This is a genomic window from Hoylesella loescheii DSM 19665 = JCM 12249 = ATCC 15930 (assembly GCF_000378085.1).
GTDB classification, from domain to species: domain Bacteria; phylum Bacteroidota; class Bacteroidia; order Bacteroidales; family Bacteroidaceae; genus Prevotella; species Prevotella loescheii.
Window position 1 is genome coordinate 57,672 of sequence record NZ_KB899214.1, and the last position, 57,671, is coordinate 115,342.

Annotated in this window: 49 protein-coding genes, 4 tRNA genes and 1 pseudogene (2 of these 54 cut by a window edge); 34 read left to right on the forward strand and 20 right to left on the reverse strand. The window is 44.0% G+C overall.

Annotated features, from left to right (window positions below):
* From F453_RS0106460 to F453_RS0106475, 3 genes are all read right to left on the reverse strand, one after another.
* Nucleotides 1-750 carry the 5' portion of an aldo/keto reductase gene (locus tag F453_RS0106460; protein ID WP_018967289.1) on the reverse strand. 90 nt of this gene lie to the left of the window's left edge, so 750 of the gene's 840 nt are visible here — the first part of the coding sequence; it begins with the start codon at nucleotides 748-750; the stop codon falls past the left edge of the window.
* A 703-nt stretch (nucleotides 751-1,453) separates the two neighbouring features.
* Nucleotides 1,454-2,233: a tetratricopeptide repeat protein gene (locus F453_RS0106470; RefSeq protein WP_018967290.1), complete on the reverse strand. Its 780-nt coding sequence runs from the start codon at nucleotides 2,231-2,233 to the stop codon at nucleotides 1,454-1,456.
* 95 nt (nucleotides 2,234-2,328) lie between these two features.
* Nucleotides 2,329-2,925 carry a hypothetical protein gene (locus F453_RS0106475; RefSeq protein ID WP_009235874.1) on the reverse strand — a complete coding sequence of 199 codons (597 nt, stop codon included), beginning with the start codon at nucleotides 2,923-2,925 and terminating at the stop codon, nucleotides 2,329-2,331.
* A gap of 368 nt (nucleotides 2,926-3,293) precedes the next feature.
* Here F453_RS0106475 and F453_RS0106480 point away from each other — a divergent pair, with 368 nt between their 5' ends.
* Nucleotides 3,294-4,031, forward strand: coding sequence for a hypothetical protein (locus F453_RS0106480; RefSeq protein WP_018967291.1), 738 nt, complete (start codon nucleotides 3,294-3,296; stop codon nucleotides 4,029-4,031).
* A gap of 110 nt (nucleotides 4,032-4,141) precedes the next feature.
* On the opposite strand, the gene F453_RS0106485 is transcribed toward F453_RS0106480, so the two are convergent.
* From F453_RS0106485 to F453_RS0106510, 6 genes are all read right to left on the reverse strand, one after another.
* Nucleotides 4,142-5,155, reverse strand: a complete 1,014-nt coding sequence (locus F453_RS0106485; protein WP_018967292.1) for an AMP-binding protein — start codon at nucleotides 5,153-5,155, stop codon at nucleotides 4,142-4,144.
* Nucleotides 5,134-6,174, reverse strand: a complete 1,041-nt coding sequence (locus F453_RS0106490) for an o-succinylbenzoate synthase (RefSeq protein WP_018967293.1) — start codon at nucleotides 6,172-6,174, stop codon at nucleotides 5,134-5,136. Before F453_RS0106490 ends, F453_RS0106485 begins: the two co-directional genes overlap by 22 nt.
* Nucleotides 6,175-6,181: 7 nt before the next feature.
* The gene (gene menB, locus F453_RS0106495; protein WP_009235870.1) at nucleotides 6,182-7,006 is read right to left on the reverse strand and encodes a 1,4-dihydroxy-2-naphthoyl-CoA synthase; all 825 of its coding nucleotides are present in this window, start codon (nucleotides 7,004-7,006) and stop codon (nucleotides 6,182-6,184) included.
* Between the two features lie 78 nt (nucleotides 7,007-7,084).
* Complete coding sequence (menD, locus tag F453_RS0106500) at nucleotides 7,085-8,710, reverse strand: 2-succinyl-5-enolpyruvyl-6-hydroxy-3-cyclohexene-1-carboxylic-acid synthase (protein ID WP_018967294.1); 1,626 nt, start codon at nucleotides 8,708-8,710, stop codon at nucleotides 7,085-7,087.
* Nucleotides 8,711-8,778: 68 nt separating this feature from the next.
* Nucleotides 8,779-9,864: an isochorismate synthase gene (locus F453_RS0106505; protein WP_026292491.1), complete on the reverse strand. Its 1,086-nt coding sequence runs from the start codon at nucleotides 9,862-9,864 to the stop codon at nucleotides 8,779-8,781.
* Nucleotides 9,857-10,276 (reverse strand): PaaI family thioesterase, encoded by a 420-nt coding sequence (locus F453_RS0106510; RefSeq protein ID WP_009235867.1) that lies wholly within the window; start codon nucleotides 10,274-10,276, stop codon nucleotides 9,857-9,859. The genes F453_RS0106505 and F453_RS0106510 overlap by 8 nt, the downstream gene beginning before the upstream one ends.
* Before the next feature lie 305 nt (nucleotides 10,277-10,581).
* Here F453_RS0106510 and F453_RS0106515 point away from each other — a divergent pair, with 305 nt between their 5' ends.
* On the forward strand, nucleotides 10,582-11,811 hold the full coding sequence (locus F453_RS0106515) for a BaiN/RdsA family NAD(P)/FAD-dependent oxidoreductase (protein ID WP_018967296.1): 1,230 nt from the start codon (nucleotides 10,582-10,584) through the stop codon (nucleotides 11,809-11,811).
* 1,000 nt (nucleotides 11,812-12,811) lie between these two features.
* On the opposite strand, the gene glyA is transcribed toward F453_RS0106515, so the two are convergent.
* The 3 genes from glyA to pyrB form a co-directional block, all read right to left on the reverse strand.
* On the reverse strand, nucleotides 12,812-14,092 hold the full coding sequence (gene glyA / locus F453_RS0106520) for a serine hydroxymethyltransferase (protein WP_009235864.1): 1,281 nt from the start codon (nucleotides 14,090-14,092) through the stop codon (nucleotides 12,812-12,814).
* A gap of 117 nt (nucleotides 14,093-14,209) precedes the next feature.
* The gene (pyrI, locus tag F453_RS0106525; protein WP_009235863.1) at nucleotides 14,210-14,671 is read right to left on the reverse strand and encodes an aspartate carbamoyltransferase regulatory subunit; all 462 of its coding nucleotides are present in this window, start codon (nucleotides 14,669-14,671) and stop codon (nucleotides 14,210-14,212) included.
* The gene (gene pyrB, locus F453_RS0106530) at nucleotides 14,668-15,615 is read right to left on the reverse strand and encodes an aspartate carbamoyltransferase (protein WP_026292493.1); all 948 of its coding nucleotides are present in this window, start codon (nucleotides 15,613-15,615) and stop codon (nucleotides 14,668-14,670) included. Before pyrB ends, pyrI begins: the two co-directional genes overlap by 4 nt.
* A gap of 120 nt (nucleotides 15,616-15,735) precedes the next feature.
* On the opposite strand from pyrB, the gene F453_RS0106535 reads away from it, so the two are divergent.
* From F453_RS0106535 to F453_RS15170, 8 genes are all read left to right on the forward strand, one after another.
* Entirely contained in the window at nucleotides 15,736-18,048 is a 2,313-nt protein-coding gene (locus F453_RS0106535) for a transglycosylase domain-containing protein (RefSeq protein ID WP_018967298.1), read from the forward strand.
* A 121-nt stretch (nucleotides 18,049-18,169) separates the two neighbouring features.
* Nucleotides 18,170-18,781, forward strand: coding sequence for a DUF3256 family protein (locus F453_RS0106540; RefSeq protein WP_234398504.1), 612 nt, complete (start codon nucleotides 18,170-18,172; stop codon nucleotides 18,779-18,781).
* A 542-nt stretch (nucleotides 18,782-19,323) separates the two neighbouring features.
* On the forward strand, nucleotides 19,324-20,187 hold the full coding sequence (gene map / locus F453_RS0106545) for a type I methionyl aminopeptidase (protein ID WP_018967300.1): 864 nt from the start codon (nucleotides 19,324-19,326) through the stop codon (nucleotides 20,185-20,187).
* A 10-nt stretch (nucleotides 20,188-20,197) separates the two neighbouring features.
* Nucleotides 20,198-21,232: a tRNA (adenosine(37)-N6)-threonylcarbamoyltransferase complex transferase subunit TsaD gene (tsaD, locus tag F453_RS0106550; RefSeq protein ID WP_018967301.1), complete on the forward strand. Its 1,035-nt coding sequence runs from the start codon at nucleotides 20,198-20,200 to the stop codon at nucleotides 21,230-21,232.
* Between the two features lie 19 nt (nucleotides 21,233-21,251).
* Entirely contained in the window at nucleotides 21,252-21,761 is a 510-nt protein-coding gene (locus tag F453_RS0106555; protein WP_009235857.1) for a CinA family protein, read from the forward strand.
* Between the two features lie 958 nt (nucleotides 21,762-22,719).
* Nucleotides 22,720-22,983: a 50S ribosomal protein L28 gene (gene rpmB / locus F453_RS0106560; protein ID WP_009230036.1), complete on the forward strand. Its 264-nt coding sequence runs from the start codon at nucleotides 22,720-22,722 to the stop codon at nucleotides 22,981-22,983.
* Between the two features lie 5 nt (nucleotides 22,984-22,988).
* Nucleotides 22,989-23,177, forward strand: coding sequence for a 50S ribosomal protein L33 (gene rpmG / locus F453_RS0106565; protein WP_009230035.1), 189 nt, complete (start codon nucleotides 22,989-22,991; stop codon nucleotides 23,175-23,177).
* Nucleotides 23,178-23,197: 20 nt separating this feature from the next.
* Nucleotides 23,198-23,356 (forward strand): DUF4295 domain-containing protein, encoded by a 159-nt coding sequence (locus tag F453_RS15170; RefSeq protein WP_009235856.1) that lies wholly within the window; start codon nucleotides 23,198-23,200, stop codon nucleotides 23,354-23,356.
* A gap of 356 nt (nucleotides 23,357-23,712) precedes the next feature.
* Here the strand turns inward: F453_RS15170 and F453_RS0106575 are convergent, their stop codons facing one another.
* Nucleotides 23,713-24,108 carry a hypothetical protein gene (locus F453_RS0106575; RefSeq protein ID WP_018967303.1) on the reverse strand — a complete coding sequence of 132 codons (396 nt, stop codon included), beginning with the start codon at nucleotides 24,106-24,108 and terminating at the stop codon, nucleotides 23,713-23,715.
* 3 nt (nucleotides 24,109-24,111) lie between these two features.
* Nucleotides 24,112-25,569 (reverse strand): aminoacyl-histidine dipeptidase, encoded by a 1,458-nt coding sequence (locus tag F453_RS0106580; protein WP_009235854.1) that lies wholly within the window; start codon nucleotides 25,567-25,569, stop codon nucleotides 24,112-24,114.
* Nucleotides 25,570-25,659: 90 nt separating this feature from the next.
* Here F453_RS0106580 and F453_RS14165 point away from each other — a divergent pair, with 90 nt between their 5' ends.
* From F453_RS14165 to F453_RS16530, 22 genes and pseudogenes are all read left to right on the forward strand, one after another.
* Nucleotides 25,660-25,890 (forward strand): hypothetical protein, encoded by a 231-nt coding sequence (locus F453_RS14165; RefSeq protein ID WP_009235853.1) that lies wholly within the window; start codon nucleotides 25,660-25,662, stop codon nucleotides 25,888-25,890.
* 70 nt (nucleotides 25,891-25,960) lie between these two features.
* On the forward strand, nucleotides 25,961-26,575 hold the full coding sequence (locus F453_RS0106590; protein ID WP_009235852.1) for an OmpH/Skp family outer membrane protein: 615 nt from the start codon (nucleotides 25,961-25,963) through the stop codon (nucleotides 26,573-26,575).
* A 631-nt stretch (nucleotides 26,576-27,206) separates the two neighbouring features.
* Nucleotides 27,207-27,590, forward strand: coding sequence for a hypothetical protein (locus F453_RS0106595; protein ID WP_018967305.1), 384 nt, complete (start codon nucleotides 27,207-27,209; stop codon nucleotides 27,588-27,590).
* A gap of 143 nt (nucleotides 27,591-27,733) precedes the next feature.
* Nucleotides 27,734-28,360, forward strand: coding sequence for a hypothetical protein (locus F453_RS0106600; RefSeq protein WP_018967306.1), 627 nt, complete (start codon nucleotides 27,734-27,736; stop codon nucleotides 28,358-28,360).
* Between the two features lie 48 nt (nucleotides 28,361-28,408).
* Nucleotides 28,409-29,113, forward strand: coding sequence for a hypothetical protein (locus F453_RS0106605; RefSeq protein ID WP_018967307.1), 705 nt, complete (start codon nucleotides 28,409-28,411; stop codon nucleotides 29,111-29,113).
* An 86-nt stretch (nucleotides 29,114-29,199) separates the two neighbouring features.
* Nucleotides 29,200-29,676, forward strand: coding sequence for a hypothetical protein (locus tag F453_RS0106610; protein WP_148295828.1), 477 nt, complete (start codon nucleotides 29,200-29,202; stop codon nucleotides 29,674-29,676).
* 284 nt (nucleotides 29,677-29,960) lie between these two features.
* Nucleotides 29,961-30,416 (forward strand): hypothetical protein, encoded by a 456-nt coding sequence (locus F453_RS0106620; RefSeq protein WP_009235843.1) that lies wholly within the window; start codon nucleotides 29,961-29,963, stop codon nucleotides 30,414-30,416.
* A 503-nt stretch (nucleotides 30,417-30,919) separates the two neighbouring features.
* Nucleotides 30,920-30,995: transfer RNA gene (locus tag F453_RS0106625), tRNA-Gly, on the forward strand.
* A gap of 23 nt (nucleotides 30,996-31,018) precedes the next feature.
* Nucleotides 31,019-31,100 (forward strand) — tRNA-Leu (locus F453_RS0106630).
* Nucleotides 31,101-31,127: 27 nt separating this feature from the next.
* Nucleotides 31,128-31,211 (forward strand) — tRNA-Leu (locus tag F453_RS0106635).
* 22 nt (nucleotides 31,212-31,233) lie between these two features.
* Nucleotides 31,234-31,306, forward strand: a tRNA-Gly gene (locus F453_RS0106640).
* 24 nt (nucleotides 31,307-31,330) lie between these two features.
* Nucleotides 31,331-31,882: a hypothetical protein gene (locus F453_RS0106645; RefSeq protein WP_009235842.1), complete on the forward strand. Its 552-nt coding sequence runs from the start codon at nucleotides 31,331-31,333 to the stop codon at nucleotides 31,880-31,882.
* Nucleotides 31,883-31,900: 18 nt separating this feature from the next.
* Entirely contained in the window at nucleotides 31,901-32,314 is a 414-nt protein-coding gene (locus F453_RS0106650) for a single-stranded DNA-binding protein (protein WP_018967311.1), read from the forward strand.
* A gap of 15 nt (nucleotides 32,315-32,329) precedes the next feature.
* Entirely contained in the window at nucleotides 32,330-33,649 is a 1,320-nt protein-coding gene (gene gldE, locus F453_RS0106655; RefSeq protein WP_025790043.1) for a gliding motility-associated protein GldE, read from the forward strand.
* 145 nt (nucleotides 33,650-33,794) lie between these two features.
* On the forward strand, nucleotides 33,795-34,373 hold the full coding sequence (locus F453_RS0106660; RefSeq protein WP_234398502.1) for a 4'-phosphopantetheinyl transferase family protein: 579 nt from the start codon (nucleotides 33,795-33,797) through the stop codon (nucleotides 34,371-34,373).
* Nucleotides 34,374-35,684: 1,311 nt separating this feature from the next.
* A complete protein-coding gene (locus tag F453_RS0106665) occupies nucleotides 35,685-36,266 on the forward strand; it encodes a hypothetical protein (protein WP_026292495.1) in 582 nt (193 codons plus the stop codon).
* 364 nt (nucleotides 36,267-36,630) lie between these two features.
* A complete protein-coding gene (locus tag F453_RS0106670; RefSeq protein ID WP_148295827.1) occupies nucleotides 36,631-38,058 on the forward strand; it encodes a tetratricopeptide repeat protein in 1,428 nt (475 codons plus the stop codon).
* Between the two features lie 29 nt (nucleotides 38,059-38,087).
* Nucleotides 38,088-39,605 (forward strand): DUF3575 domain-containing protein, encoded by a 1,518-nt coding sequence (locus F453_RS0106675; protein WP_018967316.1) that lies wholly within the window; start codon nucleotides 38,088-38,090, stop codon nucleotides 39,603-39,605.
* A 16-nt stretch (nucleotides 39,606-39,621) separates the two neighbouring features.
* Nucleotides 39,622-40,191, forward strand: coding sequence for a DUF3575 domain-containing protein (locus F453_RS0106680; RefSeq protein WP_018967317.1), 570 nt, complete (start codon nucleotides 39,622-39,624; stop codon nucleotides 40,189-40,191).
* A 15-nt stretch (nucleotides 40,192-40,206) separates the two neighbouring features.
* Nucleotides 40,207-42,612, forward strand: coding sequence for an OmpA family protein (locus F453_RS0106685; protein ID WP_009235833.1), 2,406 nt, complete (start codon nucleotides 40,207-40,209; stop codon nucleotides 42,610-42,612).
* A 33-nt stretch (nucleotides 42,613-42,645) separates the two neighbouring features.
* Nucleotides 42,646-47,019: a putative outer membrane beta-barrel protein gene (locus F453_RS0106690; protein ID WP_018967318.1), complete on the forward strand. Its 4,374-nt coding sequence runs from the start codon at nucleotides 42,646-42,648 to the stop codon at nucleotides 47,017-47,019.
* 416 nt (nucleotides 47,020-47,435) lie between these two features.
* Nucleotides 47,436-47,528 (forward strand): annotated as a pseudogene (locus tag F453_RS16530) (transposase); the annotation flags it as partial.
* Between the two features lie 194 nt (nucleotides 47,529-47,722).
* On the opposite strand, the gene F453_RS0106695 reads toward F453_RS16530, so the two are convergent.
* The 4 genes from F453_RS0106695 to aroB form a co-directional block, all read right to left on the reverse strand.
* Entirely contained in the window at nucleotides 47,723-48,250 is a 528-nt protein-coding gene (locus F453_RS0106695) for an HXXEE domain-containing protein (RefSeq protein ID WP_018967319.1), read from the reverse strand.
* Nucleotides 48,251-48,265: 15 nt separating this feature from the next.
* A complete protein-coding gene (locus F453_RS0106700; RefSeq protein WP_018967320.1) occupies nucleotides 48,266-48,826 on the reverse strand; it encodes a GNAT family N-acetyltransferase in 561 nt (186 codons plus the stop codon).
* Nucleotides 48,827-48,832: 6 nt separating this feature from the next.
* Complete coding sequence (locus F453_RS0106705) at nucleotides 48,833-49,633, reverse strand: DUF3781 domain-containing protein (protein WP_025790039.1); 801 nt, start codon at nucleotides 49,631-49,633, stop codon at nucleotides 48,833-48,835.
* Nucleotides 49,634-49,996: 363 nt separating this feature from the next.
* Nucleotides 49,997-51,049 (reverse strand): 3-dehydroquinate synthase, encoded by a 1,053-nt coding sequence (aroB, locus tag F453_RS0106710; RefSeq protein ID WP_018967322.1) that lies wholly within the window; start codon nucleotides 51,047-51,049, stop codon nucleotides 49,997-49,999.
* A gap of 348 nt (nucleotides 51,050-51,397) precedes the next feature.
* Between aroB and F453_RS0106715 the strand changes: the two genes are divergently transcribed.
* Nucleotides 51,398-54,364, forward strand: coding sequence for a TonB-dependent receptor (locus tag F453_RS0106715; protein ID WP_026292496.1), 2,967 nt, complete (start codon nucleotides 51,398-51,400; stop codon nucleotides 54,362-54,364).
* A 571-nt stretch (nucleotides 54,365-54,935) separates the two neighbouring features.
* Here the strand turns inward: F453_RS0106715 and F453_RS0106720 are convergent.
* Together F453_RS0106720 and F453_RS0106725 are read right to left on the reverse strand one after the other, a co-directional pair.
* Nucleotides 54,936-56,150 carry an L-serine ammonia-lyase gene (locus tag F453_RS0106720; RefSeq protein ID WP_025790038.1) on the reverse strand — a complete coding sequence of 405 codons (1,215 nt, stop codon included), beginning with the start codon at nucleotides 56,148-56,150 and terminating at the stop codon, nucleotides 54,936-54,938.
* Between the two features lie 346 nt (nucleotides 56,151-56,496).
* Entirely contained in the window at nucleotides 56,497-57,093 is a 597-nt protein-coding gene (locus F453_RS0106725; RefSeq protein ID WP_018967325.1) for a CHAP domain-containing protein, read from the reverse strand.
* 542 nt (nucleotides 57,094-57,635) lie between these two features.
* On the opposite strand from F453_RS0106725, the gene F453_RS0106730 reads away from it, so the two are divergent.
* Nucleotides 57,636-57,671, forward strand: partial view of an RluA family pseudouridine synthase gene (locus F453_RS0106730; protein ID WP_018967326.1) — the 5' end (the start) only. 861 nt of this gene lie beyond the right edge of the window; only the first 36 of its 897 coding nucleotides appear in the window; it begins with the start codon at nucleotides 57,636-57,638; its stop codon lies off the right edge, out of view.

Here is a 57,671-nt window from a genome sequence, read left to right on the forward strand (position 1 = left end):
CATCTCTTCGGACGTAAGTTCAAAGTCGTAGATGTTGAAGTTTTGTTCCATCCTGTCGCGATTTACCGATTTAGGTATGATGATAACGTCGCGTTGGGTGAGGTATCTCAATGCCACTTGTGCAGCAGATTTGTTGTGATTCTGTCCAATGGCAATGAGTTCGGCATTGGTGAAGAAACCATTTCGCCCTTCAGCAAGCGGTCCCCACGACATGGTAAGCGTTCCAAACTCGTTCATATACTGCTGGGCGCGACGCTGTTGACAAAACACGTGAGTCTCTACTTGGTTCACTGCGGGAACAATCTCAACGTTACTGGCCAAGTCTATAAAGTGATTTGGTTGGAAGTTGCTAACACCTATGGCCCTAAGTTTGCCCTCGCGGTATGCCTCTTCTAAGGCGCGATAAGCCCCGTAATAGTCACAGAAAGGTTGATGTAGCAGCATGAGGTCGATATATTCAGTCTGCAAACTTTTCAAACTATCGTCAATGCTCTGCTTGGCACGTTCGTAGCCAAAGTTGCTAATCCATATTTTGCTCACGATGAATACCTCGCTGCGTGGTATTCCACTTTCTTTCACAGCCTGCCCTACACCCTCTTCGTTGGCGTATGCTTGTGCCGTGTCAACCATTCTGTATCCAACGGCCAAGGCATCGCTAACGCATCGCTTGGCTTCGGCAGGTTCAACCTGATACACTCCATAACCCAATTGGGGCATTTTTACACCATTGTTTAATGTCACTTCTTTCATTTCCGATTTTCCTTTCTTTGGTTCTCTGTTTACAAAGTTACGCTATTCGAACCACATTGTTCTTTTATAAACTCCTAAAAGAGTTTAACTCTTTGTGCACAACCTATTGTATGAAGTACTCCTTATATATATGGTACGCGAGTTTGGGATAATCGTCGCCCCAATCTTTATGCTCTTCCTTTGTTATTCTAATACCACATAGATTGCATAAATATATCACTAGCAATGTGTTTAGCATGCTTTGGTTCTATGCTTAAATTCAATGCAATGCGTACCCTACATCAGGTAGAGCGGCTACAAATGAGCTGTAGTGTGACTACAAGTGGGTTGTAGCGCCACTACGGATAAGCGGTAGTGTGATTACAATTTGTTTGTAGCCGCACTACAAAAGCCCTTGTACGATTCGGTTGACGAGTTTAAAGGGAGTTATGTTTATGTATAGGGTGTATATTTAATAAACAATATCTGTTCAGATGAAGCCTAATAACCTGCTATAGGTAGCTTTTAGAACTTAGCCTTAATGATATTGGTGTAGACAATTAGGGGTGCACGTGCGATTGAAAATTTGTTTGTTGGATGTTATTCTCCTCGTGTTATGATGGAAGTTAGGGCTTGTCGGGCATACCAAAAAAGTAATCGGGAAGCTTCTTGATGTGAAACTTCCCGATTATACATATATGCCTCGATGACGCAAAGATGGGGTTTAGGTGTTAAAACTCACGTTTCGGTCTTCTTCTGCACCCTGTAAATCGCCCAGTGCTTCTCGTACTTCAGCCCTTTCTTTAAACGCATCGGCGTGGAAAGGATTGGCTTCTATCACCTTGTCGTAGAACTCTTGGGCTGCCGCATTATAGCCTTTGGCTTTCTCTACACGCGCTTTCAGCAGCAAGGCATCTTCGTTTCCAGCAACATGTTCAACAAGGAAGTTGGCATCTTCTTCTGCTTCTTCCAAGCTATCCATGGCCAAGAGCGTTTCGCCTCGCAATAGGTAAGCGTCCAGATAGTCGGGTGTTGTGAGTATGGCTTTGGTTAGCATGGCCACGGCATTAACGTTATCACCCTGTCCGATGCAAGCTCGTGCGTAGAGATAATGCACCGTCGGACTGGCCTCATCAATAAGCAAGGCCTTCTCACAGGCATCGGCCATCGCGCCATAGTCGTCCATACGATAGGCCACATCGGCCATACGCATGAAAATCTTAGGGTTGTCGGGTTGTGCTTCGGCCAACTTTTGTAGTTGTTCGTAGGCTTTTAGTGGTTCGTTGGCCATTAGGAAAGCTTGCGAAAGATAGTCGCGCGTTTCCAAATCGTCTTTGTAGTTTAGTGCCTGAGTAAAGCAATTGATTGCGTGATTGGCCTCCCCCAGGTGCAAGGCCTTCACTCCATCGAATTTAAGGATGTCGAAGTTCTTGGCTTCTTCATCTTGTTTTCTCTCTTCTGGGTCTTCGGTTTTCCCACCGAACAAGGCTTTTAGAATATTCATGGCTTTGTTTTCGTTTAGTATTTAGTAAGTGCATGATATGTTTTAGATAGGTTGGTGGGGCGAATTTAGGTGCATTCGCCCCGTTAAATCCTACCTTAATAGTTTTTCAGTTCATCGTAAACGGAACGCGTAAGCACGTCGGTGCGATCCCATCTCGGCCACCGTCCGTTAACCGAACCATAATCTTTGCCCACATCCTTATAGCGTTGAAAGCTAAAGCGAGCGTTGATATAGCCGTCGTCGCCATCTTTGGCCAACACGTAGCAATACATATATTGCAGGTAGCCGATAACTTTTGAGCCATCTTTAACCGTTTCGCTCACCCATCCCTCTTGCGGAATGGTAACGCTGAGAATGCTCGTCCTTGGGTATTTCTTAGCGTACATCTTCTCGCAGGTCTTTCTAAACTTCTCGGCATCTTGGCCGTTGTAGATGTTGAGCGAGTAAATGGGCATGTAGTAAGTGCCGTTTATTTTCACTTCATCACCCTCTCGCCCTTTCTCGTTTATGCCAATAACCTTCTCCAATCGTCTTCCTGCGCGTTGCATAGAGCTTTTCGCCTTTCTAACAATGGTAGAAACCTTTCCGGCCAAGCTTTCGTCTTGATCGTCTCTATTGGTTTGCGCCCATGCTTGTGATGCGGAAAAGAACATCGCCAAGAGTGCGCATATTAACGTTTTCTTCATCTTCATTCTTCTTTTAGTCTGTGCAAAAATAAGGCAAATAGGCTATTTTGCAAAACATTAAGTGGTAAATAATTTAAAAACAGATAGCAAATGGAGCAAATGGCGCTAAGGAAACGCATCGTTTTGCGGCTTGTCTTGAAGAAACTTTGGTATGCTTCAATACTACTTTATCGGTTTACTTTTCACTGGTTTTTGAGTTCTATCTGTCATCTTTTGCTTGATTTCTGCGGTGCATCGTTTAGTGATATACCTTCAAGAAGTAGATTAAAAATGCTCGGCCAGTGCCTTATAATCCTGCGAACATAATGCTTAGTGCCCAACTTAAAAAACGTTTAATGTTTTGTTTTTTGACATTTATCGTTTATCTTTGTTGCATGATGAAGAAACAATTGCTAATAACGATAATATGTTGTACCATCACAGGTACGGTTTTCGCCCAAAAGGAGCGGAAGCAAAACGTGCAGCGCGCATCCGAAAAAAATGTTGCGGTGCAGCCGAAGTTGGCCGACAGCATCGTCGTTGATACGCTGCGTGAGATGGTTACGCCCGTTGTGGTTGCCGAACCAACCGTTGATGTGCCGATGGTTTTGCCTCCTTTAACGCTTGGTGGACAAATAGAGCCGTTGGGTTATCGGCCTTGGATTTGGGCAGGTTGTCATCGATGGGACTTGCATCCAGGATTAAACCTAAGCCTTGGTGCATCTGTTTTCGCACAGTTTGGTAAGCATGCACGGCATGGTGCGGGCTTTATGCAGAACATTTCGGCCATGTACGCCCAGCCATTGGGCAAAAAGTTCACGGTGGCAGTTGGTGGTTATTTTAACAATGTGTTTTGGGGACGCGACAATTATCGCAATGCAGGTTTGCAAGCCATTATGGGTTATCGCTTCAACGAGCATTGGGAAGCTTACCTATATGGACAAAAGAGCTTGGTTAACAACCGACTGATGCCCTATCCGCTTTATGATATGCAGGCGTTGGGCGATAGGGTTGGCGCAGCCGTTAAGTATAACTTCAACCCCTCTTTCAGTGTGCAGGTCTCGGTTGAACAGGTTTGGGGACCGAATATGCCACGTGGATATTACGACACATTTAACGATATAGGGCGTTAAAGGTTGGTTCTGAAAACTCTATGCAGCGTTACAACTCTGCTTAGGTGGGTTTTGGAACTAGGCTAAATGCATTAGCGACATAATAAAAGGGATGGAGGCTAGCAGGCCTTTCATCCCCTTTTTATTTTTCCTGTTGCAGTTCGTTCTATTTCTTTCACAGGAAAATAGGCTTTGGGTTGCCAGTATTTGGGCAATTCCTTTTGGCATATTTGCCTCACAACGGCCATTTCTTCTTCTACGTTTTCAGTCGAAATGGGTACGAATTGCAGGCCAACCACCTCGCCAAACTTCTCGTCCTTACATTTCACTATGCGATAAGGCATTGACAAATGCGGATGAAGGGCGCGTTCAACCTCTTCAATTTGAATTTTAATACCACCGCTAACCAGCACGTTGTCTAGTCTGCCTAGTATGCGGAAAACCACCTTTTGCCCATCGCTACACTGTAAAGCGTCTTCTTCACTGCTTTTTTTCAAGCGCTTAATGGTCGCTATATCGTTGGTTTCCAATCGCTCTTCGCATACGTGTGGGGCATTTATCACCAGACAGCCTTTATCGTTTAGGCTTACTTCTACTCCTGGTAGAGGCGTGTACCATTCGCTGGCCGCTTGCCCATTAAGTCTGCGAAGGGCGATGTGCGATAGCGTTTCGGTCATGCCGTATGTGCTCCAAACGGCATTGGGGAAAGCTTTCAGTTCTTGTTCCATGACTTCGTCGATGGCGCTTCCGCCGATAATGAGGTGCTTTATGCGCATTAACCGCTCGCGTTCGGCAGGAACTTGCAGGCTGTTGTACACTTGAAGAGGCACCATTGCTGCAAAGTCGATGTCGGTTTCAAGGTCTTTCAAGGGGTGACCGTCGGGTTCAACCACAATGAGTTTTAGGTTGGCCACGAGCGAACGCACCACCATCATCTTCCCCGCAATATAGTCTAACGACATGCACAGCAAGGCCGTGTCGCCCGCTTTCAGTCCCAAGTATTGGCAAGTAGCCCTTGCGCTGGCCTCCATTCGGTGTTTTTCCACCCATAGTGGCTTAGGTTTTCCTGTAGAACCACTAGTGTGAACCAGCATGCGCGGTGACTTATCGTTGTTCCATAGTTCTAAGAATTGGGCAAGAACCATAGGCAATCTCCTTTTATTTGTAAGGGCATGGCAATGTTATCGGTAAACAATTGACCCGTGCCGAGCCCTTGTGGCATGTCGATTTGTAGGCCATAGACTTCGGCCGCTAAGTGGGCGATGGCGTTAAGGCCAACGTTGCTTTCCAGCGCACTGGTTATCCACGAACCCATTTGACGACTTTTGGCCAGCGCGACCCATTCTTTTGTGCCATAGATGCCACCATGAAGCGATGGTTTCAGCACCAAATATTGAGGGGCGATGGTGTCGAGCAACTCTTCTTTGGCGTCTAACGTATTTACACCGATAAGTTCTTCGTCGAGCGCGATGGGTAAACGCGACCGCTTACACAATTCGGCTATCTCGCGCCACTGACCTTTGGCGATGGGTTGTTCGATAGAATGAAGGTCAAGTTTAGCCAATTTTTCAAGTTTCGACAATGCTTCGGCAGGAGAAAAAGCCCCATTTGCATCCACCCGAAGTTCTACTTGGTGGGGCGAAAACGTGGCGCGTATGTCTTTAAGCAATTGCAGTTCGCGGTCGAAGTCTATCGCGCCAATCTTCAGTTTCACGCACCTAAAGCCTAGGTTTAGCTTTTCTTCGATGCGTGCAGCCATCTCTTCGAACGTGCCCATCCACACCAAACCATTGATGGGGATACCCATTTTGCCCCGTGCGAAGGCCGTTTGCGAGAGTGCAGCACTGCCGTTGCGTTGCCATTGCCACAAGGCCGCTTCCAATCCGAAGCGTATGGAAGGGTAGGGGCTTAGCTCATCGTGATTGATATTGCCCGTTTCGCAGAATTGTTGGCATGCTTGGCTCAGGCGTTCTTCGTAATTAGGCAGGTCGTCGCAGCTGAGATTGGGTAGCGGAGCACATTCTCCCACACCCACAACGCCAGGCTTTTGTGGCGAAGAGAGCGTAACGAACCACGTCTTTCGGGTAAGGTAAACACCACGTGACGTACCTGCGGGCTGCTTGAAATGCAACGTATGGGGGGCAATATCGATGTGGAACTTCATCCGAACGCTATGGAAGTTTGGGGTATTTCTTAAAGTCAGGTTTCCGTTTTTCAAGGAAAGCCTTGCCACCTTCTTGAGCTTCATCGAGGAAATAGTATAGCATGGTGGCGTCGCCTGCCAGTTCTTGAATACCAGCTTGTCCATCTAGTTCGGCGTTAAGGCCAGCCTTTATCATGCGTAATGCCAGCGGACTGTGTTGCATCATTGTTTCGGCCCAAGCCACGCATTCATCTTCTAGCTTGTCTTGTGGCACCACCTTGTTTACCAACCCCATGCGTTCAGCCTCTTCGGCGTTGTATTGACGACAGAGAAACCAAATCTCGCGCGCCTTTTTCTGTCCCACAATACGCGCCAGATATGATGCTCCGAAGCCCGCATCAAATGAACCTACCTTCGGGCCAGTTTGTCCGAAGATGGCGTTTTCACTGGCAATGGAGAGGTCGCACACAAGATGCAGCACGTGGCCACCACCAATGGCGTAGCCGTTAACCATTGCCACCACAGGCTTAGGCAGTCGTCTAATCTGCATTTGCACGTCAAGCACGTTCAGTCTAGGCACTCCGTCTTCGCCCACATATCCGCCACGGCCCTTCACGTTCATGTCGCCACCTGCGCAAAAAGCCATGTCGCCTGCGCCAGTGAGCAGCACTACACCGATGTTTTGTGCTTCGCGACAGTAGGCGAAGGCCTGACTCATCTCCCACGTGGTGCGTGGAGTGAAGGCGTTTCGGTAGCGCGGACGATTAATTGTTATCTTGGCGATACCTTCATATTCCTCGAATAATATCTCTTTGAAGTCGAAAGCTTCAATGGGTTTCCATTCTCTTTTCATACAATGATATTTGTTTTGGGGTAGGGGTTATTTCTATTGGTGGTGCGTTATTGGATGTATTGTTGTCGCACCGTCCTTTTATTTTAAGTTCACTTCCAGTACGAAGGGGCGTTCTCCATCGTAGTTGATTAGTTCGGTGATACCCGTTTGCAACGCTTCAACGTTGTCTGCAAGTAGATGCTTCGCAGCATTTTGTTGGCAAATGCCTTGTGCCGACGTGTTGTGTTCGGCCGAGACGAAGGTGGTTCGTATGTCGTCGGCGGGCATGCCTTTAACGTGTTGGAATATCTTTCCACCGCCGTTGTTCAGCAATAATATGCGTAGGTTGCCGCGCAGACGGGTGTTCCAGATAGCGTTTTGGTCGTAAAAGAAACTCAAATCGCCAATTACACAATACACATTAGCTTGTGTAGCCAGCGACATACCTGCCGAAGTAGATAGCGAACCCTCAATGCCATTTACGCCACGGTTGCACCAAACATGGTGATGAGCAAACTTATTGGCTAAGCGAACGCTAAGGCTGTTGGCGTAATGCACCTCAAATGGATGGCCGACTTGTTGTAATTGTTGTTCGAAACATTGTACAACGTATGCTTCGGTTAGCGTGGGCGCTAGCTGATTGAGCTGTTTGCGATAAGCGTTGTGTGCCGTTTGCCATAGTTGGCGATAGGCTTTGGTGCGATCTTCGTGCTGCTTTCCGTCGGCTTGTTGCATCATCTGCACCATCAGCGACAGCACTTCGTTGGGTTTGGCTTCAATAATTGCCGTGAGGTGCACAAAGGAGTCAACTACTTCTCCACTTTCATTTGCCAGCCATTGGGGGGCGTTGTGCATCTGTCGCAATAGCGATTTGAGGTTTTTCCCGATGAGATGACCACCCAAATACAGTACGAAATCGGGTATGTAAGGTGCAGTATCTGTGCACGTAGCTAACAATTCGTCGGCGTTTTGCAGTCCGCCGAGATGACTTAAAACCTCTGAAACCACCACCGCTTGTCCTTCCAAGGCCTTCACGAGCGATGCATCGACAGAGCTAGGGTGCATCTGACCCAACACAATCATAGGCTTTTCGGCCTTTCGGAAGTCGGCCATCAGCTCGTTAAGGTCTGCTTCTACAAGGTTATGGGGCGTGTGGCGACTTATCGTTCGCTCGTTGGGCAGGGCGGGAACGTCGTAGCCAAAGAGCGGTTCGGATAAAGGAACGTTGATGTGAACGGGCCCCAAGCCATGATGATTGGTGGCTATGAGTGCCTCGTTTGCCAAGCGGTTGCAATGCCAGCGCTGCGTTTCGTCGGTAGGTTCGTTTAAGGTTACGGCCTTCTTCACAAAGTCGGCAAGGGCGTTTTGTTGGCGAATGGTTTGACCGTCTTGTTGGTCTATCCATGCCAAAGGTCGGTCGGCAGAGATAACTATCAGGGGAACGTGCTGGTAATAGGCCTCGGCCACGGCAGGCAGAAGATTGAGTAAGGCCGACCCCGACGTAACGCAAACGGCCACGGCATCACCATCGAGCAAGGCCATACCTAAGGCATAGAAGCCCGCCGAACGTTCGTCGGTGACGGGATAACAGCTAATGCACCCCGACTTTACCAGATTGTGCACGATGGGCGCATTGCGCGAACCTGGGCAAACCACAGCTCGCCTTACACCGTGAGCCACCAGTAAAGAGGTGAGAATATTGATGTTTTCTTTATTCGAATACATGTTTGTATTTTATCTTCCGCTTTTTCTTCTGATAAATGTATGGATGTGGGTGTCAAAACAATGTGCTATTAACGGCACATTAGTCCCAGCATCGTTTCCATTTTCGCCCTCGTCTCTTCCCATTCTTGTTCTTCGGTGCTGTCTTTAAGCAGCCCACCGCCAGCATACAAGCATGCCTTGTTGGCCGATAGCTGCATACAACGAAGCGAAACGTATAGCTTTGTGCCTTGATTGGCCGAAACAGGACCGCAAAAACCACTATAATACAGTCGGCGATGAGGTTCGTTGGCAATGATGAAACGCCACGCCTCGGCCTTCGGAAGTCCACATACGGCAGGCGTTGGGTGTAGCATTTGCACCAGATCACCCAGTCCGTAGGCATGTTTTAGCGTAAAGGCGAAGTCGCTTCTAAGGTGCACCAGCCCTCCAGCCCTTTGGGTATAAGGTGGTGTTTCTTCGATGTTATCGGCCAAATGCGTAAGACATTGGGCGATGTAATGTGCCACCAGCCGTTGTTCTTCCTTGTTTTTTGCGCTCCATTCCAAGGGTGGGGTGGGGTTGTTCCACATCTCGTCGGGCCATTGCTGTTGCTCGTGGGTAAGTCTCATTGTGCCTGCAAGGGCCATGGTATGCCATCGGTGCGTGTCGTTTTGCACCAGAACTTCGGGCGTGGCCATAAGCCAAGTGCCCGCACGACGCGTGCTAACCAGCGCGATAAACAAGCGTGGGTAGCGTTGGCAGGCTCTCCAAAACAGCTCTTCGGCATTGGGAGCGTATGCGAGGTCTACCTCTTCGGCTCGGCTTAGTACGATTTTAGCAAACTGTCCTTGCGTTAGCTGTTGGTGAAAGCGACGGAAGCTGTCTTGGTAAGAGTGGCTTACCGGCTGTTGGTTGTCGCTTATTGATGTCAGTTTGTCGATTGATGTGTTATGTGCGATGTTCGAAACGTGCGTCTCCACATCGAGTTGTTCCACCTTATCAGGAGCAATCACGAGCAGCGGACAATCGTCGTCGATGGCGAAAGGCGCGAAAACAAAGCCTTCGGCATGGTTCAATGCGCCATAGTTGGGCAAACATTGTGCCTCTCCTTGCACTTGAACGTAACGTGTGGCATGCTTGGCATGCGGTTCGCGAAACAACGCAAAGTCAGTCATCTTTGCGAGCATTAAGCACATAATTTGTTACTTGCACCGAGCAAACCAGCTCGCCCGCTGTATTTCTAATCTCCACCAGCCATTGGTGTAGCGTTCTTCCCTTATGCATTATGCGTGCCGTAGCGGTTACGGTGTCGCCCTCTTCAACAGCGATGAGGTGGCTTCCGCTAACGTTGATGCCCACGCTTATCTTACCAGGACATAGCGTTAGCGAACCAACACCCGCTAGGTTCTCGGCCAAGGCTAGTGATGCGCCCCCGCTAAGGAAACCGAAAGGCTGCCTATTACGCTCGTCTACCTTCATGCGAGCCATGCATGTGTCGGGTTCGGGCGTAGAAATGAATTCCATACCCAATGCCGTAGATAGGTTGGGCAGCTTGTTTATCTTTTCTTTAATGTGTTCGATGTTCATGAAGCTTAACTCTTATGCTAGTGCAAACTTACATAAAAATGCTGTAAAAACGGCATGAAAAGCAGATTATTCTGAGTTTGTAAGCTTGTTGGTTTGTGAGTTTTTGAGATGCAAAGTTGTTGCGTTTGCGAGTTGTTGGTTAGTGTATGATAAAACTCATGAACTCATAATCTGATGAACTCACAAACCTATAAACCAGCGAACACACGAAATAAGAACCTTAAAAACTCAATTTAATTATGGGGCGAGCCTTGTGCAAACGGCTTTTTATTCGTATCTTCGTTTGCGATAAACGAGAATATGTAATGACAGAGCGATTGAATATAGCAGTGGTTGGCGGTGGAGCTGCGGGCTTTTTTGCAGCCATCGCAGCCAAGCAGAACAACCCCAATGCACGTGTAACCATCTTCGAACGAGGCCAAAAGGTGTTGGCCAAGGTGTTGGTAACGGGTGGCGGACGCTGCAACCTTACCAATTCGTTTGCACGGATTGGTGACTTGAAGCAGGCTTATCCACGTGGCGACAAGATGATGAAGCGACTTTTTAACGTGTTCGACCACGACGACACATGGCGATGGTTTGAAGAGCGTGGTGTGAAATTGCTTACGCAGGAAGACGAATGCGTTTTCCCTGTGTCGCAATCGGCACAAAGCGTGGTAGACGCTTTGACGAAAGAAGCCCATAGGTTGGGTGTGGAAGTGCGCACTGGTCATGCTTTAGAGGGATTGAAACCTTTGCCTAACGGCGACTTGCAGTTGGAGTTTAAGTCGCAAAAGTCGCTTACGTTCAACCGGGTGGCTATCACCACGGGCGGTTCTCCACGTGCCGAAGGCTTGCAATATTTAGCCCGTTTAGGTCATGATATTATGTCGCCAGTGCCTTCGCTCTTTACCTTTAATATTGCCGATGCGGCCTTTAAGGCCTTGATGGGTACGGTGGTAGAGGATGTTACGGTGTCTATTGTCGGCACTAAACATAAGGCGTCGGGCCCATTGCTTATCACACATTGGGGCACAAGTGGACCGGCAATACTCAAACTCTCATCCTATGGTGCGCGATATGTGCACGATTGCGGATACCGCTTCCAAATTGCAGTGAATTGGATTGGGCTAACTAACGGCACTTTGGTGGCCGAACACTTGCAGGGCATTGTTGAAGGCAATCGACGGAAGCAGTTGTTGAGCGTGCATCCTTTTGGTTTGCCCTCGCGAATGTGGCTGTATATCTTAGACAAAACAGGACTGGGAGCGGACAAGCGATGGGACGAATTGGGCAAGAAAGGCTTGAACAAGTTGGTGGAAACGCTCACCAACGACCTGTACAACGTTACTGGCAAGGGAGCGTTTCGCGAGGAATTTGTTACTTGCGGAGGTGTTTCGCTCACGAATATAAACCTTAATACGATGGAAAGTAAGGTGTGCAAGAACCTTTTCTTCGCAGGAGAAGTGCTCGATGTAGATGCTATTACGGGTGGGTTTAACCTGCAAGCTGCATGGACGACGGGGTATGTGGCGGGTAAGGCGATGAGTAGCTGAGCTAACGAATAGAACAATAGTCGGTAGGCGAGTTGAAAAGTAGCTGGCTTAAAAGCACTTGTTAGTAGACCTGTTAACGGGTTAACAAGTAGGCGAGCATCATGATTTACGCGAGTTTGGGATAAGAGAAATTCGTTATGCCAGCTGCCACGTAGTGCTAGATGATGAGACAACCATTCGTTTTTTATCTGATCTTGTTCAAAAACGCATCGTATCTTATCCCGAATTCACATAACGTTTGATGCTAGTTTGGCACTATCTAGGCCGTTCATTCCACAACCTATCGTCGCCACCAACTCACCTTTCCACCCTCCAAGCGCCACCTTTCATTCCCCACTCGTTAAGCTCTTGTAGTGAGCTTTTTCAGCTCCCGCCTTGTTGCAGCTAAGATGGAACCCTGTTCCAGATAAGTTGGAACGGGGTTCCAATTCAACTGGAACAGCATTCCAGATAACATGGAACAGCCGTCCAAAATATATTTAACTCGATGGTTAATGTAATCATGCATCATCAGGGCTTAGAAAGCGCATTTTCGAAGCTATGAAAATGCGATCGACGGAATGGTTAATTGGCAAGTTCGAGATAAGATACCATGCCTTTTAAACAAGATTGGAGAGGTGAAGAACTGGTTATCTCGCGGACTGGTACTACACAGTAGTTGGCATAACGAATTTCTCTTATCCCGAACTCGCACATAATCTGTATCCCGAACGATAAGAAAATAGAATGTGATAGCAAAGCCCTGTAAATCAATAGATTGTGGTTTTGCTTCATTACGGCTTTTCGGTACTATTGTTATCTCTCATATATAACGAGATGACATGTGAAATGTAATAACATTACCCCTAAGTGATAGCGTGATGGGGGCTAAATGAATGATATTCAATAGCTTATTTCTTGCTTCACAAAAACACTTTTCTAGAACCGACCTAACTGAATAAAAAGCGGGATGCAGCCTTGTGGTTGCATCCCGTTTGTAAAATAGTCGTCGTTCTAGCTTTTAGTAAGCAAAGAGCGGATAGTCTTTCATCTTTTCGTTTACGCGTTTGCGTACGCTGGCAATTGTTGCCTCGTCGGTGGGGTTGTTAAGAACCTCTTCAATCAATTCGGCAATAAAGCCCATGAGGTCTTCTTTGGCACCGCGGGTAGTAATGGCAGCCGTACCCAGACGGATACCACTTGTTTGGAATGCACTGCGTGTGTCGAAAGGCACCATGTTCTTGTTAACCGTGATGTCGGCAGCAACTAGGGCATTCTCGGCAACCTTACCTGTCAGTTCAGGATACTTGTCGCGGAGGTCAACCAGCATGGAATGGTTGTCCGTTCCACCGCTAACGATGGTGAAACCACGCTTTACAAGCTCTTCGGCTAGCACCTTGGCGTTTTTCTGCACTTGTTTTGCCCACTCCTTAAACTCAGGTTGCAAAGCCTCTTCGAAGGCAACAGCCTTGGCGGCAATGACATGTTCGAGCGGTCCACCTTGTATTCCAGGGAACACAGCCGAGTTAAGCAGCTGGCTCATCATCTTCACTTCGCCCTTCGGAGTTTTCTTTCCCCATGGATTTTCAAAGTCTTTGCCCATAAGAATGATACCTCCACGCGGTCCGCGAAGCGTTTTATGGGTGGTAGAAGTAACAATGTGTGCATATTTCAATGGGTTCTCCAGCAGACCGGCAGCAATCAGACCAGCGGGGTGAGCCATGTCAACCATGAAGATTGCACCCACCTTGTCGGCGATGTCGCGCATGCGTTTGTAGTCCCATTCGCGGCTATAAGCCGAGCCACCACCGATGATAAGCTTTGGCTTGTGTTCCAAAGCGAGGCGCTCCATCTCGTCGTAGTCTACGCGTCCCGTGTCCTTGTTGAGGTTATAACCTACGGGATTGTAGAGAATACCCGACGTGTTTACGAGGCTACCATGGCTAAGGTGTCCACCGTGTGCAAGGTTCAAGCCCATGAAGGTATCGCCAGGGTTGAGGCAAGTAAGCAGCACCGCTTCGTTGGCTTGTGCGCCAGAGTGGGGTTGTACGTTGGCAAACTCGGCTCCGAACAGTTTCTTAATCCGCTCGATAGCTAGGTTTTCCACCTTGTCAACCACTTCGCAGCCACCATAATAGCGCTTTGCAGGTAGGCCTTCGGCATACTTGTTGGTTAGATACGAACCCATAGCTTGCATCACCTGTTCGCTAACGAAGTTCTCGGAGGCAATCAGTTCGATGCCTTTGAGTTGGCGTTGATGCTCTTCTTCAATGAGATTGAAAATTTCCAGGTCTCTTTTCATAGTTGAAATTGTTTGTGTTAGTTATTGATTAAGGCGTGGCGTTTGGAGAACCACACCATTGTTATTATATTAAATGTGTGATAATTGGCTTTTGTGCGTTGGCATTTGGCGTGCAACTTACACCAATTGCGCCTTGTCCATGGCTTGCTCCATATCGCAGTAATGGCATTTCAGCGTTCGGTTGTCTTTGTCTACCACGTTGAAAACCGTTTGCATGGGCTCGTTATTGGTGATGCACTTGGGGTTGTTGCAACGAACAATGCCTTTAAGTTCAGCAGGCGTTTCAACCTTCTTTTTTTCGATAACCTCGTAGTCTTTGATGATGTTGAGCACCACATTAGGGGCTACCACGGAAAGGCGCGAGATCTCTTCGTCGGTGAAAAACCTGTCTGTTACCTTGATGATGCCTTTCTTTCCCATCATCTTCGAGGCATAGTTGTTGCCGATGGAGATAGGTTCGTTAAGCGTTTGCAGTTCTAGCAAGGCCACAACCTGAAAGGTTTTGTCGGCGGGGATGTGGTCGATAACGGTTCCGTTTTTGATGGCGGCCACCAGCCGTTCTTTCTTATTTGCACTCATTTGATGATGGTTTTGTCTTTTTTCACATCTTCTAGCGTAATACCTAGCACGTCGCAAAAGAGCGCTTGACGTGCGTAGAGACCGTTTTGGGCCTGTTGTATGTAATAGGCATGTGGATTATCGTCTACATCGTAGGCTATTTCGTTCACCCTTGGCAATGGATGTAAGATGCGCATGTTAGCTTTTACGTTGCCCAACATGTCGTTTTTCAGAATGTAGACATCTTTTACGCGTTCGTACTCCATCAGATCTGAGAAGCGTTCTTTTTGCACACGTGTCATATATATAATGTCGGCGTCGGCTATAACCTTTTCGTTGAATGCCGTATGCTCTTGAAACTTGATGCCATGGTTTTTACAATAGAGCTTATACTCATTGGGCATGGCTAGCTCTTTGGGTGCGATGAAGTGGAAAGTGGGGTTGAAATGGCGCATGGCCATGATGAGCGAGTGCACCGTTCGTCCGTATTTGAGGTCGCCCACGAGGTAAATATTGAGGTTTTCGAGCGTTCCTTGCGTCTTATATATGGAGTAAAGGTCGAGCATGCACTGTGAAGGATGCATGTGTGCACCATCTCCTGCGTTGATAATAGGCACAGGTGATACCTCGCTGGCATACTGAGCAGCACCTTCGATGTAATGGCGCATCACGATAACGTCGGCATAATTGGCCACCATCAGAATGGTATCTTTGAGCGTTTCGCCCTTAGACACGCTGGTGGCTTTGGCATCCGAGAAGCCGATGATGCGCGCACCGAGCCTGTTAGCTGCCGTTTCGAAGCTTAACCGGGTGCGTGTGGAGGGCTCGAAGAAAAGACTAGCGATGACTTTTCCTTTGAGCAGCTCGCGGTTAGGATGTTTCTCAAACTCTTGCGACAGGTCGATGAGATATTGTATTTTCTCTTTCGAGAGGTCTGCAATTGTCACAAAATCACGTTGTTTCATCTGCATTGACATTAGAACGTTCTCTATTTTGCATGCTAAGATAAGTATAATTTTTCTTATTTGAATGTATAATAGGGAGAAAAATTGTATTTTTGCAGTAATTTTATAATTCAGACATTGATGAGAAAGAGGTTCATACATATTTTATGGGGCATGCTAGTTCTTGGCGTGCTTTCTACCGTGTTGGCTTTCGTAGCCATCTGGTACGGCTGGATAGGCTACATGCCACCCATATCCGAATTGCAAAACCCCATCAACCGCTTTGCTACACAGGTGTATTCGGCCGATGGAAAGGTGATTGGAACATGGAACGAGAATCGTGAAAACCGCGTATGCATCCCGTATAACACCCTTTCGCCGCACTTGGTTCATGCCTTGGTAGCCACCGAGGACATCCGTTTCTACGACCATTCGGGCATCGACTTCTTCGCCCTTGGTCGTGCTTTCATTAAGAGAGGACTATTGGGGCGTGCCAGCGCAGGTGGTGGAAGTACCATCACACAGCAGTTGGCTAAGCAGCTTTATTCGGAAAAGGCCCATTCAACGCTTGAACGCTTGCTGCAAAAGCCCATCGAATGGGTTATCGCGGTGAAGTTAGAGCGCCATTACACTAAGGAAGAGATTATCGCCCTCTATCTTAATTATTTCGACTTCTTACATAATGCTGTGGGAATAAAGACCGCTGCCAATACCTATTTTAATAAGGAGCCCAAAGATCTTAACGTTACCGAGGCCGCAACGCTTATCGGACTGTGCAAGAATCCATCGTTTTTCAACCCTGTACGTTATCCCGATAGGAGCAAGGAACGTCGCAACGTGGTACTGGCACAGATGGTTAAGGCAGGTTATTTGTCGGATGCCGAGTGTAGTCAGTATGCTGAAGAACCACTAGCGTTGAACTTCCACCGCACTGATCATAAGGATGGCACGGCCACTTACTTTCGTGAGTTCCTTCGTCAATACCTTATGGCAAAACGACCAGATAAGAGCAACTATCCCGAATGGAACAAATCGCAATATGTTTACGACTCCATTGCTTGGGTTAACGACCCTCTTTACGGATGGTGTAACAAAAATACGAAGAAGAATGGTGAGCCCTACAACATCTATACCGATGGTTTGAAGGTGTACACGTCTATCGACAGTCGTATGCAACAGTATGCCGAGGATGCCGTTTACAGGCATTTGGCCCGTTTTTTACAGCCTGCTTTCTCCAAAGAGAACCGTATGAAGCCCAATGCGCCCTTTACCAACCAGCTCACAGCAGCCCAAGTGCGCTCCATTTTGAACCGTTCGATAACCCAAAGTGACCGTTATCGCAACATGAAAGCGGCTGGATACTCGGAAGAAGAAATACGCAAGGCCTTCAGGACACCAACCGACATGGCCGTGTTTACCTACCATGGCGACATAGATACTGTGATGACGCCGCTGGATAGTATCCGTTACTACAAGTCGTTCTTGCGAACAGGCTTCGTGAGCATGGATCCTAAGAACGGATTGGTAAAGGCTTACGTTGGCGGAATGGACTTTACGCACTTTCAATACGACATGGCGACCGAGGGACGCAGGCAAGTTGGCTCTACAATCAAGCCTTTCCTCTACTCGTTAGCCATGGAAAACGGATTCTCACCTTGTGATGAGGCCCCCAATGTGCAACAAACCTACACCGTGGCAGGTAGAAATTGGACGCCACGAAACACTAGTCGCAGTCGATATGGTCAGATGGTGACCCTGAAATGGGGCTTGGCACAATCTAACAACTGGATTTCTGCCTATCTGATGAGTAAGTTAAACCCTCAGCAATTTGTGGGTTTGCTGCGCAGTTATGGGTTTTACAACCCTGATATATACCCTTCGTTGGCTCTGGCTCTTGGTCCTTGCGAGGCCAGTGTGTGCGAGATGGTGAGCGCCTATACCGTTTTTGCCAACCATGGTATCAGATGTGCACCCATGTTCGTTACCAAGATAGAAGACAACGAGGGAAATGTTATCGCCTCGTTCCAGCCTCGCATGAACGAAGTGATAAGCGAAGCCAGTGCAAACAAGATGCTCGTGGAACTGCAGGCTGTGGTGAACGAAGGTACGGCACGGCGATTGCGCTTCAAATATAACTTTAAAGGCGAGATTGGAGGTAAGACAGGTACCACCAATCGCAACTCTGATGCGTGGTTTATGGGCTTTACCCCCGAACTCGTAAGCGGCTGTTGGGTGGGCGGAGAAGACCGCGACATACACTTCGACTCAATGAGTATGGGACAGGGAGCCACCATGGCGTTACCCATCTGGGCCTATTTCATGCAGAAGGTGTTTGCCGACCATCGCTTGGGCTATACTCAAAGCGCAACGTTTGCTATTCCCAATGGCTTCGATCCTTGTGCTAAAGACGAGGGCGGAATGGGTGAATATGGTATTGATGAGGTGTACGAATAAGCGCCAGAGTGCGAAAGTACCCCTTCACAGGCAAAGTTCTGCACATGCAATGACCATAGTTCTGCCGATGGTGAGGTATGTAACAAGCCCAACTTAATCCTAATAAATAATGTATAACACAATGAAGAGATTTCTATTCGGGCTGTGCCTTGCTGCCATGCCTGTAACGATGATGGCACAACAGGTGCGTAAAATGTGGGTGAACATGCCTACTTCGATTGCCGGTTCGCTTGAGAAAAGCACCAGGCAGGAACTTCTTGACTTGAAGGAAATGAAGAAAAAGGCGGTTATTAGCGGTCCGCTAGGCGAAGAATGCAGCATCGACACGTTAACGGCAGATTACCTTTCGGCCCGTCTGAGCGATGTCTCTACACTGCAAATGAAGATGTTGCCCACATCCTCGGGTGACTCTTTGCTCTGCTTGGTGCATACCTATGCCGGACCATTACCCGAGAGTAGCATCTCGTTTTACACACCCGATTGGAAGGCTTTACCCATGCCCTCAATGCATTTGGATGTAGATTTGCAACGCCCCGATACGATGACGCAAGACGACTTCAGTAAGTTGCAAGCCCTATTTGACCCAAAATTGATATCTTTCACGCTTTCTCCGTCTAACAAAGATCTTGTTGTGGCACTTTCGCCTGTGATAATTAGCGAAGAGGAAAAGGCGCATGTAAAAGCGTTAATATTGCAAAGGAAACTTAATTGGAATGGTAAAACATTTAATTAATGTTATACAGATAAATCTTTTACCAACGAACACTTGCAAAATAAAATAATTATCGTACCTTTGTAACGTGTTTTTCATGGTATTAGATTATTAAGGTTAAGAAAGATTGGTTGTCGTGAGACAATCAATTTTTTTTGTATTTATGCGAAGAAGGTTTGCCTCTGTATTTTGTGCAACTATTCGTTAATAATTCACAACAGCCGTTGTTGGTTCAAAAGTTTTATTCCGTGTTTGTTCCATACACCTTCTCCTATCTCCTCCCCACACTTCCTTTTATGCTATTTTGTGGTTGATAATTTCTATCATCCCATTTTCCTGAAACCACATTTGTATGCTTGTGCGTTCGTATATATTTTGTGTATGTCCTTAGCTGTTGGTTATGTGCTTCTTGCGTATTGACGAAAAAATGGTTGTTTTACTTGTGCATACCTATAATTTGAAGTAACTTTGCATGGCTTAGTGCGTACATTGGGAGATAGGTATAAGGTTTATTTTGCCCATGTGTGTGCTTAAAGCAGCAGGATTTAAATATAAAAGATACAATGGTTTCAAATAAGAAAAGGAGATGGCATTGCCTGCCTGGGCAAGAACCAACCGACTTGGACAAGCAAGTTATGTATTGGGAGAACAAGGGAAAGTTGGTGCCAACTCGTGACTTGATAAAAACACCTGAACAAATTGAGGGCATTAGGCGCAGCGGTGTGGTAAATACGGGCGTGCTAGATGAGGTGGCCAAGCATATACATGCAGGCATGACCACCTTAGAAATAGACAAGATTTGCTACGACTACTGCACCAGTCATGGCGCAATACCCGCTTGTCTCAACTACGAAGGCTTTCCTAAGAGCGTGTGTACAAGCATCAATGAGGTGGTTTGTCACGGCATTCCCAAGAAAGAAGATGTGCTGAAAGAGGGTGATATCATTAATGTAGACTTCACAACCATACTTGATGGCTACTATGCAGACGCTTCACGCATGTTCATTATTGGCAAAACATCGCCCGAGAAAGAACAACTTGTGCGCGTTGCAAAGGAATGTTTGGAGATTGGTGCAGAAGCAGCCAAGCCTTACGGCTTTGTGGGCGACATCGGACATGCCATTTCCAAGCACGCAGAGAAACATCATTATGGTGTGGTTCGCGACTTGTGCGGGCATGGAGTTGGGTTGAAGTTCCACGAAGAACCAGAGGTGGCGCACTTCGGACACCGTGGTCAGGGCATGTTGCTTGTTCCAGGCATGGTGTTTACTATCGAACCCATGATTAATATGGGAACGTGGAAGGTGTTTATCGATGCCGACGACGAGTATGGATGGGAAGTGATAACAGGCGACGAACTGCCTAGCGCGCAGTGGGAGCATACCTTCTTGATGACCGAACACGGCGTAGAGATATTGACAAGGTAAACAAAGACGGATGAAAAACGATAAAGATATATATATATTAGGTATCGAGAGCAGTTGCGACGACACGTCGGCGGCTGTGCTTCGCAATGATGTGCTGTTAAGCAACGTCACCTCTTCGCAAGCCGTTCACCAAAGTTATGGTGGCGTTGTGCCTGAATTGGCTTCGCGAGCGCACCAGCAGAATATCGTACCAGTTGTAGATCAAGCCCTAAAAAAAGCAGGTATTGAGAAAGAACAACTATCGGCCGTTGCGTTCACACGCGGTCCGGGGCTGATGGGTTCGTTGCTTGTTGGCGTTAGTTTCGCCAAGGGTTTCGCGCGTGCCTTGGGCATTCCGTTGGTTGATGTAAACCATTTGCAGGGGCATGTATTGGCCCATTTCATTCAAGAACCCGACGGGCAGAATGCCATTCCGCCATTCCCCTTCCTCTGTTTGCTGGTTAGTGGCGGCAATTCGCAAATCGTAAAGGTGAATGCTTACAATGATATAGAGGTGTTGGGGCAGACCATCGACGACGCCGCAGGCGAGGCTATCGACAAGTGTTCGAAAGTGATGGGACTGGGATATCCTGGTGGCCCCATCATCGATAAGCTTGCTAGGCAGGGCAATCCCGCTGCATTTAAGTTCTCCGAACCCAACATCCCTGGCTTAGATTACAGCTTCTCGGGGTTGAAAACCTCGTTCTTGTACAGCTTGCAAAAATGGATTAAAGACGATCCGAACTTCATCGAGAATAACAAGGAAGACCTGGCGGCAAGCTTGGAATTTACCATTGTAGACATATTGATGAGGAAATTGCGACTAGCCGTGAAGCAAACAGGCATTACCCACGTGGCAGTGGCAGGTGGCGTGTCGGCAAACAGCGGACTGCGTAACGCTTTCCACGAGGCAGCAGAGAAGCAAGGGTGGACCATCTACATACCTAAGTTTAGCTATACCACCGATAATGCTGCCATGATTGGTATCACAGGATATTTTAAATACCTAGATAAGGTGTTTTGCTCGATAGACAAACCCGCTTTCTCGAAGGTCACTTTCGAGTAAGCATAAACATATAAATGGAATGGAACTAGAAACAAAAGTGCTTAGCAGAGAACTGCAACAACGCATGTATGATAATGGCTTGACCATTGGAACTGCCGAAAGCTGCACTGGCGGTAGAGTGGCAGAGGCCATCATTGCCACGCCAGGCGCATCGAAATATTTCAAGGGTGGCGTGATATGTTATAGCAACGAGGTGAAAGAGAACCTTTTGGGCGTAAGCGCACAGGTGCTGGCAGAGAAGTCGGCAGTGAGTGAAGAGGTGGCTATACAGATGGTTAAGGGTGCGTGCGAGACACTGAAAACCGACTATACTGTGGCGGTTACGGGTTACGCAGGTCCTGTTGCGGGCGAAAACGACGGTGTACCCGTGGGCACGATATGGGTTGCTTGCGGTACCAGGGATAATACCTTAACCCTTAAATTAAACGAAGACTTCGGGCGCGATATCAACTTGGCCATCGCCACGAACCGTGCCTTGCGTCTGATGCTCGACTTCTTGGAGCAGGAAAAGGGCGCAGAGACGGAGTAATTAGCATAATGGCGTAGGCCGTTAGAAGTCTGGCAGATGGGCAATCTCCATGTTTGGATTGTTCTAAATGCACCTTCTTGCGGGCCCTAGATAAGCGAGGCGAACACCAATTACATCTTGTTACGGCCAATGGCAGAGATAAGTTGCGGTGTTCGCTTCGCTTTGTTTAGTATATGGAAGATACATAGTTGTGTGCCTTTAACCCCAATCTGTCATTATACCTCTTATCTATCATTTTATATTGATTACGCGGGTTCAGGATAAAACACAATTGTTATGCCTTTTGTCGTGTAGCACTAGTTGGCGAGAAAGCCATTTCTTTACCTGTCCAATCTTGTTCTGATGGCATGGTCTCTTGTCCCGAACTCGCCAATCAACCCTTCCGTCGTTCGCATTTTCATAGTTCCGAGAATGCGCTTTATAAGCCCAGATTATGCATTATTACATTAAACGCTGCGTTAAATATGTTTTGGACGGCCGTTCCATGTTATCCGGAATGCTGTTCCAGTTGAATTGGAACCCTGTTCCAACTTATCTGGAACAGCGTTCCAGCTTAGCTGTAACAGAGCGAGAGCTGAGAAAGCCTACTACAAGAGCTTAAAAAGCTTACTACAAGAGCTTATGATCGATTTGGGGTAAATGTTTTTATAAGCCATAAAATGATAGGCTAGTTCGGGATAAAAGACGATACTTTTTGAGCAAGATTAGATAAAAAACGAGTGGATATATCACCACCTACCGCTATGCGACAGAAGACATAACGAATTTATATTATCTCTAACTCACGTAAAATGATGGTCGTATTCAAGCTTTGGGCACTCGAATGGGCTTCTAATCCCACAAAAATCATAAAATCTTTGATAATTAATTGATTTAGTTAGGTATTTAGAAGAAAAATTCGTAATTTTGCAACCTGTTTGGAGTAAGTATCAAAAAAGAAAACAAAAAAAAGATAGCAATGTCGAAGATTTGTCAGATTACAGGTAAAAAGGCAATGGTTGGCAACAACGTGTCTCACTCGAAGCATCGCACGAAGCGTAGTTTCGACGTGAACTTGTTCAGCAAGAAGTTCTACTATGTGGAAGAAGGCTGCTGGATTAGCTTGAAAATCAGTGCCGCAGGTTTGCGCCTTATCAATAAAGTGGGTCTTGACGCAGCACTTAAACAGGCTGTTTCTAAGGGCTTCTGTGATTGGAAAGACATTAAAGTTATAGGAGAATAATTATCATGGCAAAGAAAGCTAAGGGTAATAGAGTACAGGTTGTTCTGGAATGTACGGAAATGAAGAACAGCGGTTTGTCTGGAACGAGCCGTTACGTTACGACCAAGAACAGGAAGAACACGCCTGAACGTATGGAACTAATGAAGTACAATCCAATCATGAAGAAGATGACGCTTCATAAGGAGATTAAATAACGTTTAATTAAAACAGAACTATGGCAAAGAAAGTAGTTGCAACCCTTCGTGACGGTTCAAAAGACGGACGTGCTTATACCAAAGTTATCAAGATGGTGAAGAGCCCGAAAACCGGCGCATACGTCTTCGATGAGAAGATGGTTCCTAACGAAGCAGTAAAGGACTTTTTCAAGAATTAAACCGCTTTCGACCAACGTTGAAAGTATCGCATCATATAAGGGGAGAACGTTTTGGCGTTCTCCCTTTTTTGATTTTAATGGAAAGTGCAGCCTCAGTACATTCCTATTGGGTTATTATGCAGGCCCATCTAAATCGGCTTTTCATCGTTTTGGTGGTATTTATAATAGGAATAGGGCGCAGTTTACATGCCTACTAGTTGAGCGGGAGAACATACTTAGGTTAACTACTTACAAGTTAATACGTATCTTAAGTCCCCATTAAGGGCCGCTTTGTATGTCAAAATGGTTATAACCAACTCGCCCCCGCAAGTGCTGTTCAGCTTCTTGCGGGGGCGACGATGTTATTGGCGTATGGGCTAGTTAGTCTTTACTGCCACTACGCTTGTTAGTTCGGGGTCGAGATAAAAGGTGTGCTTGTAAGGCTTCTTCTCACCCTTCTCGTCTTTCGCTTCAAGCGTTACGCGAAGCATAAGCAAGGTCTTGGTGTTCGTGGGACGTTGTCCGAACTTGGTGTCGGGCTTATACATACCACCATTCTTTACGTCGGCTTGCAACGCACTTATGGTAGAGTTGTCCACGCGATCGGTAGAATCTAGCTTGCCTACATCCGTAACCGATACCGACGACAGCTGTGCGTGTTCGTCGATGAAGTCTTCAACCAATTGTTTAGCTGAATGACGTTTGCCGCAACTTACGCTAGCAAGGGCGAAAAGAGCCGTGGCAAGAAGCAAAAAGACGTGTTTATTCTTCATTGTTTATTTAGCTGGAACGTTTTTGAGAATATCTAGCAAGTGATCCCAAACCATCTGCACGGTGGGGATGAGCAGGCGCTCGTCGGGCGTATGCACATCGCGGAGCGTAGGACCGAACGAAACCATGTCCATGCCAGGATAGCTCGTGGCAAACTGTCCGCACTCCAATCCAGCGTGAATGCCACGCACAATGGGTTCTTTATTAAACAATCGTTTGTACGATTCGATAGCCAATTTGGTCAGTTCGCTGTTCGGGTTCATCTGCCAAGCAGGGTATCCGTCCGTTTGTTCCACTTCGGCACCTGCCAATTGCAAAACGGCGCTAACGGCGTTACATTGGTTGGTGAGGTTGCTCATTACGTTGCTGCGTTGCGAAGCAAGCAGGTCTACGGTGTTATCGGTGGTTTTCACCACAGCGATATTGCTCGAAGTCTCAACCATTCCGCCCAAAGCTGGGTCTTGGCAGATGGCAAACACGCCATTGGTTATGCCTTGAAGGGCCATGATGATACGGCGACCAACATCGGCAGGCATTACCTTTTCGGCATTAGCACTTTCCATAGCAAACTCCATGGCGGTGTCGGTAACGTAGAATTCGTCGGCCACTTCGTGGGCGAAAACGTTCCAATCGGCACGCACATTCTCCTTCACGTCGTTGGGAACGGCTATCACAACACGTCCGTCGCGTGGTATGGCGTTGTGCAGCTTGCCCGAATTAAAGCTAGCCAAGCGCACGTCGTATTTTTCTTGCTCCAAATAAACAAATCGCGTAAGCAGCTTAATGGCATTGGCGCGTTTCTTGTTGATGTCGTCGCCAGAGTGTCCGCCAGTAAGTCCCTTAACCGAAATCTGCAAGAAGAAATGGCCTTTGGGCGCTTCTTCTTTTTCGAAATGGAATACGGCATGTGTGCTGCGTCCGCCTGCACACGAAACGAATATCTCTCCTTCGTCTTCTGAGTCGAGGTTGATAAGCCAATCACCCGTCATAAATCCGCGTTCCATGCCCGATGCACCAGTCATCTGCGTTTCTTCGTCGCTTGTGAAAACGCATTCCAGCGGACCGTGTTCGATGTCGTTGCTTTCCAGCACGGCCAGTTGCATAGCCACGCCAATACCGTCGTCGGCACCAAGGGTTGTGCCCTTAGCCTTCAACCATTCGCCGTCAACATAGCTCTGTATGGCGTCCTTGTTAAAGTCGAACTCCACGTCAACCAACTTGTCGCACACCATATCTGTATGGCTTTGCAGTATAACAACCTTTCTGTTTTCGTAGCCCGGTGTAGCCGGCTTACGTATGTTTACGTTGTTCACTGCGTCTACTTTCACGTCTAATCCGTGTTTTTTAGCGAACTCTTTAAGGTATTCAACCATTTTCTCCTCGTGTTTAGAGGGGCGTGGTATTTGATTGATTTGTTTAAACTGGTCGAAGACACAGCTTGGCGATAAATTACTTTTATTCATATTTTGGTTTCTTTTTGAGTGATTTCGTAAATTATTAATTATCTTTGCAGCGTTTGAACACGGCATTTACCGATTGCAAAAATAAACAAAATGACAGAGACATTGGCTTTATCCCTGTTAATAATTGCTATTGCAGTAGCATTATTATGCGTAAAGATGATTTTTAGAAAGAACGGCACGTTCTCTTCGCAACATATCCACGACAACCCAGGTCTTAGAAAGCAGGGCATACATTGCGTGATAGACCAAGACAAGGAGGCCCGAAGAACGGCATCAACAGCCGTAAGCGAGCGTAGCGAAAGCAATGTGCAAAGTGTCTGACGGTATGATTTTATGTCGTTGGAACATAAGAAAAAGAGTATAGTAAAAGAAACAACAAAAATACAATTAAATGAACAAGAAGAACATTTTTGGCACTTTGGCCATTGCCGCTATGGCTACAATGGCTTTTACTTCCTGCAACAACTCGAACGAGCAGGCAGAAAAAAAGAGCACATCAACCGCTACGGCAACTCCCACCAGTATGAAAATTGCATACGTTGAGGTTGATTCCATCATGAGCCAATACAAATTCTGTAAGGATTATTCGCTCATCTTGCAAAAAAAGGGGCAAAACATCCAAAGCACGTTGGCTTCTAAACAGCAGGCTTTACAGGCCGCAGCTACCAATTTCCAACAAAAGGTACAACAAAACGCTTATACCCGCGAGCAGGCTGAAGCTATTCAGGCCGGATTGCAAAAGCAAAACGCCGACCTGCAAATGCTGAACCAGCGATTGAGTAACGAGTTCCAAGTGGAAACCGAAAAGTATAATTCGGCATTGCGCGACAGTATTCGCCACTTCCTTAACGAATATAATAAGGACAAGAAATACAGCCTGATATTGAGTAAAGCGGGCGATAACCTGCTGTATGCCGATAAGGCTTTCGATATCACCAACGACGTCGTTGCAGGATTGAACAAGGCTTATAAGCCTGCTAAGGCGGTGGAAACACCTAAGAAATAATGCTTTGAGTAATTCATAACTTACTTTGCCCCGATGGTTTTGAGCTGTCGGGGCATTTTATTTATATATGGAGAGGTGGATTATAATTTGGTATAATGTCTTCGTAACCAGGTGGTGGACATAACGATTGTTTCTTATCCTGAACTCGTGTACATCATATATGTAACGGTTGTGCCCACTAACTGCTACAATTTCAATGACACGAGAACGATGGATTAAACCTAATTAGACGACCATTCGGGGCTTTCGTTTCCTGCCTTTTTTACTGATTTAATCCTGTTGAATCAGCTATTTAATCGTACAAGACCCTTTGTACACCCACTACAGACCTTTTGTAGCGTGACTACAAGTCGCTTGTAGTCACGCTACAAAGCGCTTGTAGTCGCACTACAAACCACTTGTAGTGGCAGTACAATGTTGCTTGTAGCCTCACAACCAAAGTTGGTACACTACACCTTCTTGTAACGCGTTTTTCTAGGAATTGTTCAATGTCCAAGAAATGTATAAGAATTAGGTTCTAATATTTTTCTGCAAATAATACTTGTGTAAAAAGAAAAATACCTATCTTTGTGATTGTGGACTAGCCTAACTGACGAGTTTCGCTTTGTCTAGTAACTAAACAGACGGCCTTATGATGGAAATGACATCTAAAAAGTTTTTAGCTGTTACACTACGATACATAGTGTTGCTATCGGCTTGTATCCTTATAATCTGTACTGTATATCCGATAAAGGTCAAGAACAAGGAGTATTATTTGTATTCTGCAACAACAAATTCAGATTGGAGGAGGGAGCTGTATGGAGGGAGGATTTTACAAATCCTTGTGATTGAAGATGGCGACAAATTCCTTAAATACTGGCCAAGTCACGAAGATACGCTACGAAAGTATGTGCCAGTGGTTCAACGTTATCATTTGACAATAAAAGATTTGGAACGTTTGAACTGGACTGTGACTTACCCACCAACAGAGGATATGAAAGGCGTTAGTATGTGGCCACCTATAAGAAAGAAGTGATGCATACAAGTTTCATAATCTGTTCACTAAGGGATAGTACCCGTTGCATACCTTTGTGGACAGATTATGGATGAAGGGTGAGCAATGTGGTTGTGCTTGTATTAATTAGCCTCTTTATTTCGTACATTATGAATTAGGTAGATATGAAACCGATACTTGGATTTATATTTTCAGCTTTCATTTGTCTATGTCTTACCTCGTGTGCGGGCATATACCGTGCTACGTATTACATAACGGAGACGCAAGGATGGAAGAAGGCAGATTATAATGGTGTGAACGACATAGCTTACACCAGCGATACCGCACCAGATTCGATTATGCTTAATGTAAGAGGACCAGGTGCAGCAATTTCAACAGGGCCATTATTCTTTCCCTTTGCCTTTCCCACATGCCTACTGTTTTGGATAAAACACTCCCCAGAGTTGAAGGTTGAAGCCAAATTCTACGTGTGTCAGCCATACACGATTTATCCACAAAGCATTCGCTTTACGGATAATGAGGGGAACATGATGACTCCCACGATGATAGAAAGTCTAGATATAGTTCACGAACAAGACATAACAAAGCTAGACTCTACTGCTATTGCACAAGGCATAGAGACAAGCGGAGCGATAAGGTTGCGTTGGTATTTTAAGGGGAAACAAGCAAGAAAGAAGGGTTTTAGCGTATTGATGGATGCCCCAGCAGTTAATGCAAAAGACGGCAAACCACTGCGTATCTGGTTCAGACGTAAAACGGTGTATGAATATGTTCCGTTGTTTACCCATTGATGCTTGATAAAACTTGTGGCTCTTTCTTTTAAGAGGATTAAAGTAAATATGAAAAGGGCATATTTAATTTTCATCATGAGCAGTCTGTTTTTCTGCATTTCAAATGCGCAGACATTAATTGAACAGATAGAGCGTGCTTATAGCGCGCTCGACTCTGCCTCTTACATCAACAAAATCGTCTTGTCTTATGCAAAGTGGTTAGAAAAAAATGAAGAAGAAACCTACAAATTACTGTATAGCCCCGATAGTGACAGTATGAAGGTCGCTCAGTGGTTCAATAGAGCTGATAGTATGTATCTGAAATATCTTCAAAAAAATAAAATTCTGAATGAGCCTGCCATTAGACGTTTTGAAAATGAAGTAAAATCAGGAATGCCACTCTACGTTTTGAATTTAAAACTGAAAGATAAGCAGACATTGCAAGTAGATACTAGCAGGCTGGCCTTTAATCTCTTTTATTTCGACAAAAGATGTAAAGGACGTTTATACGTATATTGCGATAACGGAGAGTATAGTTGGAATGATGGGCGTTTTAGAACTTTTTCAAGACCTCTTGGAAGGAATGCTCCAATAGTTTTTAGGAGAATAATGCGTAAACAGCCGAAATATCTGTTGTTCTGCCCAGATTTAGAAGGCATGAATACCATTTTATATATAATCAACAATGAAGTTTTTATTTACAGAATTGTTGAAATGGAGAAGTATAAATTAGACGACTATATGAAGAATAGAACGGCAATTATGGATTCGTGATGGCCAACTATAAGCCTGTTTCTCATTTCGATGCATATAGAAGGTTTGGAAGCGTATGTTTAACAATCAGACATGGTATTAAAGAAATGAATATGAAGCACAAAGTGTATTATAAGATTATTTTAGCTGTTACACTACTAGATCTAGTATTGCTAACGGCTTGCATCCCTGTATGCCACACTGTATATCCGTTAAAGGTCAAGAACTGTACAAGCGATACGCTTATTATCGGTGGTACTTGCTATTATAGCATTGATAGCATACCTTATTTTTTATATGCAAGAACAAATGTTGGCTCAATGGTAATCAAAGAACGCGGAACTATGGAAATAAAAGGCTCGTTCATCCCACCAGACTCAATTGGCATCGCTTCAAAAGCAATCGTACTCGACAAGGATTTTGGCTATAAGGGTTATTTTTTTATTATAAAACTTGAAGATGCACGAAAGCATACTTGGAACTTTATCTGCAAGAATAAGTTGTATGACGTATTGGTTGTCACTAAAAAGATGGCAGATGAAAATGGTGATTTGATAGAGTATAAGCCTCAGCCAGCGAAGTAGTAGGTTGTAGCTAGACAAGTAATGTGTGATGGCATTCCTTCTATTCACCCGCTTAGTGAAAATATTTATGACAATTGGACATGATACATTAGGTTTAGCAAACTGACGATGTACATCTCGTCCGGTCCATTTTGTGGTGTGAATTTATACGACTACTATAAGAGCGACGAGTATGTGAATGGGATAGAAGGCGAAGCCTTTAAGCTTTTAAGGATTAAACTTTGTGCTGGTAAAGCAACACTGTTTGATTAAATGTTACTGAAAACGTAATTTGGAGATATAGAATGAAGACAAATTTTATTGAAAGGATAGATGAAACAAACTATCAGCAGTATCTAGACAATGGAGTAGTCGTTATTACTGACACTCTTGTTGAAAAAATAAATTTCACTGGGTATAATTTTTCAGAGAAAGTTATTATTCGTAATTGCTTGATTCGAAACTTACATATAACAGGATGCTGGTTTGAAGGTGGGTTAATATTTGAGCAATGTGTTGTCACAGACTTTACAGAACATGAGATGGGTGGACATAATGAAGAAGAGATACACATCCGTTACAACGTGTTTTGTTGTTTCTTCGACAGCTTCGACTGCCAATTCCATGCTAAGGTATTCGTGCATAATAATATTTTCATAAAGGGAACAAGCCTCAAGGGAAACGCTGGTCAACCATTTGAAAACTCATTTGATAATGGGTTAGAGGAATACAATAATATAGGTAAACTTGATTTAGATTGACCGTAATGTCGATGCATCGCAAGATGGGAATGCAGACACTCATTAGAATGTTGCCTATTAGCGCTAGCCTTAAATTCCAAAAGTATGTACTTCTTACCTACTGATGTTGTAGCATGTCGGAGGTGGAATGGAAATGAAATGTTGGTTGTATGTAATGTACCGCTTACTTTTATTTGTGTTCCATCTCATTTCCTAACATGTTTCGTACTTTATACTACATGACAAAGTGGGAAGAAGGGATAAATGTGAAACGTCATGATTGAGGTTGGTAAGTCTTATTGTTCTGATAGCTAAGACATAAGCGGTGGCATTTCTCGTTCCGAAGTTGAGGACGGGCGTGGAATACCTGCGAAAGCAAGAGGGTTAGAAGAAAGAATACGAGCGTATAGGGCAAATTGCGATTTTCTGATGGTAAACGAAAAAAGTGAGGAAATAATTTGTGGTTTCGAAAAAACATAGTACCTTTGCAGCGCATTTAGAGAAATGCCTTGGTAAAACAAGCTGCGGAAATAGCTCAGTTGGTAGAGCACAACCTTGCCAAGGTTGGGGTCGCGAGTTCGAGTCTCGTTTTCCGCTCCACATTCTGAATAATACTAGTTGCTGCCCAGGTGGCGGAATTGGTAGACGCGCACGTTTCAGGTGCGTGTGTTTAACAGCGTGCAGGTTCGAGTCCTGTTCTGGGCACATCTTATTTGGAATGCAGTTTATGATGGAGAGGTGGCGGAATTGGTAGACGCGCTACTTTGAGGGGGTAGTGAAAATTGCTTCGTGGGAGTTCGAGTCTCCTCCTCTTCACATATTATCATTTATTTGCGATGCGGAAATAGCTCAGTTGGTAGAGCACAACCTTGCCAAGGTTGGGGTCGCGAGTTCGAGTCTCGTTTTCCGCTCTTTCAGAGAAACATATTTTATCAATGAATTTATACTTAAGATATTTTGATAAAGAAACGTTAGTTGATAATGTAGAAAAAGCGCTTGATTTTCTCCAATCTATCCCAGAAATAGGCATGAATATCGAACTGGAAAATGATATTCGTGACTATGTTGCTAGTGATGTGTATTATCCTAAACGTTATAAGGTTCGCCCAAGAGTTTATTTTATTATCATCAAGACCGTTGCAGCAACAATGCTCGACTTTAAACAAAAGAAGGCAGTGCAGCAAATGCCCCCCTCTAACGGATTTGATAGGCGCGACTTGGCTGCAAACGCCATGACGCGATTGACGGAAGAAAGGCCAGGATGGTATGAAGGTGAACTAGATTTCAAACGCGTGGTGCTTGTTCCTTCTACTGGTAAGTTCGAGTATCGCGACACTCACTTTGTTGTTCACTGCAAGGCGATGTCGGGACAGGATTGTTACAATCGCATGGTAGACAACTTGAGCGAGCGTGTGGATAGACGTTCGCAATTTCCTTCACCAAAAGGAAAGAACTTCAGGTTCAGGTTTTTGGGCAGATGGAAGTAAGATAAAGCAACGTGAGTTATGAATAAGGTGATGCTGATAGGGAACGTAGGGAAAGATCCTGAGGTTCATTATTATGAGGCCGACACGGCTGTGGCGCAGGTTTCGCTTGCTACGACGGAGCGTGGCTACACCTTGCAGAACGGCACAAAAGTGCCTGACAGGACCGATTGGCATACCGTGGTGTTTTGGAAAAGTTTAGCTAAGACGGTCGAGAAATATGTGCATAAGGGCGATAAGCTGTTTGTAGAGGGTAAGGTGAGATACAGAAGCTACGATGACAAACAAGGGAAGCGCCAATATGTAACTGAAATTTGGGCCGATAGTCTTGAACTTCTTACGCCTAGAAGCCAAAGCAAACCTGATACGACCCATGAACCCAGTGCCCAATCGGAAACTTCCGACGAGCAGAAAGACAATAAATTACCATTCTAACTTTGTTCGTAGATTTTGGATACATCCTTTTTCTATAATACGTTCTCAGACATATATGTACAACATCCATCGTTGGGTGTTGTTTTTGCGTTTGTTTTAGCGATAGTTCTTCTTGGTGTTTCTGGCTTTGCCAGTGGTTCGGAGATAGCGTTCTTTAGTCTTTCTCCCTCAGACATTTCTGAACTCGATTTGGAGAAGAGCGCCAAAGACAAAAACATTAACATGCTGCGTGAAGACTCGGAACGCACATTAGCTACTATTCTTATAACGAACAATTTTGTGAATGTAACCATCATCATGTTGCTTAACTATGTATTTGCTAGCGTGGTGCATTTTGGTCCTAGGGCATATTGGTTGCAATTTCTTATCATAACCATTCTTCTCACATTCTTGTTGTTGCTCTTCGGTGAGATTATGCCCAAGGTGTTGAGTCGCCAAACGCCCTTGGCTTTCTGTCGTAGAAGTGTTTCTGGCGTGCTTTTATTTAGGAAACTTTTCTGGCCTCTTGAAACCTTACTTCTCAAAACAGGTATGTTGGCCGAGAAAATGCTGGGTAAAGAAAGCGTTACACTGAGCGTTGACGACCTGGAGCAGGCCTTGGAGCTTACCAATAAAGAGGAATTGAAAGATGAGGAGAGGCTTTTGCAGGGTATTATACGCTTCGGTGATGAAACGGCGAAGGAGATTATGACTAGCCGAAAAGACATCGTGGACATCGATATCAAGTGTAATTTTAGTGAGGTGCTGGAAAGTATTAAGGAAAACAATTACAGCCGAATTCCCATATATCAAGACAATACGGACAATATTAAAGGAGTGCTGTATGTAAAAGATTTACTGCCTCACCTCACCAAAGCGCATACGTTTAGGTGGCAGAGTCTGATAAGACCTCCTTATTTTGTTCCTGAAACGAAGAAGATTGACGATTTACTTCGCGATTTCCAAGAGAATAAAATCCATATTGCCATTGTCGTTGATGAGTTTGGCGGTACTAGCGGACTGGTTACGCTTGAAGATATTCTTGAAGAGATTGTTGGAGAGATTAACGATGAATATGACGATGAGACTGAAAAGACTTATACGAAGCTGAACTACAATACTTTTATATTCGATGGCAAGACGCTGTTGAGCGATTTGTGTAGGATATTGGAAGTTGATGACGATGAGTTTAGTGAGGTGGAAGGCGGTGCCGACACGCTGGCTGGTCTTCTCTTAGAGCTTAAAGGTGACTTCCCTTCTATTGGCGAACGACTGAACTATAAGGATTATCTGTTTGAAATTCTTGCTATTGAGGAACGTAGAATAAGCAGGGTTAAGGTCGTGGTTCGTCCATAGGTGCTATACTGTGTTATCTTGCATCAAATATTTCTTGTCTTAGCAGCATAACCAATATACATTTTAGCGTGTAGACTTGATCTGCTTTCTGTTATTTTTGTATTCCCTTTAATTTCTGTTTATGCCTTTTCTGAGTACAGAACATTTGGCTGAAGACGTTTCCCTAGGATTGTGGTTATTGGATGAAGAAGAGGATTTTTTCTTCAAGAACTATCCTTGTTTACGCGATTTGCAGGAGAAGATGACTACCATTGGAAGTAAACAAAGGCGTTTGGAGAAACTCGCTGCTCGTGCGTTGCTTTTTGAGATGACTAATAATCCTGACCTACATTTTAGTCACAATGATAGCGGGAAACCTCTGCTTGAAGGCTATCATGTTAGTGTTAGTCATACCAAAGGCATGGTGGCCTTGATGCTTTCTAAAACTCGTGAAGTGGCTGTGGATGTTGAATATGAAAGTGATAGGGTGGGGAGGATTGCCCATAAATTTGTTAATGCCGATGAAACGATGCCTTCCAATGCTCATCTCTTATTGGCTTGGTGTACCAAAGAGGCAGTATTTAAGTATTTCTCTGCAGATAATCTGCTGTCTTATGAAATCTATTTGCAGTCTTTTGATGTGGAGAAATGTGGTGTGATAGTAGCAAAGAACACCAAGAGGGATATTTCTGTAACGGCTCATTATTCCATGCTTAAAGGGTTTGCGCTGGTTTATATCTATTGACTTTCCCTTTTGTCATCTGGCAACTCTTATCCTTCTGAAGCCTTTAATTGAGCTTTATTATTCCGATTTTCTTTCTCGAATTGTCAACACTTAATATTCTAGTGCATTTTAATGCTAGACTACGCGAGTTCGGGATAAGAGATGTTCGTCATGTCAACTATCGCGTAGCACTAGTTAGTGAAACAATCATTCGTTTTTTTAAGTCTAATCTTGCTCAAAAAAGCATAGTATCTTATCTCGAATTCTCATAACGTTTGATACTAGTTTGGCACTATCTAGGAGGTTCATTCCACAGCCTATCACCGCTACCAACTCACCTTTCCGACCTCCAAGTGCCACCTATTATTTTCCACCCCATAAGCTCTTGTAGTGTGTTTTTAAAGCTCTCGCATTGTTACGGCTAAGATGGACCCCTGTTCCAGCTAAGTTGGAACAGGGGTCCAGTTCAACTGGAACAGCATTCCAGATGACATGGAACAGCCGTCCAAAGTACATTTAGCACGGCGATTAATCTAATGATGCATAATTGGGGCTTGGCAAGCGCATTTTCAGAACGATGAAAATGCAAACGACGGAAGGGTTGATTGGAGAGTTCGGAACAAGAAACCATTTCCTCTGAACAAGATTGGACTGGTGAAGAAATAGCTATCTTACCAACTAGTGCTATCCAACAGAAGGTATACCGATTGTGTTTTATCTCGAACTAGCGTAGGCTATTCATGCCTTATTCACAATGTCGCTTAGATGCTTTGGTTGCTTGTGTAACCATCATGGTGTGGTATTGTCGTTTCATGAAACATGTTGCGGAGTTATATATTGCATGTGATGAGCATAATTCATACCCAATTTAGATGTAATGTTGGTGTATGTTTTGTGCTAATAACTGGATCTTTCACACCTTATATAATATAGACATTCTTAATACAGACACATTTCATCCTCCTGTACCTAGCATTGGCTCAATTGTGTATGTTGTATGTTGTAGTGTCCTATTGTAATTCATTATGTGGTTAACTAAACTTCATGCACTTGATATTTGGTCTTATTCTTGATCTTATTCTGCTATACAACATTTTTATACTATTCTCTTTTTCCTCTTTGTTTGTTTATTTCATATGTTTTTCAGATTTTCTTATGTTTTACAACATAAAACCTTAATATTTTACATTATTTTTCCGATTTTCTTTTGGGTGTTTCTTTTTTTTTGTAATTTTGCAACAGAAATAGTAAACGGGCATGTTCGTTTAAGTTAAATTTATTACCATGATTGACATGCCAATCGTGTTATATTTTATTTAATATCAAAGAAATATGAAAATGAGAAGGTGTATCTTGTCTGTTGTAGCCGTAGCATTTGTATCGGTTATGAGTGCCTCTGCTCAGTCTGAAAACCAAGGATCTGCAGTGGCGGATGCGCAAAAAGCCGTGATGGACGCTCAAAAAGCTAAAGAAGACGCAGCAAGAGCTGTTGCTGAAGCTGCAAAGCAAAGGGCTGAAGCTGCCAAGGCAAAAGTAGTAGCTGCTAAGGCAAAAGTAGAAGCTGAAAAAGCAAGAATGGAGTCTGAAAAAGCTAAGGCTCAGTCTGAACAGGCACGCAGCGATGCTGAGGCTGCTGAAGCTGAAGCTCAAAAGGCTGTAGAAACTGCTAATCAGGCTAAGGCAGAAACGGAAAAAGCTATTGCTAATGCTGCCGCTTGCAAAGCCACGGCACTCAAAGCTCGTACAGAAGCTGCAAAGGCAAAAGAAATGACGGCCAAAGTTGTGGCCGAAGCTGCTAAGGCAAAAGCTGAGGTAGATAAAGCTAAGGCAGACTTGGCTAAAGCTGGTGCTGATGCTGCTGCTGCTATCGAAACAGCCAATGCTGCTATTGAGAAAGCAAAATCGACAAATTAAAAGTTTAATTTTTTATTGCAACGATGAGCTTGTCTTCGTTGTTGCAAGATGAGACGTCAGGGCTATTTGAAGCCGTGTGTTTCAGATGGCCCTGGCCGATCATTTAAGAATGACGTTAATAATCTAAAATGACAACGAAGTTGATTCGTTTTGTTATGTAGCGAATATTTTACGTTTATAATTCTTCTTTTGTTGTTTTCCTTGTTTTGTGGCAGGGTTGACAGTAGAGAATATTGCTGCTGACGAAATAATGAATTTCCTGCTTTGTTAAGCAAAGGGAGTTGGAGTGAAGTGCCTTAATATTGTGCACAGTCCTGTCATTAGTCGACAGTCTGTTATTAAATTAATGGTTGATCAAATAATTATGAGTATGACTAAAAAGTGGCTGGTATTTATGTTCTGTGCTATGATTAGTCTTCCTGTTTTTTCGCAGGACTATTTTTCATATGATGAGGATTTACAGGTGATTGCTGTGTTACTTTCCAGCAGCCCTGACGCAGCTAAGAGTAGCGCGGAGAAATTCGCAACTAAACATAAAGAAGACGGAGCCTTGTTGGCTGGTCTTGGAACGCTCTTCCTTAGAGCGGGGCAATTGGATGATGCCACTCATTATTTTAATCTTGCCCAACAATGCAGACGCATAAGTGTAAAGGCCTTAAATCTGGGTGGAGATATCGCTAGAGCTAAGAATAGGCCTGATTCTGCACAGTTTTATTATAAGCGAGCCATGTATTTCGATCGCAAAGACCCCGATGCTTATTTCAAATTGGCCGACTTGTTGAAGACTAAGGAAATCAATAAGTCGATTGAGGCGTTGAAAACCCTGAAAAAGAATCGGCCAGACTTGAATGTTCAAAGGTATATGGCAGAAGTCTATTATACAGCAAACGATCTTACTAATGCGATTGCTGCTTATAAGAGTATTGGAGTAGACTCTCTGAATGATAAGGAGTTAATGCAATATTCTTTGAGTTTGTATATAAAGAAAGACTATTCAAAGTCGTTAGACTTGGCCGTGATGGGGCATAAACGTTCGTCAAAAGACCCTGTCTTTAATAGGTTGCTCCTATATAACAATACAGAATTGCAACATTTCGAAACGGCAATCAATAACGCCAACGATTTGTTTAATAATAGTAAGGATACCAAGCCTCAATATCAAGACTATATCTATTATGGATACGCATTAAGCGGCTTGGGGAGAACACAGGAGGCAATTCAACAGTTTAATGTAGCTCTTCAGAAGAATGCAAATCTTCCTGGAATTCACAAACAAATTTCTGAAGCTTATACAAGAATACATGATTATGATAATGCTATCAAGTATTATGAGCAGTATGTGTCGAATATGAAAGATACCACTGACAATCGTGCATACGAAATATTCCAATTGGGAAGGTTATATTGGAGAAAGGGTACTGATGTTAAGGAGAATGAGACAAGGACCGAGGAGCAGACAAAGGCCATTGAACATGCCGCCGACTTGTTTGGGCAAGTGGCAACTTTACGCCCCAATAGTTACCTCGGATTTTATTGGCAGGGTAACGCTAATGCTATGCTTGATCCTGAATATACGAAGGGATTGGCAAAACCGTATTTCTCAAAAGCGGCAGAGCTACTTGAAAAGAGTGGAAGTAGTAAAGACCACTTAATCGAATGTTATAAGCAACTTTCTTATTATTACTATATAAAGAAAGAAATGAGCTCTTCTGTCGAGTATGCACAAAAAATATTGGCTCTGGATCCCGAAGACGACTTTGCTAAGCAGATGGTAGCAACAAAAGTTAAGTAAAACAAATGGATAGTTGACAACTATATGTTATGATGAAGATGAAAGGATACAAACTGATACTTGCCCTGATGCTCCAATTCTTTGTTGGAGTGACAGGAGTGTTAGGTCAGGGAAATCTACTATATTATAATAAGGTAGATACCATGAAGCTCCAAAACCGATTTAACCTGAAAACGGACGCTGTTGGATGGTTGACTTTGACACCAAACCTAGGACTTGAGTTCTCCGTAGGAAACAAGAACTGGAACCAATGGACGGTGGGCGTTTATGGACGTGCAAATTGGGATGTTAATACACGTACGAAATCGTTTTATGTGTATAACATTTATGGAGGACGTGCTGAGGTAAGAAAGTATTGGCACGCAAAGATGCCCAAACGGGCTTATTATGTCGGACTATTCGCTGGTGGAAATATTTTCAACATTAAGTTTGGCAATACGGGTAAGAAGGGTAATTCACTCGTAGGAGGATTAATGTTAGGAACAGTCACCCAACTGTATGGTTATACAAATGGTGCAAGCATCGACTTGGACCTGGGAATTAGTCCTGGTGTTGTTTTCGCAAATATGCATGATTATCATCGATTTTCTAAAGATGGGAAATATTTCTACTCAGCAACAACAAAAGATACTGGCTATAAACTAACATTTAATCCCTTGGTTTATGCAGCTTCTGTAGATGCAATCCATGTTTCTTTCGTTTACCACTTTGGTACAAAGTTGGCCAATAGGTATAAGAACCGCAACTTAATTGATAATGAATATCGTCTAGCGGTAGAGAAAGAAAAGATAAGGAGAGACAGTATCCATACCGAACAGGTTAAGGAGAAGCGCATAAAAATGGATTCACTTTCTAAGGCTGATTACGAACGTAGGTTCGAAGAGCAACGCCTTGAGTTAGAAAGGGCATACTCACAAGATTCTCTTAAACAGGTGAATAAGGCCTTGAAAGAAAAGCAACTGATTGAACGTGAAGAAGAAAAGCATAGAGCTGACTCACTGAAAGAAGTTGCGAGAATTAAGGCTATGCAAGAAAAGGCCAATGCCAAGATTACTGCCGATTCGCTTAAGTTTGTTGAAAAGACAAGACAGCTTGAAGAGAAAGAAAATGCAAAACGTAAAGCTGACTCTTTGAAGTACGCTGCTCAGGAACGGGCACGTGAGTTGAAAGAGCAGAAGGCAATAGATCGCGCTAATGCCAAACGTACAGCAGACTCTATTAAAGTAGCCCAAAAGATGGAGAAGCAGCAGAAAGAAACAGGCAAGGAACAGTCTGACAATTCTACTCCAAAAGAAGATGTGGGAAGTTCTGAAACTCAAAAGACGGGAGATATGAACTTGCCTAATGAGGAGAAACAAGAACAACCTGCGGAAAGTCCTAGGGATGAAACGGGTCAGGAAGGTGAAAACCTTACATCAGAAAATAAACGAACTGATGAAACTGATCTTGAAGAAAATAATGCTACCCTAAAATCACCGGAAGCTAAGTCTTCCGGTGAAAAGGGAGTCCTGTTTCCCCTAGGGGGAGTGTTTCTCTCAGAATTTTGACTAATAAGGAATAATTATGAAAATGGTAACTAAAAAAATAGGATTACTTCTGATCTTGCTTGTTGGTATTTTTACTCGCACGCAGGCGCAGACCTTTGCCGTCAACTCAAATCTTTTGTTTCTGGCTACACAAACATATAATTTGGGTGCTGAAATAACCATCGGCAATCATACCACACTTGGATTGAGTGTCTTTGGTAACAATAAGCCATACTTCCATAAGGAAATGAGAATGGTTGGTGTCCAACCTGAATTTAAATATTATTTTGGCGGACGTCCGATGTTCCATCATTATGTTGGTTTGGGACTATTGGCTGCGGACTATTCCATAACGTGGGGAAACAGAAAATATGATGGAACTGCTTGGGGTGGTGGAATGACCTTTGGATATGTTGTTCCTCTATCTAAAAGATGGAATATAGATTTCCATGCGGGAGTAGGTGCTATCTTTTCCCATCACAAGGAATTTATGGTTGATGGTAGTGATTTGTTGTTGAACGACAACACACAAGCCAAAGAAGGATTTTGGGAATATCGCATATTGCCTACAAAGGTGGGCGTAACCTTGTCGTATACAATTTGGTAAACAATAGGAGGAAATATGATGAAACTAGAGAAGATTTTTATCTTGCTACTGTTTTTGGGGTTGTTTACTTTGAAAATATCAGCGCAAGCCATTCATATAACTGGCAGCGTGTCTAAGTCTATGAAAGAAATGAATGGACAGATTTCTGGTAAAATGCCTTTGTCTGTACCAATTTATATCTTTGATAACAAGACTGAGGCTCGCAAACAGGCTCAATTGTATAACTCACAGAATGGAATGTCGGGAAGTATCGTGAAGATAAAGAGTAATGATGTGGTAATACCCGACTATGAAGGTCACTTTGAGGCTGATATTTCTGTGGGTGGAGCCATGTTGTTAATTAATGAGGGTGTTCTGAAAATTGTTGATGTCGTTGGGGGAAGATTAAATTATGATATAGTTTTCGCCCCATCGCGCTCCGATGGTATTCTTATTAAGAACGTTAACGTCTTTGCTAAGAAACAAGGAGTAGACTTTAAGGAAGTTCCTCCTGTTGATGATGGTGAGAATATGCGATGGACTGTCGGAATATCACTCCCTGCGTGGTATACGACCAGGCATTCGAGATTGATTTTCCAACCTGTTGCAGTCAATACTAATACAGGGGACACTATCCAATACCTTGAACCACTTGTGTTTGAAGGTGATAAATATCACCAGAACCAGATTAAGCGTAAGAGCTTTGGTTATGAACGAAATGACTCGCTTCATGCATATTATGTACCTGACAATGTAATGTCTAACGGGCCGTTTAGCTTTAGCTGGGATATAACCTATCCAAAACCTGATATAGACAAGAACTATAAATGGAAAGCAAGATTGAGTTTGGAAGACTATACTCATGTTTATTTCAGCGACAACAAGGAGGGAACTAACAATGTTAGACGCCCATGGAAAATGCTTGACGTTGGTTCTTCTGCCAAACACATGGAGCTAGGTCCGAGGTTTTTCGAAACGGTAAGAGCTCGTCTCTTGGAAGTTCCCCGTGACCTGCAAGTAACCTTTGTTGTTGGTAAGGATGAGTTGACAACGGATGAACAAAACCAAAAAACCCTGGATTTCCTTATTGAAGAGCTCCGTTCGTATGGAACTTCTTTGATGAATATATCAGTGCAGGGTACTGCTTCACCTGAGGGTGGAATGTCTCTGAACATTGATTTGGCTAAGAGAAGAGCACGTAAGATTTTGTCGATGATAGGTAGCCACATTAGAAGTGCTAGTTTAACTGTTAAGGAACCCTTGGTCTATACGTGGGATGATGTTGCAGACTCATTGGTACAAAGAGGTCAAGCCTCAGAAGCTGAAGAGTTGCGCAGGTACGGAAAGGCAAAAGATTATGCTGGTATTAAACGTATGATGACGAGTAATCCAGTGATCGAGCAGATTATGCATAATCAACGTTTGATGCGCAGTACCTATACCTTGCGTAGAAATAAGATAATGGAACCGCAAGAAGCTGTATGGGCATATTACAATGATAAACGATATCGACCGGGAGGTGAGGAATACTTCTCGAATGGTGACTATTATAACTTGTTTACTCAAATTACCGACTCACTAGAGCTTCGCAAGTTAACGCATCGAGCCTATAAAGAGAACATGGTAAGAAAGACAGCCAAATATAGTGCTTTTGCAGCTTATTTGGCAAACCGAATAGCTATTGAGTTACTGGAGCAGGATTCTATAAACCTCTCTATCTTAGAGCCGTTCGTAGATATGTCTTCTGGAGTTGAGGTACAACGCCCTGTTGCTTTTGAGAGCTCATACATGTATACGGTCAACTTTAAGGAGATTGTTGCCAATCAGGCATTAATGTTCTTGAAGTCAAGAAAGTTAGGACAATCAGCGCATTTGGCTAACAAACTGCCAGACTCAGAAAAGTTCCATGATTTGAAGATGTTTATCGATTTGGAGACACTGTTCTTCAAGCAGAACAAAACGCCTGAAGAAGAACAGAGGGCAACGAATGCTCTAAACTTTGTGATGAACGCAAGTTTGCTCAACAAAGCAATCTTAAGTGTGGAATTGGCTCCAGAGTTGGGGGTAAGTTATGAGTCGCTTAATCCGCTAGTTGACTCTTTACCTGATAATCTGGTTAAGAAATGGTATTTGAAAGGTGTAATAGCAGCAAATAATCCTGATATTGAGCAGGAAAATGACTTCATGAATTTGATAAAGGATTTTGGAGCCGAGGCTGCTGTTAAGATGCAAACGAATGACACTCCTAGGTTCTTGGCCTACTTCCAGCATTGTTTTGATTTGGATCCATCATTCTATGAGCGATTCTTTAAAAACGACGGCAATATTACGGATGAGATTCGCAAGAAATATCCGTATATTGAGAGTAAGAAAGACCTGTATAGGGAAAAGTTTAACATGATGATGGCGAAGCCTGCTCCAAAAGAAGCAGCTTCCGAGTGATAGAATATGAAAGTGATTTTAATAAGATGTACAATGAAAAAGAGAGTCCTTGTTGCGATGATTGCAGGACTACTTCCGCTATATGCTAGTGCTGAGGTAAGTTCTCAACCTGTCAACAAACGTTTCTATATTTCTGCTCCCGATTCCATTGCAAGACAGGATTCTGCCAAAATGGACTTGGAAGACTTGGAAAATCTCCTGCCTGACTCGGCGTTGGAAACTAAACATGATACTGTGATAGGAATACCGCGACCGAAAGGCTACAATGGACTTCGTTTCGTATTGGATAGAAGACACCGATATTCTGGTGACCAGTTTGTTGATAGCAGTTTCTTTAGTCATACTTATGTAACGCTAGGTGGTGGTGTGTCGTTATTCTTGCCTAACGATAAGTTTAGCTACACTCCTATTGCCAATCTTCATGTTGGTCTGGCTAAAGAGTTAAGCCCTATGAGTACAATACGGCTTTCTGCAGAAAAGTCGTGGGGTTTTACTAAGGCTGCTCTTGGATACTCGTCCTTAACGACCTATAGTACTTGGGGAGGTGGAATTGATTATTTGTTCAACTTTAGCAACTACCTGATGGGAAATCGTCCTGATAGGCCTTTGAGCGTATTAGGTGCGGTAGGCGTGGGTATTCAAAGTGCGAAGTTAAATGCTACTGAAAATACTTTCGTACCATACTATGCTGAAAGTTCTGCATTATCGTACAATGCTCGTTTTGGTATGCAGTTTAAAATTACCACTAGTCCTCATGCCTCATTAGCGTTTGAACCCTACTTAAGGTTGGCTACTAGAACACATGACCTTGTGAAAGGAACCGACTTCGAAAGCCTAGACTTGGCTTATGGAATCAACATGTCTTATATATGGTATCTGTGGCCGAACCTTTCTAGAGATGGAGATAAAGGTGACTTCTTGAAACGTTTCGACGATAGTGAACGTCTTTTCCTCGAAGAATATAGGAAGAAGCCATGGCGTAAGCCATTCTTCTTTGAGTATAACATTGGTGCAGCCTTCCATAATCGTACAGAATTGCCCATTATGAACACGATGGGGTGGAGCAGTAATGTGTATATGGGATGGTGGTTGTCTTCTGCCATTGGACTCCGCGCAGGTTTCCACGTTTCCAATGCTGATTGGGCGGATAGGCCTGCAAGTCGCACAGTTAAGACGAGGAGCATGATCGGTTCTCGTGGCATTGTCCTGGATATGCTAATCAATCCGCTAGGTTTCAAACGTGGATACGATTGGGATAAGAATGTTGGTTTTAACTTAATTGCTGGTTATGAGTATGGTCAACAGAAAATGGCCAACGAATGGCATTATGGTTCGTATAGCGGTAACTATGTAAGTTATCGTACAGGGGCTCAAGTGTGGATGAAATTGTGCAACGACCTTCGGTTGAATGTTGAGCCAACCTATTCATTTGTTGAGTTATACAATGCGATGGATGAACGCAAACAGTATGATGAAATCGGTCTTAAGTTAGGTCTAGCTGTTCTTTTCCGCGAAAAGGCTCATCGTGAGAAGCTTCTTATTCCTGCTGATAGTGTCCCCGTTTCTATGCGTCTGTCACCCAATCGTGGCTTCTTCCTTGGAATGGGATTTGGCTGGAACACTATGGTTCGTGCTTGGAGATATGCAGGAGGTGATAATCTAGCATTAAAGAATGCAGAACTCTTTGCTGGATATAATTTCAACACGTTGCATGGCTTCCGTATTAGTGCTGAGTACTTGGGTGATAGAGTTCATTCGTTGAACAGTCTCAATAATGGATTGGACAATGAGGATCTTAATAACATAATGCTCTCTCTTGACTATCAGTTCAACATTATGAACGCTTTTGCTGGTTATAATCCCTACCGTAGGTGGAATGTTTATCTATACGGTGGACCAACTTGGGCGAGAGGTGATGCAAAGCAATTGGCATTTAACTTTGGAGGTATGCTAACATATAGTCTTACAAGTAGTTTGGCTTTATTCTATAATCATACCGTATATAGAATGCCAAAGAATCGTTATGAAACGAGTCAAATATATGGCAATGATGGTACATACGTGAACAGCCTCAATGTGGGACTCTTGTATAATATCAATCAACCTATCCGCGACGTATTGCTGGGGCTTGGCATGCTCACCAAATCAGATTATTCTCGTCAGCCTTTGACGTTCGAATATAATATAGGACCTTCTTGGTACAATAATCTGCCAATTTCGAAAGGAAGCTCACTCGGATATACGTCAAACGCATACTTAGGCTTGTGGTTAAATTCGGCCATTGGGCTGCGTGGTGGTGTTCACATCAGTAATGGTGATTGGTCATACGACATTAATGAGCCACGGAAAAATCAATTGGGTTTCTTTGCTGGAACGGTTGATTTGATGTTTAACCCTCTTGGAATTAAGCCGAAGTATGATTGGAATTCGCCATTTGGATTCAACCTCTTTATGGGTACTGGACTTGGTAAGATACGCTTTGTTACAAGTAGAACCACTGCTTATGAAACGAAGTTCCATGAATTTAGAGCAGGTGCTCAATTGTGGGTTAAGATGACAGATGACCTTCGATTCAATCTTGAGCCTACATTCTCTAGAATGAAGGGATTTGAACATGGACGAGTTGCAAAGCATGTAGATGAATTGGCTTTGAAGTTTGGTCTCTCTATGATCTTGCGTGACAAGGCAGAGAAAGACAAAGAAGTTCAACTTGATAGTGCCTCACAGGCTTTCGCGCGTTCACCGTACGGATTCTTCATTGGAGCTGGTTTTGGCTGGAATACAACTGTTCATACGTGGCGTCATGTGGGACAAGGCTCTGATCTCTTGAAGAATGGTCTTCTCTTTGCAGGATATAACTTTAACGAGTATCACGGTGTGCGTTTAAGCGGTGAATACCTCTATGACTACGTGTGGAACGATTATGGTGGTCCTGGCATATATGAGAAACAAGAGTTTAAGAATACGCTATTGTCACTTGACTATCAATTCAATATCCTGAATGCTCTCGCAGGTGTAAGACCCGGACGTAGATGGGAAGCTTCGTTGTATGCAGGTCCTTCTTTGGCTCTTGGTGAGGAAGGTGCAAACTTTGGATGGAACTTCGGTGGTATTCTTTCATATCAGCTAACTAAGGAGTTGTCGCTATTCTATAGCCATACAGTTTACAGAATGGGTAAGGATAGGTATAAGACTGCACAAGTTTATCGTACGCCTGGAACTTATGTCAATAGTTTGAACATTGGTATCATATATAATATGAGCGGTTCTTTTGGTGATGCGTCAAGTTCATTAGTGTGTGACTATCATCATAAGCCATTGACCTTCGAATATAGTGTTGGCCCAACATGGTTTAACAACCTTGATATCTCTAGGGCTAGCTCAATGGGCTACACGGCAAATGCTAATATTGGCTGGTGGTTGAACTCCGCATTAGGTCTGCGTGGTGGTTTTAATATCAGTAATGCAGACTGGGCGAATGATGCTCTCGGTGAGCGCAGATATCTGATGCGTTTATATGCTGGAACATTAGACTTGATGTTTAATCCTTTCGGCTTCCAAAAGAATTACGATTGGAACTCTACTGCTGGTCTGAACCTATTTGCTGGTGCAGGAACTGGTGAGATAAGATTTACAACAAGTCCTTCTACAGCTACTGCAAGTCGTTTCAATTCATGGCGTTTTGGTACACAAGTATGGCTAAAATTAGCCAATAGCTTGCGGTTCAATATCGAACCTACGTACTCACTGATTCGTGGATTTGAAAAGATTCAAACTGTAGGAAAGACGGATGAACTATCATTGAAGTTTGGCTTATCTTTGTTCTTGGGAGACAAACAGGATGAGAAGCAGGAAACATCGTTGGATGAATCACACGTTGAGTATAATCCTGTTAGAGGTTTCTATGCTGCCGCTGGTGGTGGTTGGAATACCACTATTCATACCTGGAGAAATCGCGGACAAGAAAATCCATTCTTTAAGAACGCGTTACTCTTCTTGGGATACAAGTTTGGTGGTTATCATGGCGTACGTGTCAGTGCCGAATACTTGCAAGACAAGGTATGGGAGAAAACTGGCACCATGATGGAAAGCAAGGAGTTTGAGAATACTTTGTTCTCTTTGGATTATAACTTCCACATCCTGAATGCTTTTGCTGGTATAGATCCCGCAAGACGCTATGATGTTTCATTATATGCAGGACCGTCTTATGTACTAGGTAAGGCTGGTAATGGTTTAGCATGGAACTTAGGTACAATCATATCTTACAATGTAAGTCCTAAGATGGCATTGTTCTATAGCCACACCGTCTATCGTATGGACAGCAAGCAATATCAAAGTGACCAGGTATATACCAAGTCTGGTACCTTTGTTAATAGCCTCAATGTCGGTCTTCAATATAAGTTCTAACATAATGTTTAAGACAACAACATTAATTTAATTGCTCAATATTCTATCAAGGAAGGGGGTGTGCTTTTGTAGCACATCCTCTTTTTTTCTACGCACCCTTCTAATTTAGCTCTTTTGAGAATATCGTTCACTCAGTAGCATAGGCATTCTTTCCTCACTTTCTTTCAAAGTTTAAAGCAGTTCTTCCTGCAAATGTAGTTATGGCATCTGTACTAGAAATAGTACAAGATTCACAATTTGATCAGCTTAAAGCAGTAGGGCGGGTGGGAATGAGTTGAAGCTATTTTCTGCATTGAAACAGTATGCTTTATTCCTGTTCCAACGTGTTGGTTATGCCTTTTGGGTATTGTCCTATAAAAGTGTGTAAGCCCCTTTTTTCTTATCTTTGTATTTGAAAACAATAAAGAAACGAACAAATGAAGCTTACACATTCACAAATTTCGGAAATTATTTCGAATTACACAAGTAGTAGCGAGGGTTTTGTCACCCTACAGTCTTTCATTATGAACCGTAGAGTCAACCTGCAAGTGCAAAATTATTATATTCTTTTGCACTTGCAGGTTGACTCTACGTTGATAAATATTTTGCATTACATTCCTCTTTATTGGTCCTATAACAAATCTCTATAGATCACTCCTTGAATTTTATTTGTATAATGCCATTACACAAGTGATGCGGGAGGTTAGAAATGACAGCTACTACTTTATCTTTTTTCCCATCGTTGAAACTTGTTCATACAGAAGAATGCCGAAAACACGCTTAGTATGGTAAGAACGATGCCAATAACTGCCCATAGAAGCAATTGTAAACCAGACAAAGTCGTAACCTTTGAAAATTCAGCAAAAGCATAGATACAATATGGCAAAGTCAAGAAACTAGTGATGATAACTGGCACATATTTTCGATACACAATCCATTGTACGATATGCATCAAGAGGTGAACAGAATATCCAGTCAATGCACCAAACCACCATTGATACGCCCCTGACCATACGGAATAGCATGAAACAATAGATATTAGGATAAACTCGTGAAAAGTACCAACGGCAAAGGAAGCAGTGGAATAATCGAGATGTCCTCGTCGAGTAAAGAGCGATTCTAATTTAGGAAATCGCTTTCTCAGTTCCTCCCTGTTCCTGTCAATCCAGCGTCTAAACATAATAATTTCTTCGTATTCATGAACCACAAACACGATAGGAAGCAGCATCATTATTAAGCTTGTTTTTTTCATAATCTTCCTTGTTATTTACTTTAAATTACGGATTCGGTTCTTCCAATCTTCCAAGGTGATTTTAGTAAAGTGTTCTGTACGAAAGTCGTTCATCAATGGAACAGGCTTGTTTTCTTCAGTATGGCTGTAAGTAAATCCGCATTTCTCTTGTGCTCGTTTCGATTTTTCGTTACCATCGTAATACCCACACCAAACCGTAGTTTGCTGTAAGTTCTCAAAAGCATATCGAAGTAATTCGTTTACCCCTTCAGGAATCAGGCCTTGTCCCCAATAGGGTTCACCAATCCAATAACCTATCTCACACTCGGTGTCTGCCATCTTTGCGCTATGGATTTCACTTTTTGTGGTCATTATGCCAATGCTGCCAACAGCCTCGCCCGTTTCTTTTAATACAACCGCATAGGTTTCTGGGGCAGACAGCACAACCTTTATAATTTCGCGACTGTTCTCTATACTGGTATGTGGTGGCCACCCGGCAATGGGACCAATGTTAGGATTACTTGCATACTTGTAGAGTGCTTCTGCATCACTTTCCTGCCACGGCCTTAAAATCAGACGTTTTGTTTGTAATTCCATATCTCTTTATATTTTATCTACTGTAATAACTCTGTATGTAAAAGAATTGACTGTGATACGGACATGTGCCGCATCGTTGGTAATATAATAGTTCTTTCCTTTCTTCTGAAAATCAGCATCATCTGTACTCTTGATAATTCTTGAAACAAAGCTTTCAATTTCATGGGGCGAGAGATGAAGTCCGAGTTTTCGGTTTATTCTGTCATACACAAGTTCTGTGTAGCAAAGCTTTTCTATGATAATACCTTTCAATGGGCGGCCTATGCTTTCTGTATCTTTATTTCCTGTTGTTGGAGAAAGAATCTCAGAAACCTTTTCTCTTAGTTCCGTTTCGCATTGACTAATGGTTTTTCCTGCCGTATCAATAACAATGCGACCATTTATCCACTTGTGATATTCTCGATTTCCGATGTCATCCCACGTTGGTAGTTTTATGTTTGCCACGTCTGACCTCCTTTGTTCAGCACGCTTCCTGTGTTCCACCTTATCCGAACACACAATTTCTATGTTGATGAAGCGACAACCACTCTTGTTCGCAACGTCTTCCCATTCTTTCCTTGTTAGTTCAATAGGATTGCAGCAATCCGCCACAACATTGTTGTTCAAGTGTAAATTGTCGCTAGCCATACGGTATGCCAATCTATACCCCTCACCCTCGACATGAATATGGCACAAGTCTTTCAATCCTTGCTCAATGGTGTCAATTTGCAGATAAACACCTCCGAATTCCTTCGCGATAGACTTTGCAAGTGTGGATTTCCCAACGGCAGGGAGTCCCGAGAAAATAAAAAGAATAGCTTTGTTCATACCGTACATTCATTAGCTGTGTTACGAAAAAGACTTCTAGAGAGCCATCAGCACAACAAAAGTACAACTTAAATCCGGGAAACCAACCCGTTTAGGTAGCGAAATACTTTTTTGTAAATAAAATTAACTGTATTTACAAGCTCGATATACTAGTTGCAAAAAGATGAGATACACCAATAATGCTATCATTATAGTGAAATGATAAGCATGTGTAATAAGTAAAGTCCCCATCTACGAACTATTGCGTATTTGCGAACCCATTTTAATTGGCAATCAAAATATATGGAAGTAAAATCTCTTGCCTTAGTTTATACACATAGCTTCATGGTGAAACAGTAAACCTTGCATCCGTTCCCCTCTCCATTACATCGTCTCCCTAAAAAAGTCGAGCGCCTCTTTTATCTCGTCCTTTGTAGCCGTTTGGTTGATAATAGGTTTGCCTATGTCTTCCAGGAAAGTGAAGTTTATGTTCGTCGAAGTATTTTTCTTGTCGTGTTGCATCAGCTCTATAAGGCTGTCATAATCGTTGCACGATAGGGCGAATATACCATAATAGTTGCGGATAAACTGCACCGTTTGTCGCATCTTATAAGTGGGGAAGTTTGCCTTAAATGTCGATAGATACAGTTCACATACCAAACCGAAAGCCACCGCATAGCCATGCAATATGGGTTGACCCTTATGTAAGGCCATCGACTCAAATGCATGCCCCACAGTATGCCCTAGGTTTAAAGCCTTTCTCAATCCCTGTTCATGTGGATCTTTCGCCACGACCTCCTCCTTCACCTCAACCGATTGGGCCACCATTTGTTGTAGTCTTCCCCAGTCGGGCTCTTCGAGGTCGAAATTCAGCAACTCCCCCCACATCTCCTCATTGCTTATCAATCCATGTTTCAGCATTTCTGCATAGCCCGAACGTGTATTCATGTCATCTAGCGTATTGAGAAACACTGTATTAAGTATAACAAATCGGGCATCGCAAAACACGCCAATCTCATTCTTCAGTCCATTAAAGTTCACGCCAGTCTTACCCCCTACAGCAGCATCCACCATTGCCAGCAGTGTTGTAGGGATGTTAATGAAGTTGATACCCCGTTTGAAAGTGGCTGCAGCAAATCCCCCCAAGTCGGTCACCATTCCTCCTCCAAGGTTGATAAGGCACGAACGTCGCGTACCTCCATTGGTTCCCAGCATCTCCCATACTCTTGAAAGCGTAGCGATGTTCTTATGCGTGTCGGTCGAAGGGATGCTTATAACGACAGCCCCTTTCATACAATCAAATTGTTGTATCTTAGGCCAACAATGCGCCTTAGTTGTCTCGTCTGTTAGCACAAACAGCCTATCGGGCGCACAAATGGCAATGGCGTGCGCCAAATCTTTCTCCAAGCAGTCAGAAATAAGAACTTCTTGCATCATGTCAATGTTAGGGTTTATTCTTCACGCAAAGTTAAGACAAACAGTCAAGCGCGCAAAATTTCACCATATAAATTTTGTTCATGTGGTTAAACCCTTTTTATTTTTTCTCGTCACATATCGTAAAGTAGGCACTCAAAAGCGTGGTCTTTGTCACGTTTAATATGCACAGTAGCTGGTGAGCTAGGAAAATTCGAAAGCCTAGGATAAACAAGAAACCTAGGAAACAAGAATAACTAGAAAGCTTAGGAAACTTGTTAACTAGTCAACTAGTTTACTTGCCAACTTGTCTGCTTATAATAAGAACTAACGGCGTACCCACTCATCGCGCCTTTAAAATAGATTTAGTTTATGAATAAGTATTGTTTATTGATGTTGTTTTTCTTTGTTGCAGCGGTGACAAAGGCACAAGAACGTAAGATCAGCGGTATGCTTACCGACCGCGACACACATGAAGCCGTTACCCAAACAACGGTTCAACTATTAAAATCCGACAGCACTTTTGTTGTTGGAGCAATATCTAACGAGAAAGGCGAGTTTACGTTAACTGCCCCCGAAGATGGCAATTATTTGCTTAAAATATCAAGTGTTGGCTATCTCACCCATTTTCAGAAACTGCTCATATCCGATGGTAAGGACTTGGCTTTGGGCAAAATTGTGATGAACGCCGATGCCATCATGCTTAAAGGAACCACTGTTACGGGACAGGCTGTAAAGGTCACGGTGCGCGAAGATACCTTTGTCTATAACTCTGCAGCCTTCCGCACCCCCGAAGGGTCTACCATAGAAGAACTTGTTAAACGCCTACCAGGTGCACAAGTTAGCGACGATGGCAAGATAACCATCAACGGCAAAGAGGTGAAAAAAATATTGGTAGATGGCAAAGAGTTTATGACGGGCGATACCAAGACTGCCTTAAAGAACTTGCCTACTTCTATTGTCGACAAGATAAAGTCGTACGATCAGCGCAGCGACTTAGCGCGCGTTTCTGGCATAGATGATGGCGACGAGCAAACCGTGCTCGACTTCGGCATTAAGAAAGGCATGAACAAGGGCGTTTTCTCCAATGCCGATCTCGCCCTTGGCACCGAGTCGCGTTATGCCAATCGGCTTATGGGCGCGTATTTCAAGGACGAATATCGGGCAATGCTCTTTGCTAATGCCAACAATACCAATGATATGGGGTTCCCAGGTGGTGGAGGAAGGGGTAACTTTGGTCGTAATCGCGATGGACTTAACGCCTCCAAAATGCTTGGTACAAACTTTAATTACGAGAAAAAAAATAAGCTAACGATAGATTGGAGTTTACGTTGGAACCATTCAGATGGTGATGTGCAGAGTCGTGTGGCTTCCGAGAACTTTGTAAGTACTGCGGGGTCGTTTTCCAATAGCCTTAACCAGAGCTACTCGCGTGGCAACCAATGGAATGCCCGTGGACGCTTAGAGTGGCAACCCGACACGCTAACCAACATAATGTTTCGCCCTTCGTTCAGCTATTCCACAAGCGATGGCACGTCGTCTAGCATGTCGGCCACCTACAACGACAACCCCTACAACTATGTGTCCGACCCTCTCTCGTCGTCGGCTTTTGCCCAATTGGCAGCCGATAGTCTGATGGTAAACACGCGTTCGCAAAACAGCATCAGCTACACACGAAACAAGCAGGCGGGTGGAATGTTGCAATTAAACCGCCGATTAAATGCCAACGGACGAAATGTAACCCTTCGTGCCGACGTAGATTATACCGACACCGATACCAAATCGTTGTCACTGTCGAACGTGCACCTTTTTCAAGTGAAGAATGCGACGGGCTTAGACTCTGCATATCAAACCAACCGCTACAACCTCACGCCAACAACCGCGTGGAGTTATAGCCTGCAAGCCACATACAGCGAACCTCTTTGGCGAGGTACGTTCTTGCAATTCAGGTATAAGTATGGTTACAGTCGCACCACGAGCAACCGCTCAACGTTCGACTTCAGCAATCTTGGTGAAGACTTTTTCTCGTCACTCTCACCGCTTTATCGTGGTTGGAACAGCTATCTTTCTTTACTTGCCAACCCCTACGAGAATTATTTAGACCAGCGGTTAAGCCGTTCTTCGGTCTACACCAACCATACCCACGAACTCGAAATGATGTTGCGTTTTGTCGGTAAGAACTATAAGTTCAATGCAGGTTTTATGGTTCAGCCCCAATCGTCGCACTTTACCCAAACCTATTTGGGGCAATATGCCGACAGCATGCGCCATGTTTTCAACGTTTCGCCCACACTCGAACTTCGCTATAAGTTTAGCGACGTTAGCCAATTGCGTATCAATTATCGTGGCACAACTTCGCAGCCGGCAATGGCCGACCTGCTAGACATCGTTGACGATAGCGACCCCTTGAACGTGCATCGAGGAAATCCAGGCCTTAAACCCTCGTTCACCAATTCGCTTCGCTTCTTTTATAATACCTATAAGGAGCGTCGCCAGCAAACCCTCATGTCGTTCCTCGATTATAGCAATACGCGAAACGCCGTGAGCAACCGCGTAACCTACGATGAGACCACAGGTGGGCGAACCACGCAACCCGACAATATTAATGGTAACTGGAATGTCAATGCGGGGCTAATGTTCAACACGGCTATCGACTCGGCGGGTGTTTTTAACGTCAACACGTTCAGCAACCTAGGTTACAACAATTACGTGGGCTACGTCAGTCTCAATTCCACGTCTGGTTCGCAACGCAACGTTACCCGTTCGTTTAGCCTCTCAGAGCGGTTGGCCACCAGCTATCGCAACAGTTGGTTAGAGTTAGAACTCGATGGCTCTTTTACTTACGCCCATTCCAAAAATGAGCTACAACTGCAAAATAACCTCAACACTTGGCAATTTGCATACGGTGCTACACTCAATTTCACCCTTCCTTGGGGTATGCAACTCTCCACCGACTTGCACCAAAACAGTCGTCGCGGATATGCCGACCGCGCGCTTAACACCAACGAACTGGTGTGGAATGCCCAGCTTTCTCAAAGCTTCCTTAAAGGCAGTCCTCTTAGTGTGAGCGTCCAGTTCTACGACTTGCTGCGCCAGCAAAGCAACTTCTCGCGTTCTATCAACGCCTATCAGCGCACCGACACCGAGTATAATAGCATCAACAGCTATGCCATGTTGCACGTGGTTTATCGCTTTAATCTCTTTGGTGGTAAAGATGCCCGTCAGCAGATGCGCAAAAATAGGCCTGATGAAGAAGGCCCTGGTGCTCCTCCTCCTGGTGGGATGCCTGGTGGACGACGTCCAATGGGTGGCATCAGACCAATGGGCGGTGGCTTTTAAGTAACGTCTTTGCTCACGCCTATCAAAGGGATAAAGGCCGATTGTCCAACAATTGCTTCACCATCGACAGCTCTCCAATAGGGGAGAGGTGAATGGCATGCCTTGCTGTTCTGTCTATACAGGGTAGTATTTTACCCCAGGTTCGCCTAAAAACAATAAAGGTGTTATCGTTGTTTTACGTTCAACAACCTTATATAAAACGCCTGTCGCGCCAACAACCGCTAAGCGGAAATTGGCGCGACAGGCGTTTTTGTGTTTTAGTTGTGCCGAAACAAGCATCTTTTTAACTACGAAGTAACACGATAATTACCCTCTTATTGTGTTGCTCATGATGACAAAGGGCCACCTCGCTAGATGGTTCAAGAATTCCATTTTACCTTTTATCGGCCAGTACAAATGCCTTTGTAGGGTCAGTACAAATGCTTTTGTACGGCCACTACAAGCCTTTTGTAGTCACGCTACAATTGATCGGTAGTGGCACTACAACTTGTTTGTAGTCACACTACAAGCGAGTTGTACTGATTCGATGTCAAGTAAATCGTGTTGTAAGGGCTTAATTCAACACATTTCATTAGCTTCCCATCATGAAGTCTTTGGCCAGTCCGCCTTCGCTCGTTTCCTTGTAAAGCGAAGGAATATCGTGTCCCGTTTGCTTCATAACTTCAACCACACGGTCGAACGAAACACGGTGCCTGCCATCCGAAAATGCCGAGTAGAGGTTCGAATCCAATGCGCGAGTGGCTGCAAATGCATTTCGTTCTATACATGGTATTTGCACCAAGCCGCACACGGGGTCGCAAGTCATGCCCAAATGGTGTTCCAATCCCATCTCTGCGGCATACTCAATTTGAGCCGGACTGCCACCAAACAGTTGGCATGCGGCAGCCGAAGCCATAGCACAAGCCACGCCAACCTCGCCTTGGCAACCAACGTCGGCACCCGAGATAGAGGCGTTTTTCTTAACGATGTTGCCAAAAAGGCCTGCTGTGGCCAAAGCGTGCAGGATGCGTGTTTCGGAGAAATTGTGGCCCTTTGCCAAATGGTAAAGCACCGCAGGCAAAACGCCACTAGCACCACAAGTGGGTGCGGTAACGATGGTTCCGCCCGAAGCATTTTCTTCGCTCACAGCCAAGGCGTATGCATAAACCAGTCCGCGTGTTTGTAATGTTTGCTTATATCCGCTCGCCTTTACGTAGTAGGTAGCCGCTTTGCGAGGTAATCCTAGCGGGCCGGGCAATACGCCCTCGCTGTTAAGTCCGCGTTCAACGGCTGCTTGCATAACGGTCCATACCTCGTGAAGGTAATTCCAGATGTCTTTCGTTTCGCATTGTTCCACGTATTCCCAATAGCTTCTGCCGCTTTTCTCGCACCATCGCATAATGTCCGTTAGCGAATTCATATCATATATTTCCTTCGTGTCGAACATATCGGCGCCTTTCTTGCCCTCAGAGAGTGCTCCTCCGCCAATGCTATACACCGTCCATTCGTCCACAGCGTTACCACTGGCGTCTTTTGCAACGAATTTCATACCGTTAGGATGAAACGGCAAGAACACCGAAGGTTGCCAAACAATGTCAACGGGTGCAGTGGGTTCAAGCGTTTCCACGATTATGGCGTCGGTCATGTGTCCTTTTCCTGTTGCAGCTAAGCTGCCATAGAGTGTCACTTCGAAGCGAGATGCTTGTGGGTTACGTTCTTTAAATATCTGTGAAGCCTTTTGTGGCCCCATCGTATGACTGCTCGATGGGCCTTTGCCTATCCTAAACAATTCTTTTAACGATCTCATTTCTATCGATAATGTTTTTGTGGGGGTAAAAGAGTTGGTTCTTTATGACTCTTTACTTATATGTGTTTATAAAATTGGAATGAGGAAAAGAGTAATGGTTGGTATTACTCAAATTCTCCGAACTTCCTTGATTTGCTATTGTTTAAAACGCTTCTTGTTATCTATGCAAAGTTAACAAAAAGGTGCTGTCTGACCAAAGAAAGCACTTGCTTTTTACTTAACTGGCAGACCGCTGTGCCATTATATACGGTGGTTTAGTTGTGGTTCACTGACATTTTGAGTGACACGCCAGCCGTTCAATGTAGATTGTCTCCACTTGAAGGACATTTCCGTATACTGTGCCATATTATCTTTTCTCTTTTCTTAGCCACCCAAGAACCCTGTTGTTTTTTATCTGCCAGTTCTTGCCAGTTCTTTGCAGCTCTATAAGAACCCTACTTTTTCCCCATGGTCCAGCATTTTGCTGAATAATCTCAATATCCTTATCAGTAACCTTAGAAATGATAGCAACATGCCCATAGGGATTGAGTATGTAGGAGGCAAACACTATCAAGTCGCCTTTCTGCGGCTTAACTTTAGTTCCATTTTGATACTGAAAAAGCCCACGAGCAGTATTTAATGCCCCATTGGATATCTTTTTGTCAAAATAGTCTTTAGCGTGTCCATAGGTGTCGGGCATACGATGATGATAATGCAAGTAGTAATATCGTTTCACGAATTCCACACATTGGTAACGAATTCCCACATTATAACCATCAATGACATTCCGTCCAGACGATTGGTTAGGGCCTCCATTATAGTAGACATAAACGCCATCAAGGCTGTCAATTGGTAGACCTCTTTCCAATGTCGGATTTAAATTGGTATGGGTAATGGCCCAATAGCTTGCAAATCCCAACAGAATAATTCCCAGCAGGATGTAAAATATTATCTTTTTAGCCATAATTCATCAGGAGGATAAAACTCCATTCTTGTCTATGTTAGAATGCCATCTCTCATATTAAGAAAGGAGTATAAACTGGCAGTTTTGTTTTTATGTAATTTTAAAATATCATTTAGCCCTAAAAGAGACATTCTATATTACTTTTATTTTAAGTTCTTTATGATGCGGAAATCGCAAAATTGGAAATAAATGGTCATTTCTTAAGTTCCCCAAGCGTCCTTGATTTGCTGTTGTTTCAAACAATTCTCGTAATCATTGCAAAGTTAATAAAAAGGTGCTGCCTAGCCAAAGAAAGCATTTGCATTTTGCTTGTCTGCTAAACTTTGTATTGCTGCTTCATCTTTTAGTTGCCTTACCGAAAGTATTATATCCCTCTTTGTAACTAGATGAGAAGATGTTTATAGCTTAAAGTAACATTTTCCTTAATACCACTTTTTGTAATATTAAAAGTCTTCATTTTGTTCGGTTGGTTTGCCAATCAGGGATTAGTTTTGGTAAAGGTATGCTCCTTTTTTAGTAACTTTGCACATTCAGATACATATATGGCGCAAAACATGAACAATAAAAACAATGGGCAG

What these genes read in the sequence shown, in the direction of transcription:
- F453_RS0106470 (WP_018967290.1), bottom strand. Translation starts at nt 2,233, where the DNA reads ATGAATATTCTAAAAGCCTTGTTCGGTGGGAAAACCGAAGACCCAGAA.
- F453_RS0106475 (WP_009235874.1), bottom strand. Translation starts at nt 2,925, where the DNA reads ATGAAGATGAAGAAAACGTTAATATGCGCACTCTTGGCGATGTTCTTT.
- F453_RS0106480 (WP_018967291.1), top strand. Translation starts at nt 3,294, where the DNA reads ATGATGAAGAAACAATTGCTAATAACGATAATATGTTGTACCATCACA.
- F453_RS0106485 (WP_018967292.1), bottom strand. Translation starts at nt 5,155, where the DNA reads ATGGTTCTTGCCCAATTCTTAGAACTATGGAACAACGATAAGTCACCG.
- F453_RS0106490 (WP_018967293.1), bottom strand. Translation starts at nt 6,174, where the DNA reads ATGAAGTTCCACATCGATATTGCCCCCCATACGTTGCATTTCAAGCAG.
- menB (WP_009235870.1), bottom strand. Translation starts at nt 7,006, where the DNA reads ATGAAAAGAGAATGGAAACCCATTGAAGCTTTCGACTTCAAAGAGATA.
- menD (WP_018967294.1), bottom strand. Translation starts at nt 8,710, where the DNA reads ATGTATTCGAATAAAGAAAACATCAATATTCTCACCTCTTTACTGGTG.
- F453_RS0106505 (WP_026292491.1), bottom strand. Translation starts at nt 9,864, where the DNA reads ATGACTGACTTTGCGTTGTTTCGCGAACCGCATGCCAAGCATGCCACA.
- F453_RS0106510 (WP_009235867.1), bottom strand. Translation starts at nt 10,276, where the DNA reads ATGAACATCGAACACATTAAAGAAAAGATAAACAAGCTGCCCAACCTA.
- F453_RS0106515 (WP_018967296.1), top strand. Translation starts at nt 10,582, where the DNA reads ATGACAGAGCGATTGAATATAGCAGTGGTTGGCGGTGGAGCTGCGGGC.
- glyA (WP_009235864.1), bottom strand. Translation starts at nt 14,092, where the DNA reads ATGAAAAGAGACCTGGAAATTTTCAATCTCATTGAAGAAGAGCATCAA.
- pyrI (WP_009235863.1), bottom strand. Translation starts at nt 14,671, where the DNA reads ATGAGTGCAAATAAGAAAGAACGGCTGGTGGCCGCCATCAAAAACGGA.
- pyrB (WP_026292493.1), bottom strand. Translation starts at nt 15,615, where the DNA reads ATGAAACAACGTGATTTTGTGACAATTGCAGACCTCTCGAAAGAGAAA.
- F453_RS0106535 (WP_018967298.1), top strand. Translation starts at nt 15,736, where the DNA reads ATGAGAAAGAGGTTCATACATATTTTATGGGGCATGCTAGTTCTTGGC.
- F453_RS0106540 (WP_234398504.1), top strand. Translation starts at nt 18,170, where the DNA reads ATGAAGAGATTTCTATTCGGGCTGTGCCTTGCTGCCATGCCTGTAACG.
- map (WP_018967300.1), top strand. Translation starts at nt 19,324, where the DNA reads ATGGTTTCAAATAAGAAAAGGAGATGGCATTGCCTGCCTGGGCAAGAA.
- tsaD (WP_018967301.1), top strand. Translation starts at nt 20,198, where the DNA reads ATGAAAAACGATAAAGATATATATATATTAGGTATCGAGAGCAGTTGC.
- F453_RS0106555 (WP_009235857.1), top strand. Translation starts at nt 21,252, where the DNA reads ATGGAACTAGAAACAAAAGTGCTTAGCAGAGAACTGCAACAACGCATG.
- rpmB (WP_009230036.1), top strand. Translation starts at nt 22,720, where the DNA reads ATGTCGAAGATTTGTCAGATTACAGGTAAAAAGGCAATGGTTGGCAAC.
- rpmG (WP_009230035.1), top strand. Translation starts at nt 22,989, where the DNA reads ATGGCAAAGAAAGCTAAGGGTAATAGAGTACAGGTTGTTCTGGAATGT.
- F453_RS15170 (WP_009235856.1), top strand. Translation starts at nt 23,198, where the DNA reads ATGGCAAAGAAAGTAGTTGCAACCCTTCGTGACGGTTCAAAAGACGGA.
- F453_RS0106575 (WP_018967303.1), bottom strand. Translation starts at nt 24,108, where the DNA reads ATGAAGAATAAACACGTCTTTTTGCTTCTTGCCACGGCTCTTTTCGCC.
- F453_RS0106580 (WP_009235854.1), bottom strand. Translation starts at nt 25,569, where the DNA reads ATGAATAAAAGTAATTTATCGCCAAGCTGTGTCTTCGACCAGTTTAAA.
- F453_RS14165 (WP_009235853.1), top strand. Translation starts at nt 25,660, where the DNA reads ATGACAGAGACATTGGCTTTATCCCTGTTAATAATTGCTATTGCAGTA.
- F453_RS0106590 (WP_009235852.1), top strand. Translation starts at nt 25,961, where the DNA reads ATGAACAAGAAGAACATTTTTGGCACTTTGGCCATTGCCGCTATGGCT.
- F453_RS0106595 (WP_018967305.1), top strand. Translation starts at nt 27,207, where the DNA reads ATGATGGAAATGACATCTAAAAAGTTTTTAGCTGTTACACTACGATAC.
- F453_RS0106600 (WP_018967306.1), top strand. Translation starts at nt 27,734, where the DNA reads ATGAAACCGATACTTGGATTTATATTTTCAGCTTTCATTTGTCTATGT.
- F453_RS0106605 (WP_018967307.1), top strand. Translation starts at nt 28,409, where the DNA reads ATGAAAAGGGCATATTTAATTTTCATCATGAGCAGTCTGTTTTTCTGC.
- F453_RS0106610 (WP_148295828.1), top strand. Translation starts at nt 29,200, where the DNA reads ATGAATATGAAGCACAAAGTGTATTATAAGATTATTTTAGCTGTTACA.
- F453_RS0106620 (WP_009235843.1), top strand. Translation starts at nt 29,961, where the DNA reads ATGAAGACAAATTTTATTGAAAGGATAGATGAAACAAACTATCAGCAG.
- F453_RS0106645 (WP_009235842.1), top strand. Translation starts at nt 31,331, where the DNA reads ATGAATTTATACTTAAGATATTTTGATAAAGAAACGTTAGTTGATAAT.
- F453_RS0106650 (WP_018967311.1), top strand. Translation starts at nt 31,901, where the DNA reads ATGAATAAGGTGATGCTGATAGGGAACGTAGGGAAAGATCCTGAGGTT.
- F453_RS0106665 (WP_026292495.1), top strand. Translation starts at nt 35,685, where the DNA reads ATGAAAATGAGAAGGTGTATCTTGTCTGTTGTAGCCGTAGCATTTGTA.
- F453_RS0106670 (WP_148295827.1), top strand. Translation starts at nt 36,631, where the DNA reads ATGAGTATGACTAAAAAGTGGCTGGTATTTATGTTCTGTGCTATGATT.
- F453_RS0106675 (WP_018967316.1), top strand. Translation starts at nt 38,088, where the DNA reads ATGATGAAGATGAAAGGATACAAACTGATACTTGCCCTGATGCTCCAA.
- F453_RS0106680 (WP_018967317.1), top strand. Translation starts at nt 39,622, where the DNA reads ATGAAAATGGTAACTAAAAAAATAGGATTACTTCTGATCTTGCTTGTT.
- F453_RS0106685 (WP_009235833.1), top strand. Translation starts at nt 40,207, where the DNA reads ATGATGAAACTAGAGAAGATTTTTATCTTGCTACTGTTTTTGGGGTTG.
- F453_RS0106690 (WP_018967318.1), top strand. Translation starts at nt 42,646, where the DNA reads ATGAAAAAGAGAGTCCTTGTTGCGATGATTGCAGGACTACTTCCGCTA.
- F453_RS0106695 (WP_018967319.1), bottom strand. Translation starts at nt 48,250, where the DNA reads ATGAAAAAAACAAGCTTAATAATGATGCTGCTTCCTATCGTGTTTGTG.
- F453_RS0106700 (WP_018967320.1), bottom strand. Translation starts at nt 48,826, where the DNA reads ATGGAATTACAAACAAAACGTCTGATTTTAAGGCCGTGGCAGGAAAGT.
- F453_RS0106705 (WP_025790039.1), bottom strand. Translation starts at nt 49,633, where the DNA reads ATGAACAAAGCTATTCTTTTTATTTTCTCGGGACTCCCTGCCGTTGGG.
- aroB (WP_018967322.1), bottom strand. Translation starts at nt 51,049, where the DNA reads ATGATGCAAGAAGTTCTTATTTCTGACTGCTTGGAGAAAGATTTGGCG.
- F453_RS0106715 (WP_026292496.1), top strand. Translation starts at nt 51,398, where the DNA reads ATGAATAAGTATTGTTTATTGATGTTGTTTTTCTTTGTTGCAGCGGTG.
- F453_RS0106720 (WP_025790038.1), bottom strand. Translation starts at nt 56,150, where the DNA reads ATGAGATCGTTAAAAGAATTGTTTAGGATAGGCAAAGGCCCATCGAGC.
- F453_RS0106725 (WP_018967325.1), bottom strand. Translation starts at nt 57,093, where the DNA reads ATGGCTAAAAAGATAATATTTTACATCCTGCTGGGAATTATTCTGTTG.